Here is a 44,650-nt window from a genome sequence, read left to right on the forward strand (position 1 = left end):
GGTAGCATGGATGTAATGATTACTATTTTTGAAGACGATACATATACCGATTATGCCTTTGAAAATGAGTTGAAATTAGAACTTAAGAAAATTGGCCGTGATATTATTACTCTTGAGAGTAATAAAACAAAAGAACGAGTGGGATTCAAAAAGAAAGATATGAGAGTGGTAAATGTGAAAATGGATGGGGAAGAGATAGAAGATCCAGATCAATTTAACGACACAATTTCACAAGCGGTTGTTCAAGCAACAGAAAATTTGGCCCTTGAATTATATGGACTAGTATAAATCTAGATAAACTGCTCGTAAGCCATCTATTTTTAGCGTTCAAAAAAATAAACCGTTTATTTTTTTCTGTGCAGGAAAAATAAGAAAAGAGGCACATAGAATGAAAGGAGGTATATGTTGTTAAATGAATATGAAACATTTTACTTTCGAAGGGACCTAACATATCTGACCTATTTATTGCTAAAAAGCAATGAAAGTAAGAGGGCGAAGCAAATTCGTAGTGAAATTGAGTTCGTAAGAGGGATACTAAGTAAAGCTAGCTGATGACAAACAACCTGCATATTAGTTCTGTAACCAAAGCATTGTATTTAACAAAAAACCGAACGAGCATTCGAATCTAAAACTATTCGAAGCCGTTCGGTTTTTTATAGATATGTGAATGACATGTCTAATAGCCACTCTATTATCATACATAAATCCCTTTTGCATCCCAATTACTTGTGAACAAGCATAAGAAAAGAAAGATGATATTCCGTACTTATCAATTGATAAGTGAAAGGATATTGTGTTATAAAATAAGAGTCAAAACGAAAAAAGGAGACTCTAATATGTTGGATTGGATTTTAAAGCGGTCTAAGCTCTTTATACTTTTTATTGTATTGTTTGTCATACTAGGCGTGTTTACTTTCTTTCAACTACCACAGCGGGAAATCCCTGAAACGACAGCGAATGTGGGTACAATTAACACCGTCTACCCTGGTGCTACGGTAAACACTGTAGAGCGGTCGATTACAAACCCAATTGAAGATGCACTACGATCAGTAGATGGTATTGCCGAATTAAACTCGACTTCTTCAGCCGGATTTTCTAATGTAGTGGTAGAAGTAGAAGAGGGAGCGAGTAGAGATGACGTATTTGCAGACATAAATCAAGCTGTTTCCAGTGCATCAACGTCCTTTCCGGATGAGGCACTTGAACCAGAAGTTAACGAATCGATGTCACAATCACCTATTGTCTCCTATCATCTCACGAGTGATACACGTGACAACTTGCTTTCCTTAGGAAATGAATTGAACAATTGGAAAGATGAAGTAGAAGCATTACCCGGGGTTGCAGGTGTAACCATCAAAGGATTACCTGAGGAACAAATCCTGATCAGCGTAAAGCAGGAGGAGTTAAAAGAAGCAGGGCTTAATCCGGGTGACTTGCAAACTGCCATTAATAATGAGTATTCTCCAACACCTTTAGGTAAGCAAGATATGGAGGAGGAAGTGGTGCAGCTTTCGGTAGATAACTATGATTCCCTGGAGCAGATGGAAGAAGTCTACATTGGGAAAAATCCAGAGGGCGATTCTGTTTACTTAAAAGACATTGCAGATGTGGAGGTTAGTTCAAAAGAGCTTGAAGATCTTATCACCTTTGAAGGGAAACCTTCTATATCTTTCACAGCTTACGTGAAAAAAGGCGAGGATATCCCCACTGTTGATGAACGAGTAGCTACCAAAGTGGATCAGCTTGCAGAAGGTCTTCCTTCTACTGTGCAACTTGAGTCATATTATTCGCAGGCATCCATTGTAACGAATATTTTTGATGGATTATTCCAATCACTTGCCATTTCAGTATTAGCCGTTATTGTTGCAGCAGCTCTTGGACTATCTGCTTCTGGTGCATTGGTAGTAGCACTTGCTGTACCAATATCTGTTTTGACTGGATTAATTCCATTACAATTCACAAGCGTTGATCTTAATCAAATTTCTGTTATCGGAATTATTATCGCGCTAGGTATTATCGTGGATGATTCCATTGTTATTAATGACAATATCCAACGCAGGTACAAACTTGGGGACAAAGGATTAATGGGAGCAGTAAATGGTGTGAAAGAGATTTGGGTCTCCATCGTAACTTCTTCTCTTGCCATTGTATTTACTTTCCTGCCACTTATTTTTCTATCCGGAGGAAACGGTGCATTTATCCGCGCCTTACCAACAGTGTTGATATCAACCATTATTGCATCAACGTTGGTAGCACTAGTCTTTGTGCCGATTTTTCGTTATTTATTTAACCGTCGATCGAAAAAACCGATGTCAGACGCACCAGGTATTGCTGGAAAGCCTTTAAATAAGCTTGCAGACTTGTATGCCGATAAGCTTTTAAATAAGTTTTCTAAAAAGCCACTTATTGTTTCTATTATTGGGCTTATTTTTACAACCGCGATCTTCGGGTTAGTCTTGTTAACGCCATTTGAATTCTTCCCACCAGCAGATAAGGAAGAAGTAACGGTAGACATTACACTACCAATCGGCACACCTCTTGATGAGACGCACGATGTGCTTCAAGACATGGAAGAAAGATTACAAACAGATGACGGTGTATATGAAACAAGTGTCTTTACAGGTACAGGTACTCCTGGCCTCTTTAATAGTTCACTATCGAGGACTGGTGAGAATACTGGTCAGATTGTAGCCAGAGTAGATCGGGAAAATCAAACAACGCAAGGGCTAATTGATGACTGGACAGACAAACTTCGTAGTGAATACCCTGACGCTGAGATATTTATGGATACGATTCAGCAGGGCCCACCAGTTGGAGCTCCTGTCACCGTTACAGTGAGCGGTCCTGAGATAGAGCAATTAATTGAACTGAGAAATGAACTAACGAAAGATATTGAAGGATTAGAGACTGATATTGTTGTTGATAATGTAGGTGAATTTGAACCATCAATAGAATATGTTCCGAACCGCGAGGAGCTTGAAGAGAATGGCATTAGCATTAACCAAATTAGTCAGCAAATACGACTAGCAACAGAGGGAATTCCGCTTAGCTCGTTTGATGACGGTGTAGTTAAACGAGATATGAAGATCTTACTTGATGGCGAGGATACGATTGATCTTTCTAAACTAGAAGTTCCTGCTGCCTCGACAAATGGCCCACCAGAACTTATTTCGCTGGATGAGCTTGTGACCCCAAAAGAGGGAGAAAAACTGCAAATCATTCCGCACATTGATGGCGAACGTTCCATTACGCTTCGAGCCTTTCCGGAAAATGAGGAGAATTATGAAGCAAACGTAAGTGAAATTGTAGAAAAACAAAGGGAGCAGCTTGATGATTCTAATTATAGTATTACATTAGGTGGAGAAAACGAAGCGCAAAGTGATTTCTTTATGGAAATTACTGTACTCTTTATTATCGTGCTTTTCCTAGTGTACCTATTAATTGCGTTTCAATTTAACTCCCTTTCGTTACCGTTTCTTGTTCTTGTTGCAGTATACCTGGCAATATCGGGAGCCATACTCGGCTTATTTGTTACCCAAACACCAATTAGTTTTCTAGGTGTGATGGGAATGGTATCGCTCACGGGTATTGTGGTGAGAAACTCGATTGTGTTAATCGAATTTATTGAACAATCCTTGAAAAAAGGAATGGATGTAAAAGAAGCAGTGATTGAGTCTGGACGTGTACGACTACGACCAATTCTGTTAACCGCCATTACGTCAATTGTTGCCTTAATTCCAGTAGCTGTAAGTGGAGATGCTCTCTTTACACCACTTGCCGTGACAATTATATCTGGTATTCTCTTCTCGGCAATCTTAACCTTAATTATGGTACCAATGCTTTACCTCGTGTTCTATCGTTTTAGAAGAAAGAAAACAGACAGCGAAACGATATAAGGACGCTCAAAATGAATATAAAATAGGCTTAAGGATCAACAAATAACGAATTTTGTTATCTATCGTAGGCATTAAAAAGGACTATCAATTGTTAATTAATTTGATAGTCCTTTTTTATGTTACGAGGCGTCTTCTTCGCTGGTACGTTTATTTCCTTTATAGATAAAATAAAGTGCAATGATCATAAATAGTAATGCAACATAACGTTTACTATCTAGAGGAACTACTAAACTATTGAACCAGCCGAAATTGTCAATAAGAATACCGATAACAAGCTGACCAATAATAACCGTAATATTTGTTGCAATAACCCCAATTTTAGGGACAGCGGCTATAATAAAAAGTAAAAACAACACTCCTAAAAATACAGCGCTTAATTGCCATTTAGGTACTTCCAGAATGGCAAGTAGATTTCCATTTCCAAAAAAAAGTATTAAAATTGCTAGAAACATTGTTCCAGTTATAAAAGTTAACAGTGTCGTTTCAATTGTTCCTGCTTTACGACCGAATGTGCCATTAACAGCAGACTGTGCGCTTAATGTAAGACCACCTATAAAGGTGAATAGGATCATTAATATACCCACTTTCAGACCTCCTAGTAAACTAAAATAAGAGCTATTACCATTGAAATAACAGCTAATATTTTTTCTTTATTGATTTTAGATTTCTTGCTTCCGAGCCAGCCATAATGTTCAATCACTATGCTCATAACTAATTGACCAATAATTACTGCAACCATCGTTATTCCAACGCCAACAAATGGAACACTAATTACAATTGACGTTAAATAAACAACGCCTAAGACACCACCAAGCAATGTCCATTTAGGTGCTTCTACGACATACGAAAGTTTACCTTTTCCAAAGAATAACCAAAGTAAACCAAGGATGATGGAACCCACCAAAAAGTTGTAAAAGCTAGTTTCCAGCTTTCCTATCGTTTTCCCTAATTCACCATAGATAGCCCCTTCAAAACTGAGCGCAGTCCCTGCTAATAATGCTAATATATACGAAATGTAACGCATTAAATCATTTCCTCCTAAGTTCTTTATATTTAGATATCTAGAATAATCGATATATAATGGTAAAAAAACAAAAATCAACCAACTTAGATTTCTGTTTTAAGAAATTCAGTAAACTGATGAATGGCTTCTTCGTTTCTTCGATAGTACGTCCACTGACCATATCGAACAGATTCAAGAAGACCAGCTTTCTGCATCATATTTAAGTAGTGAGAGACCGTAGATTGAGAAGCTTCGGCTTTTTCTTGAATGTCTCCTACACATACTCCCCCTTTGTAACTTACCTCCTTTGGCAGGTGAGCCCCTTGTTTAGGAAAATGCTTCTCTGGTTCCTTCAACCACTGTAAAATGTTAAGTCTCGTTTTGTTTGATAGCGCCTTAAACACATCGATTGTTTCCATAGGCCATATTATATATCGGCTTTATTCGATATGTCAATTAGTAGAAGTTAAATGAAGTTAAATGTATTATCCGTGTCTTGGTATAGCTCTGTAGTAGCTCGTTCTTATACTAACAATTCTATACAGTGGTATAAGATTGAACGTGGAGGACCTCTTGTTTCCCGTCATACTAGTTTGATATGCTAGTAGAAAGATACATAAGATATTAGGGGGAAATAGGTTGTACAAATCTTTTGTAGCTATAGGGATTATGGCTACTATAACGTTAGTAGGTTGTGACTTAAATCAGCAGGAAAACATAAAAGAGGTTTCAATGGCTGAGCTTAGCCAGCAGGAAGAATTGAAGAAAGAAGAAATAGTTCTCGATAAAGATGAAGTAAGCGATAAAGCAGAATCCGCCAGTTCTGACTATGAGAACAAAGACCAAAATGCCAAAGAAAAGGCAGAAAATACAGAGAGAGCGAGCGAACCAGAAACCGAAGAACCCGGACCTGAAGCTGAGGAAGAGACTAAAAGTGAAGAGGAGTCGAAAAGTGAAACGGCTCCTGAAGAGACGGAGGCAGAGGGGGCAGTAGCTACAGAGAAAGAAACGGAAAAGCCAGCTGATACGTTTAATCACTATCCACGAGGGCAATTTGCGGTGGATGGCAATCCGGGTCAGATAGTGGAAAATGCGACTGGTGTTTTTACAATTGAAAAAGCAACAGAAGCAGGCAATGTGAAGGTAGGTCCTATAAACATAGAAATTAAAAATGTCAGTCTTGTCAGTGGAGAAGTAACAGAAGAGTCGATAGCCGGTATTTCGGGTGATGAGGTGAGTTTCTTGCAAGTGGACGCCGTTTTGCAGAACACAAGTGATCTTCCCCTTCAGTTCTGTTTTGCATGCACCACAATGGATATGAATGGCCATCAGTTAACTGCTCATGATATGTTTAGTGGCAGGACAGACGGAGATTACACCAGTACGACACCAAAGAATGCCACGTTGGTATACATGTTAAATGAAGACCACCCACCTTCAGAACAAATCAGCAATGTAACAATTGATATTACTTCATCTCCTGAAAATATAGAAACAGAAAAAAGCGTTGGGACTGGAAAGTCGATTGATGTTTCGCTTTAAGAAGCAAAACCACTACACTTCAAGTCAGGTAGTGGTTTTGTGTTATTATTTAATCATTTTGTCTTCATGTAACACTTCTTCCATGTAATCTTTTCCCCATTCATACATTGCATCCAAAATAGGCATTAGTCGAGTTCCATACTCTGTTAGTGAGTATTCTACTTTTGGTGGTACAACAGGGTAGACTTCGCGGTGTATAATATAATGCGCTTCAAGCTCGCGTAGTTGATTCGTCAACATTCGTTGGGTGATCCCAGGCATAAGGGTTTTTAACTCACCAAAGCGTTTCGTTCCTTTTTTTCCTAAATGCCAAATGATTAGCATTTTCCATTTACCACCTATGACAGAAAGAGTTAATTCCTTTTCACAGTTAAAGGTCTTTTCAGCGAAATTAGGCAAGTTTATCAATCCCTTTCTTTAAATTAAATGGAGTTGGACAGTATACTTTTTTGCACTATCTGTAATGAAAGTGCGTACTTTTCAATTCATTTTATAGAAAGTATAATCTTTTTTAAGCAGCTGAGTAAATCAATTAGCTTTTGAGCATTCTATTCATGTTGTGAATTATTATGACGTAAAGGGGATTTTTTAAAGATGAAATTACAGTTAGCGTTAGATCTAGTAAACATACCAGAAGCGATTGAACTTGTATCTGAAGTTCAAGATTCTATTGATATTGTAGAAATTGGAACACCTATTATTAACAAATTTGGCCATGAGGCTGTTCGTAAAATAAAAGAAGCTTATCCAAGCTTAACGGTACTTGCTGATGTGAAAATTATGGACGCAGCTGGTTATGAAGTAGAGCAAGCTTCAAACGCTGGTGCCGATATTGTTACGATCCTTGGTGCAGCTGAAGATAGCTCTATTCGTGGAGCGGTGGAAGCAGCAAAAGAAGCAGGAAAAGAAATTCTTGTAGACATGATTGCAGTGAAAGATATCGAAACGCGTGCTAAAGAGCTTGACCAGCTTGGTGCAGACTATATCTGTGTTCACACTGGTTATGACCTGCAAGCTGAAGGCAAGGATTCTTTTGAGGATCTACGTACGATTAAAGGTGTTGTTAAAAATGCGAAAACAGCGATTGCTGGTGGGATTAAGCTTGAGACACTTCCGGAAGTAGTTAAAGCTCAGCCAGACCTTGTTATTGTAGGTGGCGGTATCACTTCAAAAGAAGATAAAAAAGCGGCGGCAGCCGAAATTAAAGAACTAATTAACAAAGGATAATGGAAGATGAAAACGACGCAATACTTTGAAGAGATTATCCGTGAACTAGAAAGTAGAACGCAATCTATCTCAGAAGAAGAGTCTGAGAAATTAGTCGAGGCTATCGTTGCAGCTAATAAAGTATTTGTAGCTGGTGCAGGACGTTCTGGCTTTATGGGTAAATCATTTGTCATGCGCATGATGCACATGGGAATTGATGCCTATGCAGTTGGAGAAACGGTTACCGCGAATCTGCAAGAAGGTGACTTGCTAATTGTAGGAACGGGATCTGGTGAAACACAAACATTGGTACCCATTGTGGAAAAAGCCAAAAGTTTAGGTGGCAAAGTAGCAGCCGTAACGTTATCACCACAGTCAACGATTGGACGATTTGCTGATCTTACGGTTGTTCTTCCAGGTGCGCCGAAAGATCAGGAAGATGGCCAATATGAAACCATCCAACCGATGGGGTCTCTCTTTGAACAAACCTCCTTACTCTTTTATGATGCTGTAATTCTGCGTTTTATGGAGAAGAAAGAGCTTAACTCAAAACAGATGTATGGAAAGCATGCTAACTTAGAATAGAAATCAATACAAGAAGCTGTACCCTAAATGTTGGGTACAGCTTTTTGTAGACTACTTTAAGGTTTGTCGACTAAATTGGTAAGACCTTGTTATCGGTATACTACTACATTGCTTCCTGGTTTGTTTCATCTTCTTTAACATCTTCATCTAATTTTCTAATGCCAAATCCATTTGTATAAGGGGCTAGAAAACCATATAAAGCAGAAAACACAATGCCACCTAGGTTGAAAATTGCCCATGGGAGAAATTCAAAGTTTCCTACACCAAGTGTCGTAGCCATGAATACACCTGAAACTGTCCAGGGCATGAGAGCTTCCGTAATGGTAACTGAATCCTCCATGCTTCTAGATAGGTTCGTCGGGTGAAGGTTCCGTTTTTTATATACATCGCCATAAATGTCGTTGATCAAGAAATACGTTACAAGGGCGTTTGATGTACAATTAATAACCGCAAATCCAGTTATGAGGGAGGCGAAAATCACGCTTCCAATGGATTTTAGGTACGTAATAACTTTTTCAAGGATAACGTTAAGTGTTTGTGAGACTTCCAATGCAGATGCGAAAAAGAAGGCACAGAAAACGAAGAACGTCGCATTATACATCGAGTAGAGGCCACCACGGTTTAGTAGTTCCTGAATATCTTCTGAAATAAGGTCTGGAGAAACTGCGAGCATTTCTATATTGAATCCTTCAACAGCTGCAGTGAACAAATTAGCAACACTGGCACTCTGGAAGAAAAGTGCGATGAGCATAGCTGTTATAGCCGAACAAAATAGAACGATCAATGGATTTTTTTTCATAAGTGATCCCGTAATCACGATGACTGCTGGAAGCAAGACGACGGGATTAAGGATGAATAGCTCACGAATTCCTGTCAGCATTTCATCTATACTGTTTAACTGACCAGGTGATGAGTCTATTTGAAGCCCAACAAAATAAAAAACAATGATAGCAACAATAGATGAGGGAACAGAGGTGTATAGCATATGTTTTATGTGTTCATACAAGTTGGAACCTGCAGCAAGTGAACTCATATTGGTTGTATCCGATAAAGGAGAAAGCTTATCTCCGAAATACGCACCGGAAACGACAGCACCTGCAGTAACCGCTAATGAAAGATCCATTGTCTGGGCAATACTCATAAGCGCAACACCAATGGTCCCGGCAGCACCCCATGAGGTTCCTGTACAGGTGGAGACGATGGCCGTAACCAAAAATGCTAGTACATATAAATAAGCAGGATCAATGATTTCCAAACCGTAATAAACGAAGAACGGGATAGTTCCTGAAATCATCCAGGTTCCAATAAGCAGACCAATACTGAATAAAATTAAAATAGCTGGCAAAGCAGTCTTGATTTTTTCTCCCATCACGGTAATGATTTTTTCCCATTTATGACCGTATAGCCCAGCAAATATTGCGAATACGACACCTGCGAAAATAAGCATCAACTCAGCTTGAAATTTCAGTACACCAATCCCAATAATAAAAATTGCGAGTGCGAGGACAATAGGAACCATGGCCATCCCGACGGTAGGTCGTCTCACTTCATTTTGACTCATTTTAAATCTCTCCCTTTAGTAAGATTTAATCGTTTGCACGGCTTGAAATCCTTTTTCTAAGTCAGCGATTAATAAATCAGGCCCTTCTAGTCCAATCGAAAGCCGAACTAGTCCGGGGCTTATTCCTTGTGCTTCGAGATTAGAAGCATTATCACGTTTTATTGGTGCATTAATTAAACTCTCGTACCCTCCCCAGCTAACGCCAATTTTGAAAACCTTCATTTGATTGATGAATAAGGCAACTTTCTCAAAGGTCCCTTCTTTCAATTCAAAGCTTAATAGTCCGGAAAAACCGGCCATTTGCTCTTTTACGATAGGATTGTCTGTTTGTAAACTCGGGTGGTGTATAGAAGTGATCTCCTCCTTTGTCTTTAAATAGTTAATCATTTGCAGCGTATTATATTCATGTTGTTTCATTCTTATAGGTAAGGTCCGTAAGCCTCTTAGAATTAAAGAGGCATCATGTGGAGACATAACCGATCCATTGAGTTGAAATCCATATTTAGATATTTGATCGATTAATTCTTCGTCCCCTATCACTGCTCCGCCTACTACGTCACTGTGTCCGCCAATGTATTTCGTTAAGGAATGGATAGAAAGGTCAAAACCTAACGTTAACGGTTTTTGGAAAATGGGAGTGGACCATGTGTTATCAATTGCTGTAATAATCCCATGCTGCTTTGCAATAGTAGAAATACTTTTCAGATCGACTACTTTCATGGTCATCGTGCCTGGGCTCTCAACGTAAATTAACTTGGTATTTGGTTGAATGTCGGCTTCTACTTCTTCCCCTGCGAAACTATGTTCAATTCCAAAACGGTTAAGATGCTCTACTAGTTCCTGTGTCGGTCCGTAGATCGTGTTCACGAATAACACATGATCACCTTTTTGAAGGAGAGAGAGGAATACCGAGCTGATGGCCCCCATCCCCGAACCGAAGCATTTACACCTATCCCCACGCTCAAGCATGGCTAGTTTTCTCTCGAGAATTTCGGTTGTCGGATTGACTCCGCGTGTGTATACGTAATTTTCTCTTTCAGCAGATTGTGCTTTTGTAAACGCTTCAAAAGTTTCGAACGCAAATAAGCTGGTTTGATAAATGGGAGGGGAGACCGCCCCGTGGTGCTTTTCAGGTGTGTCAAAAGAGTGTGTGCATATTTGTTCATCTGTGTATGACAAGTTGTATGAACCCCTTCCTAAGTTGATGAAATTATTCCGGTGTAACTCCAAAAACTCCCACTGATTGAAGTTTCACTTTATCGTATCATACTTTCAACCTGTATGAAAGGTTGGATTTTTCGGATAATTAATAATTGAGAAGTTTTTTATGATAAAGTAGAGGAAGAGTATAGTAGCTATACAATGAGCGGTGTTGAGGTGAAAAATGGAAGCAATTAAAAAGAAACGATTATCGGAAATTGGTGCAAAAGAAATTAAAAGGTATATAAAAAGAGAGAAACTTAAAAGTGGGGATAAACTACCGTCCATAGCTGAATTGGTAGGAATTCTTCAAATTGGAAGGTCGTCGTTAAGAGAAGCTCTACAACTATTGGAAACCCAAGGAGCTATTGAGGTTTTAAACGGTAAAGGAACTTTTATTAAAGATATGAAGCCTTTCCAAATTCAACTATCCTTTGAAGTAGAGGATGAAAAGAATTTTCTGCTGGAAGTGCTAGAGGTACGAGAGGCGTTGGAAGGAAAGGCTGTCCAATTAGCTGTACACGCAGCGAATGAAGAAGATATTAAAAAAATGCAGGCCCATTTAAAAAGTTATGTTCAATTTATCAATGAAGAGAAAAGAGACGAAGCAAACCATGCTGATGCAAGCTTTCATCAAGCCATTTATCGTGCATCTAAAAACACCATGCTGGAGAGCATGATCGACTCAGTCTGGGAAACCTTTCATAGGTTTTGGAATAGACCTTTTGGAAAAGAGGATATTTTTGACGAAAGCTACCCCCACCACGAAACGTTACTTCAAGCAATTAAAGAGCGGGATACAAATAAAGCAGGAAGTGCGTTTGAGAAAATCATGAAATCAGTAAGAGACTCGATTTTGGAGATTCGTGCTTAAACAATGCTTCAGTTTAGTCTAAGGACATATTCTATTAGTGTAATGGACAATGGTGATAGAGGAAGACTATCCAAATTGAATTGGATAGTCTTTCTACTTTAATAATTATGAGATGTGCGGTACCTATTACCAAATCCGATATCTTTTTTAAGAATGTAGATATGGAAGAAGTATTCACCTAAAGCCATAACGATGGCTGCGATAACAGCTGCTAATGCCATTGAACCTACAGAAAGACTTGTAAAAGCCATTCCTAAAAGCCAAATTATTACAAAGGCCATGCCAAGGTCTGCCATTGTTGCCATCATATTTGATGTCTTAGGTAGGATAAACACGTCTCCTAGTAGATAGGAAAGTACGCCAAGAATTAGGGTAATAAGTAGTACATTACCAAACGTAATTCCAAACCCAACTCCTAAAACTAAATAGAGGACAACGAGAGACATTACACCTTTTATTGCTAGTGCTTTACCATGTTGCATCATAATTCCTCCTTCGTTTAGTTGGTTTTTCAAAGTGGTTACGTTCTATGACATTTTATCCTCGTTTGGAGGAGTGTTGTGCATATAAGATGGTGCTGGATTAAGCACCGGCTTCTCACCATGTGAAACTGGCTTGCTTACATATTCAAAGTTTGCTGCACCGTCTGGAGCTTGTTTACCAACAAAGTCTAATTTTTCACTGTCATTTCCTTCAGAGAAGTTAATTAGCTGATGAGAAAATTCTGTTGCTTCCCAATCTGCTGGTACAGTACTAGGGACGATAACCCCTTCTTTTGCTTCTAGTTCTTTAATGGCTGCAATCCACTGATTTTGGTGCATTGTATCGCGTGCTAAAAGGAAAGAAAGTAATTCTTTAACACCACGATCATCTGTCATTTCATAAAGTCTAGCAACCTGAAGTCTACCCTGTGATTCTGCATTTAAGTTTGCGCGCATGTCTGCAAGTAAATTTCCGCTAGACACAATATATCCTGCATTCCAAGGTACACCTACACTATTTTCGGGCGCTGCTCCGATTCCAGATACGATTGCGTGGTGTGGATTCATATCACCCATAACTGCACCGATAACTGGATCTTTCGCTGCTTCCTCCTGTGCTTGAACTGGTGCTTTGTCTAAAAGCCTTGCAACCATCGTTGCTAACATTTCAACATGTCCAATTTCTTCCGTACCAGTATCCAAAATTAAATCCTTATATTGTTCGTTTCCTCTAGTATTCCATCCTTGGAAGAGGTATTGCATGGCTACTGACATTTCACCATACTGACCGCCTATAACTTCCTGCAGTTTTTTAGCAAATACCGGATCTGGGCGGTCTGGTTTGGCATCAAATTGAAGTTCCTTCTTATGGTAAAACATGAAATATTCTCCTCTCCTTTATTGTTCAGTAGTTTCTTTCCTCTTTCTAAAAAAAATAAACCAAATAATATAAAGTTCAGATCAACATTGAAGGATAATCCATAGAAATGAAAAATCCCTTTCTATGATCAAGAAAAGGGAGGAAGTTCCATATAATTTCTGAGTATAAAAAAAGAGGAGAACCTTAGAGAAGTTCTCCTCCACTTAGTTAACGTCGATGTTGTATGAGGTCAATTGTCCCTAAGACCACATGGGCTAATCCGAAGCCGAAAATGGTGTTTGCTAGCATGTCATTGGCGTTCTTTTGCTTTTTTAGAATATAGCCTGTCGTTGTGACGGCTGTTCCTAGTGTGGTTGGAATAAAGCCTTCGCGAATTTCCATTCAATCTCCCCCTACATCGAGTTATGGCACATGCCGTACCAGTAAGTAGTATCACCATTTAAACAAATAGGATGCTTGCTAATAAAACAGCCCAACCGTTATGATTAGGATGTTGATAGAAAATAAAACGGCTGACCGGAAGTAATAATAGGCCATTTATTTAGCAGTTTTTTGCAATCAAAGTTTAAGGGAAAAGAAAGTGGTGTAAAGATGAACGCGTATATTTGGTTAACAATGGCTATTTTATTTGAAGTTTTTGGGAGTTCCATGCTTAAAGTTTCCAATGGATTTAAGAGGTTAGTTCCAGCGATAGGGGTTATTGTCGGAATGGGATTTGCTTTTTATTGTTTATCCATTGCCTTAAAAACACTCCCTCTGGGTAACGCCTATGCTATATGGGCTGGGCTTGGCACGGCTTTAATTACCTTGGTAGGAGTTGTTTTTTGGAGAGAGAACTTAAATTTAAAAAAGGTTGCGGGACTTATATGTATCATTACAGGCGTTGTCTTACTTAGGCTTGCTAATCCGGGCCATTAGAATAGAGGAGATAAATAATGAAAAAGGGTTATATTGCGTTATCCATTGCGATTATTAGTGAGGTATTCGGTACGACGATGATTAAATTATCTAACGGATTTACAGAAATGCTTCCCCTATTTGGAGTTGTGGTAGGGTTTGGTTCAGCATTTTACTTTTTATCAGTCTCTCTTAAAGAACTCCCTCTTAGTTTAGCTTACGCCATTTGGTCCGGAGTAGGTACAGCATTAACAGCTATACTTGGTATTGCAATTTGGCAGGATCCTTTTAATGCAATTACGTTTGTAGGGCTGCTCCTAATCGTTGGTGGTGTCGTTTTAATGAACGCATCAACAGGGAAAGAACAAGAAACAGAACCTTCTCACTAGTAATTGGCGGAAATAATAAACACTACAAAGGAGAGAAGTTAGATTGGGAAAAGATATTCTAAAAAACGACTGGGCTCCATTGCTTCAAGACGAATTCTCAAAAGATTATTACCAAGAGCTACGAACATTTTTGAAAGAGGAGTATGCAAAGCACACCGTTTATCCAAAGAAGGAAGACATTTTTAATGCGCTTCATTTCACCCCGTATGAAAAAGTAAAAGTAGTCATTCTAGGACAGGATCCATATCATGGTCCTAACCAGGCACATGGCTTAAGTTTTTCCGTGAACCCACAGGTAAGTGTTCCACCATCTTTGCGAAATATTTTTAAAGAGCTGCAGGATGATTTAGATCTCCCCATACCAAATCATGGGTATTTGATCAATTGGGCAGAACAGGGAGTATTGCTCCTAAATAATGTCTTAACGGTTCGAAAGGGACAAGCGCATTCACATAGAGGTATGGGCTGGGAGCGGTTTACAAATCGGGTGATCGAGACGTTGAATGATAAAGAGACCCCAGTAATATACATCCTGTGGGGATCAGCGGCTCAGAAAAAAGAGGCGCTAATTGATACAAATAAGCATTATATAATAAAAGGGCCACACCCAAGTCCATTATCTGCTTATCGTGGTTTCTTTGGAAGTAAACCCTTTTCTCGTACAAACGAGATACTTGAGAAGCAAGAATTGAAAGGGATTGATTGGTAAGAATGTGAAGTGAAAGCACCTTCAAAGTTATTTTCACTGTTTAATGGGTTTACAAACAATTTCTAAGGCATTAACAGACTTGTATACATGTAGTTTTTGAAGAAGTCTTTGATCGACTCATAGAGTCCCGGTCAAAGACTTTTTTTCATAAATAATGAGAGGACAGTAGGGAACAATAGTAGAAAAGACGAAGGGTTTGCTTTTATGAATTCTTTACTATCTGAAATTAAAGCAACTTTTAAAGATAATGATGACTTTTTTTTGATGCCACAAAATATACAAGGCATCGACATTGTTTTAATGGGATTGACGAGCCTTATTGATCTCCCAAAGTCGATTGAAGCTTTGGAAGATAAGTTTGAGAGAAATTCAACGAAAAAAGAAATTCTGATGCGATTAAATAATAATGGGGAGAAAAAAAAGAATATAGCAGAAATAAGTTCTTCTGTCATCGAAGGAAATCTCCTCGTCCTTGTTAAGTCTAAAGCAAATGTTGTTGCTTTAAAACCAATAGGCAAAAGCCTATCAAGAGCTGTTGAATCATCAGAAAATGAACAGGTTTTACAAGGTCCCTTAGTAGCTTTTACAGAAGAAGTAGATATAAGTATCGGGATTTTAAGAAAGCAATTACCTACAGCAAATCTTCTTGTGAAGAATTATACGATGGGTAGGGATATTAATAGAAAGTTGTCTCTCCTTTATTGTGAAGGAAAAGCAAGTCCAAAATTGATCAGAGCCATAATGGATAAACTAGATATGTCCCAAGATAAAGAAATCAATAATATTCAGGATTTAATAAAGGTGCTGGGTTTGCGTTCCCGTAGTGTGGTTGCCCCTTTTAAAATAACGGAATTGCCTGAAGAAGCAGCGCAGTCCTTACTCAAAGGTAAGGTTGCGTTATTCTTGGATAATTTCCCATTTGCATTAGTTTTACCGGGGGTTATTTGGGATCTATTTATTCTTGAAAATGATCGAAATTTCACCTATCCACTGATGCTTGCTATAAGGTTGCTTCGGATGGTCGCTATTATTGTGTCGCTAATCGTACCTGGGCTGTATGTTGCCTTGGTAGCAGTAAACCCAGAAGTTCTTCAAATCGAGCTAGCCCTCTCTATTGCACAAAGTCGGGAGGGTGTTCCTTACCCGGCTTTTGTGGAAATGTTGTTTATGCTTATTATTATGGAATTTATTATCGAAGGGAGTATCAGGCTTCCTAAAAGTATTGGTCCCACAATAACAATGGTAGGTGGAATTATCATAGGTCAAGCAGTAGTGGAAGCAAAATTAGTAAGTAATATTCTAATCATTTTTTTGGCTGCTGCGACTATTGCTAATTCCACCGTCATTGGTTTTCAAAACGCAGCCTTTATCAGGCTATTCAAATATATTATTTTAATTTTAGCTGCAATCTACGGAGTACTGGGAGTTCTTGCTGGCATCTTTCTTATTGGTGCTCACCTTGCAAGCATCCAGGTTTTTGGGATCTCTTATCTATCAAACAACTTGAAGAAGGAGGGAGAAAAAAATGGATAAAAGTATTCAAATAACCGTTTTTTATATTCTTACGCATATGGGATTAATTTTCTTTTTGTACCCGGCAAATATAATAGAGAGTACAACAGCAGCACACTGGATTCCTATTTGTATAGGTCTTTTCGTGCATATCTTAATTGTTATCATTTATTTAACGGGCCTTCAATTCTTTCCTCACAAAGATCTTGTATCTATCTATACCGCTTCAGGGGCCACCATGACATTTCTATTTCTCCTTCCGGTAGGTGTGTACTTTTTGATGATAAATATTATTGCAGTTCGAGCTTACTCCGAGATTATTATGATCATTTTCTTGTCGAAGACACCTCTATGGGCAATTATGGGATTATTGTTATTTAGTGCAACGTATCTTGCGTATAAAGGGTTAAAAGCTATCTTTCAGACTGGTTTAATATTGGCAATACTAGTTCTACCTCTCATTCTGTTCACCATTGTTGTTTCTTTTCAGAATGTAGATTGGCGCTATATCTACCCCATATGGAATGATGATTTCTCCTTCTTTAATAAATCCGTCTATTATAAGAGCTTTTTCGCTATTGGTGGTTCCTTTTTATTCCTTGGATTTGTGCACCCTGTTTTGCCTTATCGTCCTAAAATGGTCTTACTTAGTGTGATAGCTATTCTCCCACTCTTTTTAATTTCTGTATACGTTCCTATTATGACATTCGGGCAAGCCACCTCTTCCAACTTTTTATTTCCCTACGTTATGACGGTAGATGCAATCCAATTATCTTGGCTTATGTTTAACCGAGTAACCATGTTCTTTCTCTTAGGTTTGGTCATTTTCATTACATTATTTATGGCGCTTGTATTATGGAAAACTGCTAGAATTATGCATGCTTTTTTACCTTTACGAAACCAGGGACTTCTTGTAATTCTATTGGCAATATTTATCTTTAGTTGTGCGTTGTTTATTTCAGATTGGAAAGAGATTGAAATGATCTTTGGTTGGAATACACCTCTACGATTTTATGTTGTATTTGGTGTGCCGCTCTCCGTCCTTATACTGGGTTTAAGGCAAACAAAGGGAGAAACCACGCCATGATAATCAGAAAAGGATCTTTTATTTGCTGCTTACTCATATTATTAAGTGGTTGCTGGGACAATAAGGATATTAATCACCGTTTAATGCCCGTGGTCTTAGGCATTACAGGAGAAGGGGACCAATATAAAGCTTACCTGCAAGTGCCTAGGCCTGAAAGTGACGAAATGGGGTCACAAGTTATTATAGAGGAAGGGCACACTATTAACCAAATTGTAAATAAAATTAGTGTGAATATGGAAAGTAGCATTGATTTATTGCATATCAAGGTAATTATTGTAGATAAAGAACTTGCAGAGAAAGGACTATCTGACCTTATCACTGGATTTATGCGGTCTAGGGATATTTCTTCAAAGGCCCTAATAGCTGTTAGTGAAAGTAATTTAGACGATTTGTTTTCGAAGATATCGCATTATAAAGCACCAGAGGGTTCAATATTATTGGATTACTTTGAAAAAAACGCAGGCTGGGAACCACAGATTGCACTTACAAGAATTTGGCAAGTTTATAGAAGTATTCATTCCTACACAAGAGATGTTGCCATACCATTGGTAGGAATGGGAGACACTACTTTTTTAAATCATACGGGTTCCGCTGTTATAAAAAACGGGAAAATGGTAGGTAGAATTAGTTCTGATGAGACTTTGCTATATAACGCCTTTAGTGGACACAGTACGAATGGGAAAATAGAAGTGTTGGATGATGCCAGTGTGATGATCCTTGGTAATCAATTAATGACCAAGAATAAGTTTGAAAACGACAAACCTTACCTCACTACAAATATTTCGTTTAAAGTAATGATACTCGAAACGAAAAACAATCCATCAGCAGAAAAAATAAAGAAAGAGTTGGATAAACTTCTCATGGGTCGTCTAGAAGGGTTATTAGAAAAGTCTCAAAAGAATAAAGCTGATATTTTTGGGATGGGTCAATACTTTAGAAAGGAGATCCCGCGAGACAAACTGAAGAATTGGCGATCAAACTATTATTTAGCTTTAAAACTGGACCTTAATGTGGAGGTAGATATTCAGAATGCCGGAAATTTGAAAATACCTTCTAAATAATGGAGTCCCACAAGCCAAATGAAAATTTGGCTTGGACTCGATTTAGCAGAAATTAATAAATTATAGAAGACCTTCTTGTTCATATAAAAAGTCATATGGGATATCAATAAAAATAAATACATCCTCTGACATAGGGAAAGAGTAGGTTCTTATACGTTCATCTCGTTCAATATCTGTATATAGGTCGGAGAGTATGCCTTTTTTCTCGATGTTCATGCGGACAATGTTTTCAAAAAAGTAAGGGCGCCAGCTCCAATTCTTTTGCCTTCCTTCATAATGTAGTTTCCACTCGCCATCACTATTTTTCTCTGCGTTGGAGGAAAGTTGGTATCCAGCTTGATTACATATGTAAACACGGAATGTAATAGGATCACAGTCATTAGCAATGGTGAGTATTGTTTTATCATAATGGTCTTCTGTGTTTAATTTTTTCAGGCTTTTACTTAGTTGATTGTTTATTGATTCAGTCAAATCAAGCTGAGCTTTCATCTTTTTCTGTTCGAATGTGATGAAATGGTGAAAATCTTTTTTTATTTTCTCCTTACAACAATCTGTCGCTACAAATTCAGGCAACTCTTTTGCGAAGTAAATTCCTTGGTAGTAATGCCCACCATTTCGCCAAGCATAATTTAATTGTTGGAATGTTTCTATGCCTTTAAACAGCAGTGTAGCACCAATTTTTCTTGAGAACATAGAGAGTAAATGGTGCACATCTTGATAAAGATGTGGTAATGCATCATTTTCTAAAAAAGAGGTATCTACTTTTAAGATATTTGGTTTAATCATTGCTAATCGCTCCAAGTTTCCATTTTGGTTCCCTGCATCATCAATTGCCAGACGTATACCAAGTGTTTGGATATAGGCTAGTAGGTGTTTGTAAGAGTCAATGTGTTTGATCACATAGTCTGCAGATAGCTCTAGAACGAGCCTGTTTAAGTTTAAACCTCGTTCTGCGTATGATTGCAATAGATTTAGTAATGTTTCTCCATTATCATTTAATAATAATTTTGCATTATAATTTATAAATAAAAGCGTTGATTGTTCTGTATTGAAAAAGAGGTCTAAGGCTTTTTGTTGAATAATCGTGTTCAATTCCAGACGAAATTCGCTCGGAATGGAATCATCCTTAAAAAACCAATCTAGACTGAGCTTTTCAGAATCTTCGTAGTAGGGTTTTAACTCGTAGCCAATAATTAATTGATTTTCGGCACTAATAATCGGCGAAAAATATGGAACAACTTGCTCTTGATTCATCATGATATCTAAAGGGTCCAAATCGATCACCTCCATCTCTGGTTATATGTATTATAGCATGAGCGGATGAGGATTTCTTTAATTTCAATTGGTGTAGTTTCAGATTGAATTGCTAAAATACTCTTTCTACACTAGATGCATCATTAAACTTCTTCTCGTTTTCTCTCTCTTTAGAGAGCGTTTAAAATCCTCATACTCCTACTTATTTCATAGTAGTAATTTCAATAGTATATTTTGGATGGCCAAGTAGTGGGTGGGGATGAGTAATAAGGCTAACTAAATATGGGAAAGAGCATATAAAAAAGGATAGGAGTCTCCCTTTTACAGAAGACTTCTATCCTTATTTCTTAGCTTCTAGTTTTAAAAATTGCATGCGCTCATTAAAAAGGGTGGGATAGGATAAATATCCTAGCATAATACTTGTCACAACGGCTGTCGTTAGAAGGAGAAAAAGGATCAGTAATTGAAATAAAACTGCCTGTACAGGGTCTGCTCCAGCTATAATTTGCCCGCTCATCATTCCTGGAAGCTGCACAAGTCCAATTGTTTTCTGACTCTCAATTGTCGGGATGGTGCTTGCCTGAATCGATGTGATTAATTGTTTATGGACTGCTTGCTTCGGCGTTCCACCAAGGGAAAGAATAAGCTCGGTCTCTTTTGATTTTGACTCTACCTCTGATATAAAACGATTTAGAAACAATATGGAAAGCACCATGGAGTTTCCGATAACCATACCACTAATCGGAATAATGTACTGGGCAGTGGCAGGTGTTATGCCTAGGCCTAGTAGAATTCCTTGTGTTAGTATCTCAACTGTAATAAAGGTGAGGACAAGCTTCCGTGTAATCCCTTTAATTTGTACGCCTTTTTTTCTAGCGTTTTGTGTTGCTGCAGCTATCATAAGAATAATCATAAGTAGGATATAGATAAGATGTTCCGACTCGAAAACAATTTGCAGAACATATCCTACAGCGAGAAGCTGAATAATAGATCGTACTGTAGCAATCAGTGTATCTTTTTCAAGTCCCAAATTTAATGTCTTAGATAATACAAGAGGAATAATAACAAAGATTAGTGTAATAGCCAGTGATAGATAACTCATGAATTGTCTCCTTTCACAAAAAGCCTGACTTCATTGTTTTCAGGCTCGTCTAAAAGAGAGCTTTCTCCAGATTCAATGAGTTGTCCATCTATTAACACCCATGTATAATCCCCGATTGTTCGCGCTTGTTGAAGATTGTGTGTAATCCACACAATTGTCGTGCCATAATGTTTATTAATCCTTACAATTAACGCTTCAATATCTTGTTGGGAAACTCTATCTAGAGAAGAAGTAATTTCATCTAGAAGTAATATAGAAGGGCGGTTTACGAGTGTTCTAGCAATCGATAGCTTTTGCCTTTGGCCACCTGATAGGTCGTTTGTGCTCTGGGTAGAAATAGTAATCGGCAGACCTACGAGCTGCAGTAATTCTTGTGCCTTTTCCTCTGAAAGATCCTTGCCCTGTAAAGTTAGGGGCATAGCAAGGTTTTCATATACTGTTCCGTCAATCATGGTTGCATCTTGCAAGGCAAAACCAACCATTCTTCTTAACTCAACAGGTGGATAGGAAGCAATTTCTTTTCCCGCGATTAGTATGTCACCTGTATCGGCTGTATGTAGCCCATTGCATAATTTGAATAAGGTGGACTTACCAGCTCCGGATGGCCCTACAAGCGTGGTGATCTTCCCTTCATAAAAAGTCCCGGTAAGATTGTGTATGATGGTTTTTCCTTTAACAGAAAAGGTAACATTATTCCATTGAACTGCTGCATTTAATGATGGCATTTTTTTCACTTCCTTTTAGTGCGCAAATGTGCTGCACTTTTCCTATTATGAGAATATCCATAGCGTAACATGTATGGATAAAAGAAAAAACTTCCACTATTAAAGTAGCGGAAGTTCTTATATCCCCTATATTAGTTCTTACAAAACGTTTCACAGGCCCTTATCTCCTGTTGCTTTTAGGGTCGAATGCATCTCTAAGCCCATCACCAATAAAGTTAATGGCAAGCACGGTTAAAAGGATAGCTAACCCAGGTGGAATCCAAGCTTCTGGATGATCGCGTAAAATACGTATGTTCTGTGCTTCTGAAATCATATTTCCCCAAGTAGGAGTAGGTTGCGGGATGCCCATTCCAATAAAGCTTAACCCTGATTCTACTATAATCATCGTCGCCATTAAAAGCGTTGCATTTACAATAATTGGCCCAATGGCATTTGGAATAAAATGCTTAAAAATAATCCGCAGGTCATTCGCCCCAATTGCCCTGGCACCAAGAATGAATTCCTGCTCACGTAACGATAGGAAGGTCCCCCGCACAATTCTCGTTAAGGTCGGCCAGGCCGTTATAGCAATAACTGTTACGAAAATGCCCACCGTTACTTTTTCAAGAATGGCAATAATAGTAAGAGCTAAAACGAGAAATGGTAATGCTAATACTAGATCAGCGGCACGCATTATCATATTATCTACTTTTCCACCGTAGTAACCTGCTACTGCCCCAGTAACGACACCGATTATAAGGGTGAATAACATAGCAGAAAACCCAACTGTAAGTGAAATTCTAGCACCGTAAATTAGGCGTGCAAAGTTATCTCTACCAGAGCCATCTGTGCCGAGTATATGATCTGCAGAAGGTGGCTTCTCAATAAGCATAAGATCCCCTTTTGTAGGGTCATGTTCTGTTAAGAGAGGGGCAAATAAAGCTGCCAAAATAAAAATAACTAAGACCACAATACCTGCAAGGGCCAATTTGTTTTTTAAAAATCGTTTCCTTGCCAATGTAAAGGGACTCTGATTGTATTTCTGGGTGGATGAAACTTGTATGTCTTCCGTAGAGTTTGCTTTCACATCATATCACCTCAATCATAGCGGATCCTAGGATCGACAATACTGTAAAAAATATCTGCCAGCAGGTTACCAATAAGAATGGCTACACCTAATAGGAGTGTGATCGACATAATAACAGGATAGTCTCTATTTGTAATAGAGTTTATAAACAAGGTTCCGAGTCCAGGGTAGCTGAAAACTTGTTCTGTTATAATGGCACCACTTAGTAATGCACCAAATTCAAACCCCATTAACGTGATGATTGGAATAATAGCATTTCGTAAGGTGTGCTTGTACAACACATTACGATCATTCATTCCTTTAGCTTTTGCTGTTCGAATATAATCACTGCCAAGTACATCAAGTACTTCTGATCGCATATATCGCATATAGGTTGCGGTCCCTGCAAGCCCAAGCGTTATTCCTGGGAGCACCATGTGATGGATACGGTTTAGGAACTCAGAAAAGCCTGTAATGTGTATGTTAGAGATGGTTCCTTGTGCTGGAAACCAACCCAATTTAATAGCAAATACATAAATGGCAATTAGACCAAAGAAAAAGTTAGGAATAGCCAACCCTAGAAACCCAAAAGTGGTAGCACTATAATCAAGAGGGGAATAGGGGTTTTTTGCCGAATAGATCCCAATTGGTATTGCCACAACTAACGTGATGACAAGAGCAAATAAACCTAAGTAAACGGTATTGACAATTCTTTCACTAATAAGACTTTGAACATCACGACCTTTATAGTACATTGATTCCCCAAAATCCCCTTTTGCCATGGATGTCGCCCAGCGGAAGTATTGGACAGGAATAGGGTCGTTTAATCCGAGTGCTTCTCGCTGCTCATTAAATACTTCAGGATCAACAGTTGGATCAAGAATCTTACCGGTAAAAGGATCACCCGGCGCTGCTTTGGCTAGGGCAAACACAATGATGGACAGCATGATAAGCATCGGTATAAAAACAAGTATTCTTCTAATGATGTATTTATGCATAAAAATCCCCCCCTATGAAGGAGGAGAGTATGCTCCTGAGCATACTCTCTACTTTATTTTAGTCTAGCTCTAGCGCCCAGAGACTAGCGTGACTTGTTAGTTCGCATCATTAACCCACCATAGATGAGCATCTTGATACATGGTGTATGGTAATGGCTCTACACCTTGCAATCGTTTATTGTAAGCCCATAGACTATTTTGTGCGTACAATAGCAGTGCAGGAAGGTCTTCAGAAAAGACTGTCTGCCATTCAGAATATACTTCTGCACGATAATCCTGTTCAAAAGCTTCTGGTGCTTTTAATGCCTTTTGCATAAGTTCTTCTGATTCTGGATTATTCCATCTTGAGAAGTTGTAAGCTGCCTTCGTTGCCCATAGACCAGATGGGTCAGGATCAGCACTTCCAAGACTCCAGCCCAATAAATATAAATCCCAATCGGTGTTATCATTCGTTAATTCCTCTACATAGGCGGTCATTTCTTTAGGCTGACGCATATTGACACTTATACCAGCTTCCTCAAGCTGCTGTTTAAGGAGTGGTGCAGTTTTCTCACGGAGTTCATTTCCTGTCGGATAATCTAAATTAAGCACCCATTCATTTCCTTCTGGGTCTTCTCTAAATCCATCACCATTCGCATCGACATAGCCAAGCTCATCTAGCATGGAACCGGCTTTTTCTGGATCATAATTGTAATTGGTTGCAGCAGCATCATCATAAGCCCAGAATTGGGTTGCAATTGGAGAATTAATTGGTTGCCCACGTCCGTAAAGAAGTCCTTCTACAAGGCCTTCACGATTTACAGCATAGGAAATGGCCTGCCTTACTTTTGGATCAGCTAATTTTTCGTTTGGCACCCAGTTGTCTGGCTCTAATGCCCCAGCTTCAACATCCTCACTTGTACGATGATTATGCTTAAAGCCAAGGAGCTGATACCCAAAATCAGGCTGTTCAATGATTTCAATATTTCCAAAACCTTGTACGGTTTCAAAGTCAGCTGGCGGTATACCATTTGGATCGGCAATGAAGTCTACCTCGCCCGATTCAAGTAAGCCGGTCATAACGGATTGTGCGACTACTTTCCATACAATGCTCTCTAAGTATGGAGTCCCTTGCCAATAATCTTCATGTCTCTCCAGAATATACTGTTCTCGTTCTACCATTTCCGTAAATTTAAATGCTCCTGTACCAATAACCGCACCAGCATCACGAGACTCCGCAGCTTCCGGCATTTCAGCTACTGGAATATCTTTGAAAATATGCTCTGGGATAATGGGGAAGCTCGCATAATACAGTGGGTTAATATTTGGCTCTTCAAAATGGAATGTTACGGTATAATCATCCTCTGCTACTACGCCTTCAAACGTATCAGTCTCACCTGAACTGTATGCAGTATAGCCAAGTAGTGGAAGGACGTAGGCAGTTCTTATCCCGCCTGCTGAAACATAATCAGGGTCAGACATGGATTTGTATGTGAAAACAACATCTTCAGCAGTGAATTCTTCGCCGTCATGCCATGTCACACCTTCTTCAAGCTTTAAAGTCAAGGAGGTTTGGTCTTCGTTTGTTTCCCATTCTTTTGCTAAGCTTGGAATAAATTCAAGGCTCTCATTCTGGGATACGAGGCTATCATGTGTAAAACTTAATATGTTAGCTTCATAAGCTTCCTCGTAAAAAATAGGATTAAACATACCTGCTGGTGCAGAATACATTGCCCCAGTCAATGTTCCGCCAGCTTGCGGACCACTCTCGGCTTTCTCTTCCTTACCTTCTTCACCATCATCTGTATTTTCTGTAGTATCCTCATTCTCTGCGCCTTCTTCATCTCCATCGTCATTACAAGCAACTAATAAGAAACCCATCATACATAAAAAGACTAGCAGAATCAATAATCTCCTAAACGCTCTATTCATCCTAAAATCCCCCTTTATTCAAAGAAATGATTAAACCATTACTCATCCACACCCTCCTTTTCGATAGTTTTATATGAAAAAAGGCAACATAAAGGAAATAATGGCCTTTTTGCACGTGAGGATAGCTTGAGATATTATCAGAAGAGGTTCTCACCAAATTCCTTGCTCTAAAGACGTGCGATTTTAATCTTGCATTACTTTGTTGCTAACTTTGATAAACGTTACCTAATCATGGTGTAAATGGCAGGATACCTCGTGTTCTGTGCCAACGGCAGCTAATGATGGTACTTCCTTTTCACACCGCTCATGTGCAAACGGACATCTCGTCCGGAAGGCACATCCGGAAGGGGGGTTAGCTGGACTTGGTATGTCTCCTTTTAACTTTATGGCAGGTTCATCTGCCTTCTTCTTGGTAAGGGTTGGAATAGAAGACAGTAATGCCTGTGTATAAGGATGGGCAGGTTCCTGAAAAAGTTTAGAGGTTGGTGCTATCTCGACAATTTTTCCTAAGTACATCACGGCAACGCGGTCACTAATATGCTTCACAACACTAAGGTCATGGGCGATAAACAAATACGTAAGTCCGAGCTCTTCCTGTAAATCCTTCATAAGATTTAGTACTTGTGCCTGAATAGATATGTCCAAAGCGGAGACAGGTTCATCGCAAACAACAAATTCGGGATTTGTAATAAGTGCCCTCGCAATGCTAATTCGTTGTCTTTGACCACCGGAAAATTCATGGGGATACTTTAAGCGGTCTTCAGCACGTAGCCCAACTTTTTCGATGAATTCTATCGCCTTTGCTTGCCTCTCTTTTTTTGATAAAGAAGTTTGAACAAGCAATGGTTCTTCTACCAATTCAGCTACACTCATCTTGGAATTTAGAGAGCCAAATGGATCCTGGAAGACCATTTGCATATTTCGTCGATAGGGACGGAATTGATTTCTTTTCATGCTTGTGATATTTGCATCTTTATAAAGTATGGTGCCTTCCGTAGCATCGAGCAGCTTGAGAATAACCCTGCCAAGTGTTGATTTTCCAGATCCTGATTCCCCTACAATACCAAGGGTTTCGCCTTGATTGATGGATAATGATATGTCATCTACTGCTTTCAGTTGGCCAACCGTTCGTTTAAAAACGCCACCCTTAATCGGGAAGTATTTTTTAATATTCCGAACATTTAGGACAGGCGTTTCTTCTTTTGTTTCATTTTTTATAGTCATTCCTTCACCTCCGAGGGATAAAGATGACAACGAACATGATGTTCCGAATCACTTGTAGACAAGCTAGGGTTTTGTGAATGGCATTTTTCCATTACATGGGGACAGCGTGTTGAAAACCGACAGCCCGATGGAAAATCATAAGCTGGCGGAACGGTTCCCTTGATCGTACCAAGTCGGTTTACGTCTTTATCCACCATAGGTAGGCTATCCAATAAACCTTGTGTATAGGGATGTTTTGGTGATTCAAGTAATACATCAACAGTAGCTTCCTCTACAATCTGACCACCATACATCACCATCACCCGATCAGCATATTGAGAAACCACGCCAACATCGTGGGTGATTAAGAGAAGCGCCATTTGAAATCTTTCTTTCATTTCGTTCATTAAATCAAGGATTTGTGCCTGAATCGTAACGTCGAGGGCAGTGGTTGGCTCATCGGCTATTAATAACATAGGGTCACAAGAAATGGCCATCGCAATCATCACCCGCTGGCGCATTCCGCCTGAGAGCTGGTGAGGGAACTCCTTCATTATTTCTTCAGCTCTTGATAGACCAACTAGCTTTAATAAATGGATCGCATGCCGGTGAGCTTCTTGTCGACTCATATTTTTATGCTTTCTAACAATTTCCGTGATTTGGTTTCCGATCGTAAACACGGGATTAAGTGCCGTCATTGGCTCCTGAAAGATCATCGCTATATCATTACCACGGATTTTTGTCATCTGCTTGGCGTTATAATTGGTAATGTCCTTTCCATTAAGCGTGATTTTTCCGCCTTCAATACGACCTGGTTTATTAATTAATTGCATAATAGAAAGTGCACTTATGCTTTTGCCACTTCCCGATTCGCCAACTAGCGCGACGGTCTCCCCAGGGGAAATCTTGAAAGATATATCATCCACTGCCTTAGCGGTCTTTCCTTCTTCTAGATGAAAATATGTCTTTAAATTATCCACTTGCAGCACGGCTTGCTGTGTCATGTTAACACCCCACTCTTCAATTAATAGAAGAAAAATATGATAGCTTTTTTAAAATAGAATGATTCGTATAAAATATGAGGTGAACTTGTATAATATTCTTTTTTTATGAGAGAAAAGTATGAGGGTGGGACAAAAGAGTTACGATAAAAAACAAACTCCCGAGCTAATTTATCATCGAGAGTTTGTTAAGTAGAATCAGTTCGATTATGGTAAATAAATTTCAATAAAACCCATCTGATCAATCCCCCTACAGCTAGTCCAACTGGTAGAGAAAGCATTGGCAGCCACATCGGGCCGATTAAATAGCCAGAAATTTTGAGCACCGGTGAAAATATAAGACCAAGTGTTACAAAGTATGCGGAAAACACAAGCGGTAAGTAGGCGAAGGCTTTTTTACCACCACCGGCATCTTTATAAGCGTCCCATATACCGAAGAAGTAGAGGCAGGGATAAAACATCAGCCAAAGATAATTAGTCTGTTCAATAGCCTCTTCGATATTAAAATGAAAGCTTAAGATGATAATTCGGTTAAAGTTCCCCATGACATTAATAAGAAATTCTAACCCAATAAGGGTGAGTCCTTTCAGATACTTTTTATTTAACAGCTGCCCAAAACCCGGTAAGGCAATACTCCATAAAATGGCCTCTAGTTTTTTGCTTTTTTCCTTGAGATTTGTCTCCATAGACACACCTATTTCGCTAATTCTTTTCTGTCAGCTGCAATAGGGGGCTGTTCCATCCAACCTTTTTCAATGAAAATATTGGCAGAGTCATTTGCGTACTTAGAAATTTCGGCAATTAATCGGGTATATTGTAAAGCTAAGTCATGTCGTGGACTAGTAGATATTGAAATACCGTATTCCCCAATACTTGAATTAATGAGAGTAGATACCACATACATCATTAACTTGTCAGAGAATGGCGCGGTGGTAGAAGTTGTGACCTCTGACGTTAATAAAGGTGATCCTTGGGGAAGATTGTCTACATGCAGCAATTTAGTAAAAACAGATAGGTGCTTTTCGGAAATATCCCTTCCTCTTTCAAAGAAGCGCCTTAGTTCTTTGGAGGGAGAAACCTGACTAAACCCGGTGATCAGTGCATGTCCCAGTGCATTTCTTTGTGAATGAAAAAGAAGGTTACTTATCTCGATGCCAAGCAACGGTCTACGTTCACCAAACCAACCCGCTAGAAAGCTATCCTTTTTAACGAATTCCACTTGTTGAGGCGTTGGAAGAACGGGGTTTTTGGAACTAAGTCCTTTTACCTTAGAGAGCGCTTTCGTCTTAATATAAAGTTCCTTTGTTGAAGTTAAGCACCCGGAAAAAAATTGAATAACATCTTTCCTGTCCGACACAGACAATGCCATGCTGTACATACTTAAGGACATGATGGACATATTTAAAACATATTCGAGATATAATGCATCGGAAAATAATCTTGGCGCATCTGGTTCAACGTCTTCCTCTGTAAAACCTTTGGGAATTGGATAATCTTCTGCTTTAAAAAGAGCAATAACCTCATTATTTTTTTGTTCAGCAAGTAACTTGGATTCTTTCAGTATTCCCTTAATGTCTTGGTCATCAATATGTGTTAGAAAATGTGTTAACCCACATATTGCAAGTGTATTGCTTTGAAAGGCAGTCCATAAGTGGGACACTTCTGAGGCTGTAAGGCGACTGTTTGTGTGTTTTTCTTCCACGTTACTCTCTCCCATTCTGAATTAAATCGTTTCTATCTACCATTCTTGGTGGCTCCTCCAACCAGTGGTTATGAATCATTAACTTTGTACCTTCTTCTGCATAAAGGGCAATTTCACCACTTAACCTTGCGTAAAGTGCTGCGATATCACGCCTTGTATTCGTTGCGATACTTAATCCATAAAAACCAATCCCCTGTGAGATCATACCTATTGTATAAAACAACAGAAGCTTGTCAGAAAAGGGGCTGATACTAGCAGATTCGGTCACATAGCTATCCGATCCCATCGGTGTTGGGATATTACTTTTCGCTAAGTGGTCCGAAAAAGTAGATACATGTTTTTTAGCTATGTTATTCCCCTTTAATAAATAGGATTTCACTTCATCTGATTTGGCAACCTGAGCAAAACCTAATATGGTCGCTGCACCTAATGTATTCCTCTCCATATTTGCGTAAAGCTGAGCAATTTCCATGGCAAGCAAAGGACGCTTATCACCAAACCATCCATTCATAAAGCTTTCTTTTGTAACAAAGTTTACATTTTCAGGTGTAGGGATGGTTGGAGGAGAAACATATACTCCTTTTTTCTGAGCGATTGTAACAGCTTGCATATGCATGGAATTAGCATTACCTAATGATTCTGTATAGAACTGGTAAATGTCAGCATTGGAACTCTGCGAAACACCATTCGCACTACTTGTCATCGCGAGGGTGAACAGCTGAATCGTGTAGTGAAGCATATAGGTGTCTGAGTATAAACGAGGTGCTTCCACATCAACGTCCTCTTCTGAGAATCCTTTAGGTATAGGACAAGCATTCTCTGTTAGTAATTGGGCAGCATTTTCTAATTCAAATGTAGAGACCCCATAAACTTTTTCCAGTAAGTCGCGAATCTCCCCATCCTCTGCCTTCTGCTTAAAGTAAGATAATATTGCCTTTGTGGAAGAGGCATTCATATACGTTCCCCACAAATTTGCAATTTCTGAAGCGGTAGCCTTTGTATGTTTATCCATTGCAATAACCCTCCTTTATTCCGGTGAGTATAGTTTGGCATTCAACAATCGTTTTATACGTGTCTTGAAATATCAGGAAAGTGTTCTGTATAAAAACCTTCCTTTACGGGAAAAAAAAGGAAAGGTCCTACTGAGGAGGGGGTGGAGTTATGGGGCGGAATTTTTTCAGAAGACGCAAGCTAAAACAAGAGTCTGCTGAAGGAGAAGACTTTTCAACAGAAATCGGAGTAGATCTTGAAAAGAATTTGCAAGATCTACAGACTATGATTGGGAGTCCCGAGGATCTGGTGATACACAGGTTAAATCTGGGGTTTAATGTGAAGGCTGCAGTAGCTTTTATCAGTGGGTTAAGTAACAAGGAAGCCATACATAATGACTTAATTAAAAATTTGCTGCGAAATAGAGAGAAGGAAGCGGGTAGCGACACGCCAGATGAACTGATCAAACAGCTTAAGCTTGACTTGATTAGTATTGGAAGTGTAGAGCAAACAAATTCCTTAGATAAATTAACAATTGACTTATTGTCAGGCAAATCGGTCGTCTATGTAGAGGGAACAGCGGAGGCCCTTCTGATGGGCACAGAAAAGTGGGAAACGCGATCAATTGATGAGCCCATTTCAGAATCTCTTATTAGGGGGCCTAGGGAAGGATTCGTAGAAAATCTACAGACAAATATGATGCTGATACGCAGACATATCCGTGATCCGAACCTTCGTTTTGATACAAGTGAAGTGGGAAGAAGGTCGAAGAAAAAGCTTGTTGTCTGCTATGTGGATGGTATTGTAAATCCTGATATGGTCAAAGAAGTAGACCGGCGTCTCTCTTCTATTGATATGGACAGTGCAATGGAATCAGGATATATCGAGCAATGGATAGAGGATAGTTATTTGTCTCCCTTTCCTCAAATGGACAATACAGAGCGTCCTGATAAAGTAGCATCCGCTGTACTACAAGGAAAGGTGAGTATTCTTTTAGATGGTAGTCCATTTGCTTTAATTGCCCCGATTACGATTGCGAATGCATTTAAGTCACCAGAGGATTACTACGACCGCTGGTTAATTGGTACATTCTTAAGAGTCATTCGCTATATAGGAGCATTTATTACGATGTTTCTTCCTGCACTCTATATTGCTCTTGTTTCCTATCACCAGGGGATGATTCCTTCTCAATTAGCATTTTCGATTGCTGCAACACGAGAAGGAGTCCCATTTCCAGCATTTGTTGAGGCCCTTATTATGGGTTTAACAATGGAGCTTTTGCGAGAAGCAGGTGCAAGGCTTCCCAGGACGATTGGGCAAACAATTGGCATCGTTGGTGGACTTGTGATCGGAGAGGCGGCAGTTAGTGCCGGGATTGTTAGTCCGATTATGGTGATTGTTGTTGCCCTTACAGCCGTGGCTTCGTTTACGATACCTTTGTATAGTGTGGCGATATCCTTTCGCCTCCTCCGTTTTGGGTTTATGTTTGCGGCTGCTGTCCTGGGGTTATATGGAATCGTGCTTGTTTACATCATGATAAATATACACATCGTAAACTTAAAAAGCATGGGTGTTCCCTATTCCACGCCTTTCGCCCCAAGCTTTATCAAGGACTGGAAGGACTTGGTGTTGCGTGGACCTATTCCAATGATGAATGAAAGGCCCAGAAATCTTAAACCAAAGGATACAACGTCTGGGAATTTAAGGAGGTAAACTTTGGTGAGTGATTTTAAATATGGGGATGAAACAATCAGTTCGCGAGAGATTATGATAGCATTGCCCGCTGTAACCATCGGGGTTGGAATTCTTTCGTTACCACGTGAAATAGCGTTGCTCACAGTTGGTGCTGATGGGTGGATCGCCCTCTTAGTAGCCGGTATCATGATCACAGTTATTACATGGATGACCTCTAAGCTAGCAGCCAGTTATCCAGGAGAAACATTTTTATCCTATTCTTCTAAACTTGTTACAAAGCCTGTATCCATTTTATTTAGCCTTATTCTCGTTATGCAAAGCTTACTTTTGAGTGCCTATGTAATCAGGGTTATCGCAGAGATTGCAAAAGCGTACTTATTTGATCGGACTCCTTTGGAAGTTATTTCACTCACCTTCCTTCTAGTCGTCGTGTATGCCGTGTCTGGTTCCAGGGCAGGTTTGTTCCGTTTAAATATGTTATTTTTCCCGATTATCGTGCTTATTACATTCATATTGTCACTGTTTTCTTTTGGCTGGTTTGAAATGGATAACTTATTTCCAATTTTTGAAACTGGCGTAAGGGATCAAATAAAGGCAACGGAGATAAGTGGTTTGGCATTTGTTGGTTTTAACATCCTTTTCTTTTATATAACGCTTGTGAAAGACACAAAAAAGGTACCGAAGGCGTCTGTTCATGGAATGCTTATGGTTATTGGGTTGTACCTGCTTATTTTCTTCGTTAATTTAGGCGTGTTTGGAAACGCAGTTACGGGAAATTTGGTATATCCACTAATTGAACTGGCAAAAGAAATAGAAATACCAGGAGGATTTTTTGAACGGTTCGATTCCTTCTTTTTTGTTATTTGGATAATGGCTATTTTTAATACAACCGCTATGTCGGTTGATGTTAGTATTTATGCCTTACAGCCTTTCACCAAGCTAAAAAAACAAACATTACTTTTTTGCATGGCTCCCCTCATTTATATTATCGGAATGGTGCCAGAAGGATCTATAGAAGTTGCGAAATTAGGTACATTCATCGGTTATTTTGGAATTATCTCTTCTTCAGGCATTACGTTAATACTGTTCACAATCTCCAAAATCAGACGAGGGAGGAAAAAAGAACATGCAGCTAAATAAAAAAGTGCTTGTTTTCCTCATTTCTTCTACTATTTTTCTTGCTGGTTGCTGGGATAGAGTAGACATTGAAGAACGTGGGTTTATTGTTGGGACGGCCATCGATCTGGTTAATCAGGAAAAGGAAAATGAATATGAAGTGATGATGACAAATCAGTTTGTTATCCCGTCGGGTATAGGGACATTAATGCAAGGAGGCGGGGGGCAGGCGTTTATGAATGTCTCAGAAAAAGGTACAAGCGTTTTTAGAACAAATCGGAAGTTTTCTCGGATAAATAGCCAAGAGCCATTCTATCAACATCTAAAAGTTCTTGTAGTATCCGAAGAGGTCCTTATACAACCTCATTTGTTCTCCAATATGATGGATTTCTTTATTCGTGATCATGCGTTACGGAGATCCATTCGATTATTGGTGGCCCACGAAGATGCAAAGGAAATATTGAACTCGACACCTGAAAACACCGATGTTCCAGCCATGTATCTTGACGATTTGATGGAAAACGTAGATAGGAATACGAACACCATCAAACCTATACATATTGGGGAAATTCAGGAACTAATCTTAAACCAGCAGAGTTATGTACTTCCAGTCGTAAGAAAGGTGGGCTCTATGGCTGAATATGGTAACGTAGTGGTTATGGATGGGGAAAGTAACCAAATGGTCGGTTCACTTAATGAGGACGAAACAAGTGGTTTAGGATTTATAAATGGCCACACAGAAGGTGGCGTCTTGGAGGTACAGGTTGATGAAAGCCCATTGGCAGTCGAAATCACAAAAATAAATCAAAAAATGAAAATTACCAATACGCAAAAGAATAATGTAGAAGTGGAAATTTCTATTTTAATTGACGGAAATATTGCAGAATATTTTGGTGTGGAAAGTGTATTAGATGAAAAGTTTTTAGAGAAGGCTGAAGCATCCACAGAAAAAAAAGTAAAAGAATTGACTGCAAAAACGATTAAAAAAGTGCAGCAGGAGCTTAACACAGACGTCCTAGGAGTTAGTAAAAACCTATATCAATTCCACTATGATTTCTGGCAGGAAGTAAAAGAAGACTGGGAAAACGGGGAGAACTACTTTTCAAGCGCTGATATTAAGATCAACTCCGAAGTTAAAATAGACAGAGTAGGCTCGGCGGATCGAATAAAAATGAAGGAGGAGTGAAGCATAGGTGAAAACATTGTTGGACTGGATCCCTGGGTGGGTAGTGTTTTTTAACGCTTTATTGGCTTTTGTTATCCCCTTCTTCATTTATCTTATAAACAAAAAACTACATGACATTGGTGATCCTGAATGGAAAAAAACAAATGATAAAAAAGGTAGATAGTAGACTTCGATGGGGTAATGATACAATGAAGTAAGAAGTTTGTTTTTGGAGGAGAGATAGAGATTGAATATTGACGAATTTAAGAAAATGGATGGCGTGGAAATGGCTGAAAGAATTCAGCGGAAAGAAATAAAACCAAGTGAACTATTAGAACATAGTTTTAATCAATTAGAAAAGGTAAACCCTGATTTAAACGCCGTTATTTCTTCCAGAAAGGAAAAGGCTTTTTCAGAGACGGATCGTTTCTATTCGGCGGCACAACCTTTCGCAGGGGTCCCTGTTTTACTTAAAGAAACGCAACGATTAGCTGGGGAGAAATCTACTTCTGCTTCCAGGCTTCTAAAAGACAGTGTAGCGAAAGAAGACGCTAACTTTGTAAGCGAATTTCGTAATGCGGGCTTCCAATTTGTTGGTCATACAAATATACCGGAGTTCGCATTGAAAAACATTACAGAGTCTTCCGTGCATGGACCTGTTAAGAATCCTTGGAATCTCGAGCATTCACCTGGAGGCTCGAGTGGCGGAGCGGCAGCGGCTGTAGCTTCAGGAATTGTGCCAATTGCCGGTGCAAGTGACGGAGGTGGCTCCATCAGGATTCCTGCTTCGTTTACAGGTTTATTTGGTCTCAAGCCAACAAGAGGCCGTACGCCAGTAGGACCAGGAGTAGGGAGACAATGGCAGGGCGCGGCGATTGATTTTGTTCTCACTCGAAGTGTAAGAGACAGCGCAGTAATGCTTGATGTTTTACAAACAGTGCAACCAGAAGCTGCCTTTCAAACACCGTTGTATCCTAAAAAATACAAAGACGTACTGGAAAAGCCTTTGGACAAAAAGCTACGAATCGCCTTTTCTACAGTGTCACCTGTAGGCACTCCCGTTTCAACAGAAGCAGAGCAGGCTGTATTACAAACAGTAAGGTGGCTTGAGGCGGAAGGGCATATTGTAGAAGAACAGACTCCAGATATTGATGGTGTTCAACTGATGCAAAATTATTATGTGATGAATGCTGGTGAAATGGCTTCTGTTATGGACCAACTGAAGAAAATACAGCAGAGGGAGCTGAGAGAGTTAGACATGGAATTAGAGGCATGGATGCTTTATCAAGCAGGAAAGCATGTGACTGCAGCAGAGTATGCCACAAGTATAGCTTCATGGGATGTTGCTGCAGCAGAGGCTGCAATTTTTCACGAAACATTTGATTTCTATATAACCCCAACAACAGCGTTTGCTGCACCTCGTATAGGAGAGTTAACTGCAACAGATAAAGATGCAGAGGTAATGCGAGATCAAATGAGACAAGCTGAGCGGGCAAAACGGCTGGAGCTCATTTATGAGATGTTTCTACCAAGCTTAACCTATAGCCCTTATACACAGCTAGCTAACCTTACTGGTCAGCCAGCAATGTCTGTGCCTGTTTATTTTACAGAAAATGGACTGCCGCTTGGTGTACAAGTTATGGCTGGTAAAGGGGAAGAACACTATTTATTACAACTTGCAAGCATACTAGAAAACGCTTCTCCGCTGTGGAAAGGGATGGAGCATAACCCTTACTTTAACTAGTATTTAATGGTGTTTTTTCAAGTGTTAATCTTTCGAATAATGCTAGTATTACTTTTATTTTATTAACGGTTTCAAATTAGTGACTTAGCCTTTATAATGTTACCTGTGTACCGAAGATTCGGTGTTATTTTCAGAATATTACTCATAAGGAAAAAAGGAGAGGGATATATGGGGAAGACAAAAAAAGGCTTATTCCAAAAGTCACTAGATGGGATAGAGTTTCTTGGTAATAAACTACCACATCCCGTCACATTATTCGCAATATTAGCACTTTTAGTATTAGTGCTATCTGCGGCGCTTTCTCAGTTGGGAATTAGTGTAGAGCACCCCGGAGAAGAAGGTGAAATGGTTGAAATAACCAACCTGCTTAATGCGGAAGGTATTCAGTACATTTTCTCAAGTATGACAGATAACTTCATCGGCTTTGCGCCACTAGGTGTTGTGCTTGTAACAATGCTCGGAATTGGAGTTGCAGAACGTACAGGCTTAATCAGTGCATTGCTTCGTGGTTTTGTACTATCTGTACCGAACCGCTTTATTACGCTAGGTCTTGTTTTCGCGGGGATTATGTCCAGTGTAGCTTCTGATGCAGGTTACGTAGTATTGCCGCCTTTAGGTGCCTTAATCTTTGCTGCGCTAGGGAGACATCCATTAGCCGGACTTGCCGCTGCGTTTGCTGGTGTTTCAGCAGGTTTCAGTGCGAATCTATTGCTTTCTGGTACTGATGTTATGCTTGGAGAGCTAACGATTGCAGCAGCTTCTATTGTTGACCCTGCTTATGCGGAAACAATGAATATCGCAATGAACTATGCCTTTATTGCCGTTTCCGTTTTTGTGCTTACATTGATTGGTACATGGGTAACAGAGAAGATTGTGGAACCACGTCTGGGAAGCTACAAGCAAGAAGGTAACGAAGAAACAGATGAAAACCTTGAAGGGTTAAAACCGGTTGAGAAAAAAGGATTAATCTGGGCAGGGGTATCCCTAGTTATTGGCTTGGGTCTGACCGCATTGCTTATTCTTCCAGAAAACGCTCCAATGCGGGGGACAGAAGGTTCAACGATGGATCAGATCGTCCAATCACCGTTTATGAGCTCGCTTGTTCCAATTATTGCGATCCTTTTCTTAATTCCAGGACTTGTATATGGAGTAGTAACAAAAGTGATTCGTAATGATAAAGATGTGGCAGGGCAAATGTCTGACACAATGGCATCAATGGGGATGTTTATTGTACTAGCCTTTACAGCAGGTCAATTTGTCGCATATTTTAATGAATCGAATATGGGTCTCGTACTTGGTGTATACGGAGCAGAATTTCTAGACAGCGTCAACCTGACAGGAATTCCACTCATCTTAATATTTATTTTAATTACCGCCTTTATCAACCTATTTATAGGGAGTGCTTCAGCAAAATGGGCCATGATGGCACCGGTATTTGTGCCAATCATGATGCAATTGGGTTATTCTCCGGAACTGACTCAAATGGCTTATCGTGTAGCTGATTCCACAACAAATATTATTTCACCTTTAATGACTTACTTCGCAATTATCATTGCATTCGCCCAGAAGTATGATAAGAAGATGGGGATCGGTACATTAATTTCTACCATGATTCCGTACTCTATTTTCTTCCTCGTCGGGTGGACAATCATGCTTATCATTTGGATGTTATTTGGTATCCCATTAGGACCAGGTGGACCACTTGAATATCCTAACTAATTATATAAAATGACTTGTAAAAAGCCGAACACTTATGGGAAAATTCACCATATTGTGCTCGGCTTTTTCTATGTGTTGGGCCCGGAGGATCCGGGTCATGCCGACGTTGACCCAGGACGGGCTGTGCTTAGTCGGCGTTCCATAAATCGCGCTCTTCGCTTTTCTATGTCTAGCTACGAGCGCCAGAAACTAGGTGACTTCGCTAATCGCCTCACGATAAAGAAGACTTGCCGACTGGTTTTAACCAGAGGCTTAGTCGCACTTATACCTGGAAGGTGAAAGGCATCATCGGCTCGTCAGACAAGGTAGGTCGACTAAAACCAGCCTTGCCGGCCAACGCCGACATACCCCTTTTGCAGGGGCATGATTTCTTTATCTCCTACGGAGGATGCTCCATTAAATCCGCCACTTTGCGTGGCAACATGGAGCCACCTGGCATGGCCAGGCGCAGCCACTACGTGGGCCCGGAGGATCCGGGTCATGCCGACGTTGACCCAGGACGGGTTGTTGTTTAGTCGGCGTTCCATAAATCGCGCTCTTCGCTTTTCTATGTCTAGCTACGAGCGCCAGAAACTAGGTGACTTCGCTAATCGCCTTGCGATAAGGCATCATCGGTTCGCAAACTCACCGTGATTTCTTTATCTCAGTTGATTCCCTCCAGCCACTACGTTTCTGAACAGGCGCTCTTCGCTTTTCTATTTTGTTTGACTTATTCCATACGAGGTTAAAGGGAAAGGAGAAGGTGAAAGGAGGAACTTTCGTGACGGCAGAGGTAGCAATTATGAATAAGTTAGGGATGTCTCTAGCGGCTGACAGTGCAATTACGAGTGGGAGAGATGGTGTGCAAAAGGTTTATAATTCAGCTAATAAGCTGTTCTCTATTTCAAGCAATCATTCTGTTGGAATTATGGTTTATGGTGCAGCATCTTTTATGGAGGTCCCATGGGATGTCATTATCAAATCATACCGTGACTATGTAGGAGATGACAAACTTCGTTACCTATCTTCGTACATGGAAGACTTTATTGCATTCATTAAGCAAGATGAAAGGTTTAATGTAAAAGAAATGGAAGAAGTCATCATATATCGTTCTTACTCTGATACGCTTAAGCGGTTAATAAAAAAAGTAGAAGAAGAGCTGGAAGAAGAAAGGCAGCAGGACAAAAAGGTTACGGATAAGGATGCCACAAGGTTATTAAACAATCAAATTGACAAAGTACGCAAAGAGTTTGAAGAAAAAGAAGAAATCTTTATAGAAATGGAACTTGCTTCATTTAAGCAGGAATTTCATGAGGTGATTCAAGAGATTAACGATGATTTCATCTCATACACCATCCCAGAGCACATTAAAGAAAAACTATCCATGCTAGCTTTTGATGTCATACAAAAAGATTACTTTAGTTTAGGGAGTACTGGACTGGTTATCGCAGGATTTGGGGAAGAAGAGATTTTCCCACAGTTATTAAATTATCGATTAGAAGGCTTTGTATTTGGTCAATTAAAGTATAAAAAAATACTGGAGAAAAAAATTAGCTACTCAAATAGTAAGGATAGTGGGACTGCTGCAATTACCCCATTTGCACAAAGAGAAATGGTTGATTCCTTTATGGGTGGAATTGAACCAAACATGGAGGATGCCATATTGGGAATTGTGCATAAAGTTCTCTCAACCTATCATCAGCAACTAGAAAATCACTTGCAACTTTCCCTAACAAAAGAACAAGTTAGCAAAATGGAAAAGATGGGTAATGACGTATATGAGTCCATAGAAGACGCTGTGGACGAATACAGACAATCCAATTATATTACCCCTTTATTAGGGATTGTTCGTTCCCTTCCTAAGGAGGAACTAGCTGACATGGCAGAGGCATTGGTTAACTTAACGTCATTCAAACGGCGAGTTTCCAGAGCAACTGAGTCTGTAGGTCCACCAGTGGATGTGGCAGTCATTACAAAGGGAGACGGTTTTGTCTGGGTAAAACGGAAGAATTTTATCGATCCTGTCTTAAATAACTAGCGCAATGTGCAGTTAATTTCTTAGGAAGGAGTTGTAGAGGCCATGATCCTGCGCAGTAAATCGGATAACGAAGGATATTTTAACATCCCGCAGAGTGATCGACAGGATTTCCAACTGGAAGATAAAGAGAAGGAAGAGAAGAACAATGCAGCAGAGAAAGCTTTAGAAAAAATCAAGAAAAAAATCGATAAATCCTGATATGGCAGGGTTAAAAGTACACAACAGAAAAAAATATAATAAAGATGTTTAATTAACAGCATACGTGGAATTACAACAACTGTAGGCGAAGACAAAAGCCAAAAATACTTGAGAGGAGATGTTAATCATGGCTAAGAACAATAACAATAATGGAAAAATGTCTCGCGAACAAGCAGGACAAAAAGGCGGAAATAAAACAGCAAGAAATCACGATCAAGAATTTTACGAAGAGATCGGACAAAAAGGCGGAAAGACTACAGCTAAGAATCACGATCAAGAATTTTATGAAGAAATTGGTCAAAAAGGTGGAAAAGCAACATCTCGTAACCATGATCAAGAATTCTATGAAGAAATTGGTCAAAAGGGCGGAAAAGAAAGAGCTCGCCAAAACGACAACAATAACAATAGCTAAAAGTTGGACAAGTCTTTAAAAAGCACATGATTAAAAAAGCTAGATTGACTACACTTTTTATCTAAAATTGAGAGGAGATGTTCATAATGGCTAAGAACAACAATGAAAAAATGTCTCTAGAACAAGCAGGACAAAAAGGTGGAAACAAAACAGCAAGAAATCATGACAAAGAATTCTATCAAGATATCGGAGAAAAAGGCGGAAAAGCAACTTCCCAAAATCATGACAAAGAATTCTATCAAGATATTGGACAAAAAGGCGGAGAAACAACTTCCCAAAATCATGACAAAGAATTCTATCAAGATATTGGAGAAAAAGGCGGAGAAACAACTTCCAAAAATCATGATAAAGAATTCTACCAAGATATTGGACAAAAAGGCGGAGAGACAACCTCTAAAAATCATGACCAAGAATTCTATGAAGAGATTGGTCAAAAAGGTGGAAACTCTCGCGCCAACAACAATAATCAACAACGCAACAATAACAACAACAATTCTTAATGTCAATAGATAAGTAGAAGAGAGGGAAGCATCGTGCTTCTCTCTCTTTTTGTGTTTATCCCGCCTCAACTGGCAGTAAAACCCCCACCAAATGAAGTTTTACTTTATATAGACGAAAAAGGAAGAACCAAATTAGCCGTAGTCGGTATGAGACACCTACAGAAAACTCCCGTTCCTGTGTATGTGAATCTATGAAAGTGTATATAATAGGGAGGTATTGTCATGTAAGATATCTTTTCTTCATAGGTCTTTTTTAGTATAGTTATAGTATATATCGTATTAATTATTACGTTATGTACATTATCATATTACGGATGAGTCAGAGAGGGGTTCATAATTGATGCAGGAAACGTATGTTTATAACCAACGAATAGGAGATGTACTCGATAATATAAGAAGGGTTATGATAGGGAAAGAGGAAGCAACAACGTTAAGTCTAGTAGCTTTATTAGCACAGGGCCATGTTCTACTAGAGGATGTGCCGGGCGTGGGCAAAACGATGTTAGTGCGTACCTTGGCAAAATCCCTGGATTGTGATTTTCGTAGAATCCAGTTTACTCCAGACCTACTACCTTCCGATGTAACAGGCATCTCTATTTATAACCCAAAGGAACTTGAATTTGAGTTTCGTGGTGGTCCAATACTTGGCAACATTATTTTAGCAGATGAAATAAACCGTACCTCTCCAAAGACACAGTCATCACTCCTTGAAGCAATGGAAGAAAAAAACGTTACCGTTGATGGGAATACCATTGCTCTACAACAGCCTTTCTTTGTTATGGCAACACAGAACCCTATTGAATATGAAGGAACCTATCCTTTACCTGAAGCCCAGTTAGACCGCTTTATTTTAAAGCTTAAAATGGGTTACCCGACCTTCGCAGAAGAACTAGAAATGCTGGAACGAACTGCCGGAGATCATCCTATTGAATCCATAGGTGCGGTCATGTCTCGTGAAGAGTTAGTTCATATTCAGGAAGAGGTTAAACAAGTCTATATAGATAAAAATGTACAACACTATATTCTTAACCTTGTTTCAAGTACACGAGCAAATGCAGCAATTTACCTAGGTGTAAGCCCACGTGGCTCGATTGCATTGATGCGTGCATCTAAGGCGTATGCCTATATCCACGGAAGAAGTTACGTTATTCCCGATGATGTGAAATATCTTGCCCCGTACGTACTTGCCCATCGCGTTATTTTAACTTCAGAAGCAAAATACGATGGCACAACAAGTGAGCAAATATTGGAATCTATCGTGAAAAACGTGCATATCCCGATTCGGAAGGAATTTACTTAATGAAGGAAAACCTTAAGTTCATCGGAAATTTTGCTTTTATACTTTTTCTAGTGGTTTCGCTTTTTGCATATGCAATGTTTCAAGGCGGGTTTGTGAGCTGGTTTTTGTTTTATGCTTTTTTGCCATTTGGCATTTACCATATCGGCCTGCTCCTTTACCCGATGCGAAACTGGAAGGTGTCGAGAAGCTTATCCCGCCATGTCATACAAGCAGGGGATGGGGTAGACGTCACCATACATGTGAAACGTCCCTTTCCTTTTCCGCTGTATTATTGCATTTGCGAGGAAGTTTTTCCCGCTTCGCTTCATCGAATCGATAGCCGCAAAGAAAAGTTCCATTTCATGAAGAACCCTGAGAAGCTATTAAGTAAACGAGAGATTAAGAGGATTGTGTTTCCATATTTTAAAAGAGAATTTGAATTGACCTATTCTATGAAACAAATCCCGCGCGGGGAACATCAGCTTCACGATATCCGAATTCGAACAGGTGATGTGTTTGGAATGGTAAAAAAAGAAGTCGTCTTTACGGTTGAAGAACAGTTAATAGCTTACCCGAACGCAAGACCGGTGAAGATGGAAAAACAAATTAGTAGTTATGGCCAAGGGTCTGTCTCTTCACAATCCTTACATTTAAAAAATACAAATGTGGCAACAGGGGTTAGAGAATACATGCCTGGTGATAAATTTTCCTGGATTGACTGGAAACAGACTGCTAAGAAAAATACGATGATTACCAAGGAGTTTGAACAGGAAAAAAGTACGGAGATTTTACTCGTACTAGATAGCTGTTTTTACGATGACGAAAACCATATCAGCTATGAAGCTCTGTTGGAATTGGCGATTTCACTTATGGATGAATTGTATAAACAAGGGACAGAAGTAGGCTTACTTACCATTGGGGAAGAAACTGTACACGTTCCTGTGCACAATGAACCAACAAAGAAAGAGCTAGTTCGTCAACACTTGACCAGACTTCAACCAGGGGGAAGCAAGCCTTTTCCTCTAAAATTAAAGGAAGAGCTAATTAAGCTGGACAGCGGAAGTATTGTTATATTGCTTACAAGTCATATTGATGAAGCTTTTGGTGATACGGTCAAAAAAATGAAGCAACGAATGAAGCGCGTCGTTGTTTTATATGTACCAACCACTGGAAATATTTCAGAAACAGAGCGGCATGCAATAGAAAGGTATCGTTTTGAAGGGATCTCTTTCTGTGTGTTATCTGCGTCCGCACTAGCAACGAATCCTCTAGAGGTGAGCCATATATGAGAAATACTACAGAGCAAAAATCATCTTTCTACATCTTTCTTCTGTACCTTTGTGGTTTCTTTCTATTTTTAGAATGGCTCTATCCACTTGGGGATATTACAGATACAACTGGGCTAAGCATATTTGTTTTTTATGCTGTATTTTGCTTCTTGATCTCTATATTTCAGATTAGATGGTGGGTTTCCTTGCTATTAAAAGGGCTTGGCATGCTAGTTGCGTTAAATTTGTTGTTTGCAGGTCCAGGCTTCCTGTCACCAGAGTGGTTTACCCTCGTGTTACAGGATGTCGCACATAACCTAACAGCACTTTTCGGGCGTGAATGGTATGCACTTACCCCCTTATTTCGTAGTGGGCTTTTCCTACTGTTAATTTGGCTGATGAGCTACTTGTTGCATTATTGGTTTGTTGTAATGAAGCGCGTCCTTTTATTTGTGCTATTAACCTTTATATATTTAACCGTACTCGATACGTTTACCATTTATGATGGTGGTATGGCTATTGTTCGCATATTTTTCCTATCGTTTATCGCATTAGGGATGGCGAATCTTATGAAAGAACTAAACAGCGAGTCGTTACGGCTTCAAAAGATGAGGAAAAATCCTATTTGGATACTTCCTTTGATTTCCATGGTCCTTTTTTCCACATTAGTTGGATTTGCTGCACCAAAATTTTCCCCGCAATGGCCAGATCCGGTGCCTTTT

At 39.4% G+C, this 44,650-nt stretch carries 45 protein-coding genes and 1 pseudogene; 25 read left to right on the forward strand and 21 right to left on the reverse strand.

All coding sequences use genetic code 11. From position 1 onward, the window contains the following. Together K3T81_RS18355 and K3T81_RS18360 are read left to right on the forward strand one after the other, a co-directional pair. On the forward strand, positions 1 to 288 hold a 288-nt coding region (locus tag K3T81_RS18355; protein WP_238022084.1), incomplete at its 5' end, for a hypothetical protein. Between the two features lie 548 nt (positions 289 to 836). Then, complete coding sequence (locus K3T81_RS18360) at positions 837 to 3,896, forward strand: efflux RND transporter permease subunit (RefSeq protein WP_238022085.1); 3,060 nt, start codon at positions 837 to 839, stop codon at positions 3,894 to 3,896. Between the two features lie 119 nt (positions 3,897 to 4,015). Here the strand turns inward: K3T81_RS18360 and K3T81_RS18365 are convergent, their stop codons facing one another. The 3 genes from K3T81_RS18365 to K3T81_RS18375 form a co-directional block, all read right to left on the reverse strand. Next, positions 4,016 to 4,480, reverse strand: coding sequence for a DMT family transporter (locus K3T81_RS18365; protein WP_238022086.1), 465 nt, complete (start codon positions 4,478 to 4,480; stop codon positions 4,016 to 4,018). An 11-nt stretch (positions 4,481 to 4,491) separates the two neighbouring features. Beyond that, positions 4,492 to 4,920, reverse strand: a complete 429-nt coding sequence (locus tag K3T81_RS18370; protein ID WP_238022087.1) for a DMT family transporter — start codon at positions 4,918 to 4,920, stop codon at positions 4,492 to 4,494. An 83-nt stretch (positions 4,921 to 5,003) separates the two neighbouring features. After that, positions 5,004 to 5,318: an ArsR/SmtB family transcription factor gene (locus tag K3T81_RS18375; RefSeq protein WP_058951154.1), complete on the reverse strand. Its 315-nt coding sequence runs from the start codon at positions 5,316 to 5,318 to the stop codon at positions 5,004 to 5,006. A 220-nt stretch (positions 5,319 to 5,538) separates the two neighbouring features. Between K3T81_RS18375 and K3T81_RS18380 the strand changes: the two genes are divergently transcribed. Beyond that, complete coding sequence (locus K3T81_RS18380; RefSeq protein WP_238022088.1) at positions 5,539 to 6,441, forward strand: hypothetical protein; 903 nt, start codon at positions 5,539 to 5,541, stop codon at positions 6,439 to 6,441. 45 nt (positions 6,442 to 6,486) lie between these two features. On the opposite strand, the gene hxlR is transcribed toward K3T81_RS18380, so the two are convergent. Continuing rightward, a complete protein-coding gene (hxlR, locus tag K3T81_RS18385; RefSeq protein ID WP_036577204.1) occupies positions 6,487 to 6,840 on the reverse strand; it encodes a transcriptional activator HxlR in 354 nt (117 codons plus the stop codon). A 195-nt stretch (positions 6,841 to 7,035) separates the two neighbouring features. Between hxlR and hxlA the strand changes: the two genes are divergently transcribed. After that, positions 7,036 to 7,668 carry a 3-hexulose-6-phosphate synthase gene (hxlA, locus tag K3T81_RS18390; protein WP_036577205.1) on the forward strand — a complete coding sequence of 211 codons (633 nt, stop codon included), beginning with the start codon at positions 7,036 to 7,038 and terminating at the stop codon, positions 7,666 to 7,668. Between the two features lie 6 nt (positions 7,669 to 7,674). Then, positions 7,675 to 8,232: a 6-phospho-3-hexuloisomerase gene (gene hxlB, locus K3T81_RS18395; RefSeq protein ID WP_238022089.1), complete on the forward strand. Its 558-nt coding sequence runs from the start codon at positions 7,675 to 7,677 to the stop codon at positions 8,230 to 8,232. A 103-nt stretch (positions 8,233 to 8,335) separates the two neighbouring features. On the opposite strand, the gene nhaC is transcribed toward hxlB, so the two are convergent. Both nhaC and K3T81_RS18405 read right to left on the reverse strand, forming a co-directional pair. Then, on the reverse strand, positions 8,336 to 9,793 hold the full coding sequence (gene nhaC / locus K3T81_RS18400) for a Na+/H+ antiporter NhaC (protein WP_238022090.1): 1,458 nt from the start codon (positions 9,791 to 9,793) through the stop codon (positions 8,336 to 8,338). 15 nt (positions 9,794 to 9,808) lie between these two features. Beyond that, the gene (locus K3T81_RS18405) at positions 9,809 to 10,972 is read right to left on the reverse strand and encodes a trans-sulfuration enzyme family protein (protein WP_238022091.1); all 1,164 of its coding nucleotides are present in this window, start codon (positions 10,970 to 10,972) and stop codon (positions 9,809 to 9,811) included. Positions 10,973 to 11,177: 205 nt separating this feature from the next. Between K3T81_RS18405 and K3T81_RS18410 the strand changes: the two genes are divergently transcribed. Then, positions 11,178 to 11,867, forward strand: coding sequence for a FadR/GntR family transcriptional regulator (locus K3T81_RS18410; protein WP_238022092.1), 690 nt, complete (start codon positions 11,178 to 11,180; stop codon positions 11,865 to 11,867). A 98-nt stretch (positions 11,868 to 11,965) separates the two neighbouring features. Here K3T81_RS18410 and K3T81_RS18415 read toward each other — a convergent pair whose 3' ends face one another. The 3 genes from K3T81_RS18415 to K3T81_RS18425 form a co-directional block, all read right to left on the reverse strand. Further along, positions 11,966 to 12,349 carry a DUF2512 family protein gene (locus K3T81_RS18415; protein WP_106895774.1) on the reverse strand — a complete coding sequence of 128 codons (384 nt, stop codon included), beginning with the start codon at positions 12,347 to 12,349 and terminating at the stop codon, positions 11,966 to 11,968. A gap of 45 nt (positions 12,350 to 12,394) precedes the next feature. Beyond that, positions 12,395 to 13,228 (reverse strand): manganese catalase, encoded by an 834-nt coding sequence (locus tag K3T81_RS18420; RefSeq protein WP_119576854.1) that lies wholly within the window; start codon positions 13,226 to 13,228, stop codon positions 12,395 to 12,397. A 208-nt stretch (positions 13,229 to 13,436) separates the two neighbouring features. Continuing rightward, on the reverse strand, positions 13,437 to 13,610 hold the full coding sequence (locus K3T81_RS18425) for a hypothetical protein (RefSeq protein WP_036577212.1): 174 nt from the start codon (positions 13,608 to 13,610) through the stop codon (positions 13,437 to 13,439). A 171-nt stretch (positions 13,611 to 13,781) separates the two neighbouring features. Between K3T81_RS18425 and K3T81_RS18430 the strand changes: the two genes are divergently transcribed. From K3T81_RS18430 to K3T81_RS18455, 6 genes are all read left to right on the forward strand, one after another. After that, a complete protein-coding gene (locus K3T81_RS18430; protein WP_338044684.1) occupies positions 13,782 to 14,147 on the forward strand; it encodes a DMT family transporter in 366 nt (121 codons plus the stop codon). 17 nt (positions 14,148 to 14,164) lie between these two features. After that, complete coding sequence (locus K3T81_RS18435; RefSeq protein WP_238022094.1) at positions 14,165 to 14,515, forward strand: DMT family transporter; 351 nt, start codon at positions 14,165 to 14,167, stop codon at positions 14,513 to 14,515. A gap of 43 nt (positions 14,516 to 14,558) precedes the next feature. Continuing rightward, positions 14,559 to 15,224 carry a uracil-DNA glycosylase gene (locus K3T81_RS18440; RefSeq protein WP_238022095.1) on the forward strand — a complete coding sequence of 222 codons (666 nt, stop codon included), beginning with the start codon at positions 14,559 to 14,561 and terminating at the stop codon, positions 15,222 to 15,224. Between the two features lie 204 nt (positions 15,225 to 15,428). Beyond that, positions 15,429 to 16,757 (forward strand): spore germination protein, encoded by a 1,329-nt coding sequence (locus K3T81_RS18445; RefSeq protein WP_238022096.1) that lies wholly within the window; start codon positions 15,429 to 15,431, stop codon positions 16,755 to 16,757. Then, positions 16,750 to 17,823, forward strand: a complete 1,074-nt coding sequence (locus tag K3T81_RS18450) for a GerAB/ArcD/ProY family transporter (protein ID WP_238022097.1) — start codon at positions 16,750 to 16,752, stop codon at positions 17,821 to 17,823. Before K3T81_RS18445 ends, K3T81_RS18450 begins: the two co-directional genes overlap by 8 nt. After that, complete coding sequence (locus K3T81_RS18455) at positions 17,820 to 18,884, forward strand: Ger(x)C family spore germination protein (RefSeq protein ID WP_238022098.1); 1,065 nt, start codon at positions 17,820 to 17,822, stop codon at positions 18,882 to 18,884. The genes K3T81_RS18450 and K3T81_RS18455 overlap by 4 nt, the downstream gene beginning before the upstream one ends. 60 nt (positions 18,885 to 18,944) lie before the next feature. Here the strand turns inward: K3T81_RS18455 and K3T81_RS18460 are convergent, their stop codons facing one another. The 11 genes from K3T81_RS18460 to K3T81_RS18510 form a co-directional block, all read right to left on the reverse strand. After that, positions 18,945 to 20,159, reverse strand: a complete 1,215-nt coding sequence (locus tag K3T81_RS18460) for an EAL domain-containing protein (protein ID WP_238022099.1) — start codon at positions 20,157 to 20,159, stop codon at positions 18,945 to 18,947. A gap of 319 nt (positions 20,160 to 20,478) precedes the next feature. Further along, a complete protein-coding gene (locus K3T81_RS18465; protein WP_238022100.1) occupies positions 20,479 to 21,240 on the reverse strand; it encodes an ABC transporter permease in 762 nt (253 codons plus the stop codon). Continuing rightward, the gene (locus K3T81_RS18470) at positions 21,237 to 21,965 is read right to left on the reverse strand and encodes an ABC transporter ATP-binding protein (RefSeq protein WP_238022101.1); all 729 of its coding nucleotides are present in this window, start codon (positions 21,963 to 21,965) and stop codon (positions 21,237 to 21,239) included. The genes K3T81_RS18465 and K3T81_RS18470 overlap by 4 nt, the downstream gene beginning before the upstream one ends. 160 nt (positions 21,966 to 22,125) lie before the next feature. After that, positions 22,126 to 23,031, reverse strand: coding sequence for an oligopeptide ABC transporter permease (opp4C, locus tag K3T81_RS18475; protein ID WP_161464297.1), 906 nt, complete (start codon positions 23,029 to 23,031; stop codon positions 22,126 to 22,128). Positions 23,032 to 23,042: 11 nt separating this feature from the next. After that, on the reverse strand, positions 23,043 to 24,008 hold the full coding sequence (locus tag K3T81_RS18480) for an ABC transporter permease (protein WP_106895787.1): 966 nt from the start codon (positions 24,006 to 24,008) through the stop codon (positions 23,043 to 23,045). 96 nt (positions 24,009 to 24,104) lie between these two features. After that, positions 24,105 to 25,919, reverse strand: coding sequence for a peptide-binding protein (locus K3T81_RS18485; RefSeq protein ID WP_238022102.1), 1,815 nt, complete (start codon positions 25,917 to 25,919; stop codon positions 24,105 to 24,107). Positions 25,920 to 26,144: 225 nt separating this feature from the next. Beyond that, a complete protein-coding gene (locus K3T81_RS18490) occupies positions 26,145 to 27,143 on the reverse strand; it encodes an ABC transporter ATP-binding protein (protein WP_238022103.1) in 999 nt (332 codons plus the stop codon). Beyond that, entirely contained in the window at positions 27,140 to 28,126 is a 987-nt protein-coding gene (locus tag K3T81_RS18495; RefSeq protein ID WP_238022104.1) for an ABC transporter ATP-binding protein, read from the reverse strand. Before K3T81_RS18495 ends, K3T81_RS18490 begins: the two co-directional genes overlap by 4 nt. Before the next feature lie 185 nt (positions 28,127 to 28,311). After that, positions 28,312 to 28,809: a hypothetical protein gene (locus K3T81_RS18500; protein ID WP_238022105.1), complete on the reverse strand. Its 498-nt coding sequence runs from the start codon at positions 28,807 to 28,809 to the stop codon at positions 28,312 to 28,314. A gap of 8 nt (positions 28,810 to 28,817) precedes the next feature. Beyond that, complete coding sequence (locus tag K3T81_RS18505) at positions 28,818 to 29,825, reverse strand: DUF3231 family protein (RefSeq protein WP_238022106.1); 1,008 nt, start codon at positions 29,823 to 29,825, stop codon at positions 28,818 to 28,820. A 1-nt stretch (position 29,826) separates the two neighbouring features. Next, positions 29,827 to 30,837 (reverse strand): DUF3231 family protein, encoded by a 1,011-nt coding sequence (locus K3T81_RS18510; RefSeq protein ID WP_238022107.1) that lies wholly within the window; start codon positions 30,835 to 30,837, stop codon positions 29,827 to 29,829. 149 nt (positions 30,838 to 30,986) lie between these two features. Between K3T81_RS18510 and K3T81_RS18515 the strand changes: the two genes are divergently transcribed. The 6 genes from K3T81_RS18515 (at position 30,987) to K3T81_RS18540 (ending at position 38,254) form a co-directional block, all read left to right on the forward strand. After that, complete coding sequence (locus K3T81_RS18515; RefSeq protein WP_249226200.1) at positions 30,987 to 32,528, forward strand: spore germination protein; 1,542 nt, start codon at positions 30,987 to 30,989, stop codon at positions 32,526 to 32,528. Between the two features lie 6 nt (positions 32,529 to 32,534). Next, complete coding sequence (locus K3T81_RS18520) at positions 32,535 to 33,650, forward strand: GerAB/ArcD/ProY family transporter (protein ID WP_238022108.1); 1,116 nt, start codon at positions 32,535 to 32,537, stop codon at positions 33,648 to 33,650. Continuing rightward, positions 33,637 to 34,812: a Ger(x)C family spore germination protein gene (locus K3T81_RS18525; RefSeq protein ID WP_238022109.1), complete on the forward strand. Its 1,176-nt coding sequence runs from the start codon at positions 33,637 to 33,639 to the stop codon at positions 34,810 to 34,812. The genes K3T81_RS18520 and K3T81_RS18525 overlap by 14 nt, the downstream gene beginning before the upstream one ends. A gap of 7 nt (positions 34,813 to 34,819) precedes the next feature. Beyond that, positions 34,820 to 34,975 carry a hypothetical protein gene (locus K3T81_RS18530; protein WP_238022110.1) on the forward strand — a complete coding sequence of 52 codons (156 nt, stop codon included), beginning with the start codon at positions 34,820 to 34,822 and terminating at the stop codon, positions 34,973 to 34,975. Between the two features lie 63 nt (positions 34,976 to 35,038). Then, complete coding sequence (locus tag K3T81_RS18535; RefSeq protein WP_238022111.1) at positions 35,039 to 36,535, forward strand: amidase family protein; 1,497 nt, start codon at positions 35,039 to 35,041, stop codon at positions 36,533 to 36,535. 168 nt (positions 36,536 to 36,703) lie between these two features. Next, positions 36,704 to 38,254 carry an AbgT family transporter gene (locus tag K3T81_RS18540; protein WP_238022112.1) on the forward strand — a complete coding sequence of 517 codons (1,551 nt, stop codon included), beginning with the start codon at positions 36,704 to 36,706 and terminating at the stop codon, positions 38,252 to 38,254. 314 nt (positions 38,255 to 38,568) lie between these two features. Here K3T81_RS18540 and K3T81_RS18545 read toward each other — a convergent pair whose 3' ends face one another. Next, complete coding sequence (locus K3T81_RS18545) at positions 38,569 to 38,736, reverse strand: hypothetical protein (RefSeq protein WP_238022113.1); 168 nt, start codon at positions 38,734 to 38,736, stop codon at positions 38,569 to 38,571. Between the two features lie 278 nt (positions 38,737 to 39,014). On the opposite strand from K3T81_RS18545, the gene K3T81_RS18550 reads away from it, so the two are divergent. The 7 genes and pseudogenes from K3T81_RS18550 to K3T81_RS18580 all read left to right on the forward strand — a co-directional run. Next, on the forward strand, positions 39,015 to 40,271 hold the full coding sequence (locus tag K3T81_RS18550; RefSeq protein ID WP_238022114.1) for a hypothetical protein: 1,257 nt from the start codon (positions 39,015 to 39,017) through the stop codon (positions 40,269 to 40,271). Between the two features lie 42 nt (positions 40,272 to 40,313). Then, positions 40,314 to 40,469: a hypothetical protein gene (locus K3T81_RS18555; RefSeq protein ID WP_238022115.1), complete on the forward strand. Its 156-nt coding sequence runs from the start codon at positions 40,314 to 40,316 to the stop codon at positions 40,467 to 40,469. Between the two features lie 127 nt (positions 40,470 to 40,596). Continuing rightward, a complete protein-coding gene (locus tag K3T81_RS18560; RefSeq protein ID WP_238022116.1) occupies positions 40,597 to 40,881 on the forward strand; it encodes a KGG domain-containing protein in 285 nt (94 codons plus the stop codon). An 86-nt stretch (positions 40,882 to 40,967) separates the two neighbouring features. Then, a complete protein-coding gene (locus K3T81_RS18565; RefSeq protein ID WP_058951126.1) occupies positions 40,968 to 41,381 on the forward strand; it encodes a KGG domain-containing protein in 414 nt (137 codons plus the stop codon). 340 nt (positions 41,382 to 41,721) lie between these two features. Continuing rightward, positions 41,722 to 42,681: an AAA family ATPase gene (locus K3T81_RS18570; protein ID WP_420830858.1), complete on the forward strand. Its 960-nt coding sequence runs from the start codon at positions 41,722 to 41,724 to the stop codon at positions 42,679 to 42,681. After that, entirely contained in the window at positions 42,681 to 43,949 is a 1,269-nt protein-coding gene (locus tag K3T81_RS18575) for a DUF58 domain-containing protein (protein WP_238022118.1), read from the forward strand. The genes K3T81_RS18570 and K3T81_RS18575 overlap by 1 nt, the downstream gene beginning before the upstream one ends. Then, a pseudogene (locus tag K3T81_RS18580) lies at positions 43,946 to 44,650 on the forward strand (hypothetical protein); the annotation flags it as partial. The gene K3T81_RS18575 and the pseudogene K3T81_RS18580, both read left to right, overlap by 4 nt.

This window comes from Oceanobacillus jordanicus (genome assembly GCF_022095695.1).
In the GTDB taxonomy this organism is placed as follows: domain Bacteria; phylum Bacillota; class Bacilli; order Bacillales; family Amphibacillaceae; genus Oceanobacillus_B; species Oceanobacillus_B jordanicus.

Bases quoted from the DNA above. Each gene is read 5' to 3' on its own strand.
- K3T81_RS18360 (WP_238022085.1), top strand. From the start codon at position 837: ATGTTGGATTGGATTTTAAAGCGGTCTAAGCTCTTTATACTTTTTATT.
- K3T81_RS18370 (WP_238022087.1), bottom strand. From the start codon at position 4,920: ATGCGTTACATTTCGTATATATTAGCATTATTAGCAGGGACTGCGCTC.
- K3T81_RS18375 (WP_058951154.1), bottom strand. From the start codon at position 5,318: ATGGAAACAATCGATGTGTTTAAGGCGCTATCAAACAAAACGAGACTT.
- hxlA (WP_036577205.1), top strand. From the start codon at position 7,036: ATGAAATTACAGTTAGCGTTAGATCTAGTAAACATACCAGAAGCGATT.
- hxlB (WP_238022089.1), top strand. From the start codon at position 7,675: ATGAAAACGACGCAATACTTTGAAGAGATTATCCGTGAACTAGAAAGT.
- nhaC (WP_238022090.1), bottom strand. From the start codon at position 9,793: ATGAGTCAAAATGAAGTGAGACGACCTACCGTCGGGATGGCCATGGTT.
- K3T81_RS18410 (WP_238022092.1), top strand. From the start codon at position 11,178: ATGGAAGCAATTAAAAAGAAACGATTATCGGAAATTGGTGCAAAAGAA.
- K3T81_RS18415 (WP_106895774.1), bottom strand. From the start codon at position 12,349: ATGCAACATGGTAAAGCACTAGCAATAAAAGGTGTAATGTCTCTCGTT.
- K3T81_RS18420 (WP_119576854.1), bottom strand. From the start codon at position 13,228: ATGTTTTACCATAAGAAGGAACTTCAATTTGATGCCAAACCAGACCGC.
- K3T81_RS18425 (WP_036577212.1), bottom strand. From the start codon at position 13,610: ATGGAAATTCGCGAAGGCTTTATTCCAACCACACTAGGAACAGCCGTC.
- K3T81_RS18435 (WP_238022094.1), top strand. From the start codon at position 14,165: ATGAAAAAGGGTTATATTGCGTTATCCATTGCGATTATTAGTGAGGTA.
- K3T81_RS18445 (WP_238022096.1), top strand. From the start codon at position 15,429: ATGAATTCTTTACTATCTGAAATTAAAGCAACTTTTAAAGATAATGAT.
- K3T81_RS18450 (WP_238022097.1), top strand. From the start codon at position 16,750: ATGGATAAAAGTATTCAAATAACCGTTTTTTATATTCTTACGCATATG.
- K3T81_RS18455 (WP_238022098.1), top strand. From the start codon at position 17,820: ATGATAATCAGAAAAGGATCTTTTATTTGCTGCTTACTCATATTATTA.
- K3T81_RS18465 (WP_238022100.1), bottom strand. From the start codon at position 21,240: ATGAGTTATCTATCACTGGCTATTACACTAATCTTTGTTATTATTCCT.
- K3T81_RS18470 (WP_238022101.1), bottom strand. From the start codon at position 21,965: ATGCCATCATTAAATGCAGCAGTTCAATGGAATAATGTTACCTTTTCT.
- K3T81_RS18480 (WP_106895787.1), bottom strand. From the start codon at position 24,008: ATGCATAAATACATCATTAGAAGAATACTTGTTTTTATACCGATGCTT.
- K3T81_RS18485 (WP_238022102.1), bottom strand. From the start codon at position 25,919: ATGAATAGAGCGTTTAGGAGATTATTGATTCTGCTAGTCTTTTTATGT.
- K3T81_RS18490 (WP_238022103.1), bottom strand. From the start codon at position 27,143: ATGACTATAAAAAATGAAACAAAAGAAGAAACGCCTGTCCTAAATGTT.
- K3T81_RS18495 (WP_238022104.1), bottom strand. From the start codon at position 28,126: ATGACACAGCAAGCCGTGCTGCAAGTGGATAATTTAAAGACATATTTT.
- K3T81_RS18500 (WP_238022105.1), bottom strand. From the start codon at position 28,809: ATGGAGACAAATCTCAAGGAAAAAAGCAAAAAACTAGAGGCCATTTTA.
- K3T81_RS18510 (WP_238022107.1), bottom strand. From the start codon at position 30,837: ATGGATAAACATACAAAGGCTACCGCTTCAGAAATTGCAAATTTGTGG.
- K3T81_RS18515 (WP_249226200.1), top strand. From the start codon at position 30,987: ATGGGGCGGAATTTTTTCAGAAGACGCAAGCTAAAACAAGAGTCTGCT.
- K3T81_RS18525 (WP_238022109.1), top strand. From the start codon at position 33,637: ATGCAGCTAAATAAAAAAGTGCTTGTTTTCCTCATTTCTTCTACTATT.
- K3T81_RS18540 (WP_238022112.1), top strand. From the start codon at position 36,704: ATGGGGAAGACAAAAAAAGGCTTATTCCAAAAGTCACTAGATGGGATA.
- K3T81_RS18545 (WP_238022113.1), bottom strand. From the start codon at position 38,736: ATGACCCGGATCCTCCGGGCCCACGTAGTGGCTGCGCCTGGCCATGCC.
- K3T81_RS18555 (WP_238022115.1), top strand. From the start codon at position 40,314: ATGATCCTGCGCAGTAAATCGGATAACGAAGGATATTTTAACATCCCG.
- K3T81_RS18560 (WP_238022116.1), top strand. From the start codon at position 40,597: ATGGCTAAGAACAATAACAATAATGGAAAAATGTCTCGCGAACAAGCA.
- K3T81_RS18565 (WP_058951126.1), top strand. From the start codon at position 40,968: ATGGCTAAGAACAACAATGAAAAAATGTCTCTAGAACAAGCAGGACAA.
- K3T81_RS18570 (WP_420830858.1), top strand. From the start codon at position 41,722: ATGCAGGAAACGTATGTTTATAACCAACGAATAGGAGATGTACTCGAT.
- K3T81_RS18575 (WP_238022118.1), top strand. From the start codon at position 42,681: ATGAAGGAAAACCTTAAGTTCATCGGAAATTTTGCTTTTATACTTTTT.